Annotated in this window: 48 protein-coding genes and 1 tRNA gene; 23 read left to right on the top strand and 26 right to left on the bottom strand. The window is 68.1% G+C overall.

Annotated features, from left to right (window positions below; genetic code table 11):
• Positions 1-163: 163 nt before the first annotated feature.
• On the bottom strand, positions 164-1459 hold the full coding sequence (gene tyrS / locus KBY96_RS10600) for a tyrosine--tRNA ligase (RefSeq protein ID WP_254979334.1): 1296 nt from the start codon (positions 1457-1459) through the stop codon (positions 164-166).
• A gap of 67 nt (positions 1460-1526) precedes the next feature.
• Entirely contained in the window at positions 1527-1850 is a 324-nt protein-coding gene (locus KBY96_RS10595) for a DUF1825 family protein (RefSeq protein WP_254979333.1), read from the bottom strand.
• Positions 1851-2011: 161 nt separating this feature from the next.
• On the opposite strand from KBY96_RS10595, the gene KBY96_RS10590 reads away from it, so the two are divergent.
• Genes KBY96_RS10590 through KBY96_RS10570 form a run of 5 tightly spaced genes read left to right on the top strand, consistent with a single transcriptional unit; the run spans position 2012 to position 5951 of the window.
• Entirely contained in the window at positions 2012-2725 is a 714-nt protein-coding gene (locus tag KBY96_RS10590) for a response regulator transcription factor (RefSeq protein WP_254979332.1), read from the top strand.
• A gap of 33 nt (positions 2726-2758) precedes the next feature.
• Positions 2759-3442: a hypothetical protein gene (locus KBY96_RS10585; RefSeq protein WP_254979331.1), complete on the top strand. Its 684-nt coding sequence runs from the start codon at positions 2759-2761 to the stop codon at positions 3440-3442.
• A gap of 15 nt (positions 3443-3457) precedes the next feature.
• The gene (locus tag KBY96_RS10580; protein WP_254979330.1) at positions 3458-4075 is read left to right on the top strand and encodes a GIY-YIG nuclease family protein; all 618 of its coding nucleotides are present in this window, start codon (positions 3458-3460) and stop codon (positions 4073-4075) included.
• Positions 4076-4115: 40 nt separating this feature from the next.
• On the top strand, positions 4116-5633 hold the full coding sequence (locus KBY96_RS10575) for a leucyl aminopeptidase (protein ID WP_254979329.1): 1518 nt from the start codon (positions 4116-4118) through the stop codon (positions 5631-5633).
• A gap of 33 nt (positions 5634-5666) precedes the next feature.
• Positions 5667-5951 carry a hypothetical protein gene (locus KBY96_RS10570; RefSeq protein WP_254979328.1) on the top strand — a complete coding sequence of 95 codons (285 nt, stop codon included), beginning with the start codon at positions 5667-5669 and terminating at the stop codon, positions 5949-5951.
• Between the two features lie 17 nt (positions 5952-5968).
• Here the strand turns inward: KBY96_RS10570 and KBY96_RS10565 are convergent, their stop codons facing one another.
• The 9 genes from KBY96_RS10565 to KBY96_RS10525 are packed head-to-tail and all read right to left on the bottom strand — an operon-like array spanning position 5969 to position 14339.
• A complete protein-coding gene (locus KBY96_RS10565) occupies positions 5969-6202 on the bottom strand; it encodes a hypothetical protein (protein ID WP_254979327.1) in 234 nt (77 codons plus the stop codon).
• A 29-nt stretch (positions 6203-6231) separates the two neighbouring features.
• Positions 6232-6900, bottom strand: coding sequence for a peptide-methionine (S)-S-oxide reductase MsrA (gene msrA / locus KBY96_RS10560; RefSeq protein ID WP_396122315.1), 669 nt, complete (start codon positions 6898-6900; stop codon positions 6232-6234).
• A gap of 38 nt (positions 6901-6938) precedes the next feature.
• On the bottom strand, positions 6939-8156 hold the full coding sequence (gene lpxB, locus KBY96_RS10555) for a lipid-A-disaccharide synthase (RefSeq protein WP_254979326.1): 1218 nt from the start codon (positions 8154-8156) through the stop codon (positions 6939-6941).
• Positions 8156-8962, bottom strand: a complete 807-nt coding sequence (gene lpxA / locus KBY96_RS10550; RefSeq protein WP_254979325.1) for an acyl-ACP--UDP-N-acetylglucosamine O-acyltransferase — start codon at positions 8960-8962, stop codon at positions 8156-8158. Before lpxA ends, lpxB begins: the two co-directional genes overlap by 1 nt.
• Before the next feature lie 5 nt (positions 8963-8967).
• Positions 8968-9396 carry a 3-hydroxyacyl-ACP dehydratase FabZ gene (gene fabZ, locus KBY96_RS10545; RefSeq protein WP_254979342.1) on the bottom strand — a complete coding sequence of 143 codons (429 nt, stop codon included), beginning with the start codon at positions 9394-9396 and terminating at the stop codon, positions 8968-8970.
• A 56-nt stretch (positions 9397-9452) separates the two neighbouring features.
• Positions 9453-10310, bottom strand: coding sequence for a UDP-3-O-acyl-N-acetylglucosamine deacetylase (gene lpxC / locus KBY96_RS10540; RefSeq protein WP_254979324.1), 858 nt, complete (start codon positions 10308-10310; stop codon positions 9453-9455).
• A complete protein-coding gene (locus KBY96_RS10535) occupies positions 10310-12499 on the bottom strand; it encodes an outer membrane protein assembly factor (protein WP_254979323.1) in 2190 nt (729 codons plus the stop codon). The genes lpxC and KBY96_RS10535 overlap by 1 nt, the downstream gene beginning before the upstream one ends.
• Positions 12500-12543: 44 nt before the next feature.
• Positions 12544-13302 (bottom strand): phosphoribosylaminoimidazolesuccinocarboxamide synthase, encoded by a 759-nt coding sequence (purC, locus tag KBY96_RS10530; protein WP_254979322.1) that lies wholly within the window; start codon positions 13300-13302, stop codon positions 12544-12546.
• Complete coding sequence (locus tag KBY96_RS10525) at positions 13299-14339, bottom strand: hypothetical protein (RefSeq protein ID WP_254979321.1); 1041 nt, start codon at positions 14337-14339, stop codon at positions 13299-13301. Before KBY96_RS10525 ends, purC begins: the two co-directional genes overlap by 4 nt.
• A 70-nt stretch (positions 14340-14409) precedes the next feature.
• Here KBY96_RS10525 and purD point away from each other — a divergent pair, with 70 nt between their 5' ends.
• Both purD and nblS read left to right on the top strand, forming a co-directional pair.
• Positions 14410-15708, top strand: a complete 1299-nt coding sequence (gene purD / locus KBY96_RS10520; RefSeq protein WP_254979320.1) for a phosphoribosylamine--glycine ligase — start codon at positions 14410-14412, stop codon at positions 15706-15708.
• Positions 15705-17723: a two-component system sensor histidine kinase NblS gene (gene nblS / locus KBY96_RS10515; protein ID WP_254979319.1), complete on the top strand. Its 2019-nt coding sequence runs from the start codon at positions 15705-15707 to the stop codon at positions 17721-17723. The genes purD and nblS overlap by 4 nt, the downstream gene beginning before the upstream one ends.
• A gap of 5 nt (positions 17724-17728) precedes the next feature.
• Here nblS and kaiC read toward each other — a convergent pair whose 3' ends face one another.
• The 3 genes from kaiC to KBY96_RS10500 all read right to left on the bottom strand — a co-directional run bounded on the left by kaiC (position 17729) and on the right by KBY96_RS10500 (position 20597).
• A complete protein-coding gene (kaiC, locus tag KBY96_RS10510; protein ID WP_254979318.1) occupies positions 17729-19276 on the bottom strand; it encodes a circadian clock protein KaiC in 1548 nt (515 codons plus the stop codon).
• Between the two features lie 74 nt (positions 19277-19350).
• Positions 19351-19716: a circadian clock protein KaiB gene (kaiB, locus tag KBY96_RS10505; protein WP_254979317.1), complete on the bottom strand. Its 366-nt coding sequence runs from the start codon at positions 19714-19716 to the stop codon at positions 19351-19353.
• Positions 19717-19733: 17 nt separating this feature from the next.
• A complete protein-coding gene (locus KBY96_RS10500) occupies positions 19734-20597 on the bottom strand; it encodes a circadian clock protein KaiA (RefSeq protein ID WP_254979316.1) in 864 nt (287 codons plus the stop codon).
• A gap of 199 nt (positions 20598-20796) precedes the next feature.
• On the opposite strand from KBY96_RS10500, the gene rplU reads away from it, so the two are divergent.
• On the top strand, positions 20797-21213 hold the full coding sequence (gene rplU / locus KBY96_RS10495) for a 50S ribosomal protein L21 (RefSeq protein WP_254979315.1): 417 nt from the start codon (positions 20797-20799) through the stop codon (positions 21211-21213).
• Positions 21214-21265: 52 nt separating this feature from the next.
• The gene (gene rpmA, locus KBY96_RS10490) at positions 21266-21529 is read left to right on the top strand and encodes a 50S ribosomal protein L27 (protein ID WP_254979314.1); all 264 of its coding nucleotides are present in this window, start codon (positions 21266-21268) and stop codon (positions 21527-21529) included.
• 52 nt (positions 21530-21581) lie between these two features.
• On the opposite strand, the gene KBY96_RS10485 is transcribed toward rpmA, so the two are convergent.
• Together KBY96_RS10485 and KBY96_RS10480 are read right to left on the bottom strand one after the other, a co-directional pair.
• Positions 21582-22346 (bottom strand): methyltransferase domain-containing protein, encoded by a 765-nt coding sequence (locus tag KBY96_RS10485; RefSeq protein ID WP_254979313.1) that lies wholly within the window; start codon positions 22344-22346, stop codon positions 21582-21584.
• A 27-nt stretch (positions 22347-22373) separates the two neighbouring features.
• Positions 22374-23081: a queuosine precursor transporter gene (locus KBY96_RS10480; protein ID WP_254979312.1), complete on the bottom strand. Its 708-nt coding sequence runs from the start codon at positions 23079-23081 to the stop codon at positions 22374-22376.
• Positions 23082-23122: 41 nt separating this feature from the next.
• On the opposite strand from KBY96_RS10480, the gene truB reads away from it, so the two are divergent.
• Complete coding sequence (gene truB, locus KBY96_RS10475; protein WP_254979311.1) at positions 23123-24022, top strand: tRNA pseudouridine(55) synthase TruB; 900 nt, start codon at positions 23123-23125, stop codon at positions 24020-24022.
• 34 nt (positions 24023-24056) lie between these two features.
• A complete protein-coding gene (locus tag KBY96_RS10470) occupies positions 24057-24854 on the top strand; it encodes a YebC/PmpR family DNA-binding transcriptional regulator (RefSeq protein WP_254979310.1) in 798 nt (265 codons plus the stop codon).
• 27 nt (positions 24855-24881) lie between these two features.
• On the opposite strand, the gene KBY96_RS10465 is transcribed toward KBY96_RS10470, so the two are convergent.
• Together KBY96_RS10465 and KBY96_RS10460 are read right to left on the bottom strand one after the other, a co-directional pair.
• Positions 24882-25661 carry a glucosamine-6-phosphate deaminase gene (locus KBY96_RS10465; protein ID WP_261358338.1) on the bottom strand — a complete coding sequence of 260 codons (780 nt, stop codon included), beginning with the start codon at positions 25659-25661 and terminating at the stop codon, positions 24882-24884.
• 21 nt (positions 25662-25682) lie between these two features.
• Complete coding sequence (locus KBY96_RS10460) at positions 25683-27005, bottom strand: SpoIID/LytB domain-containing protein (protein ID WP_254979309.1); 1323 nt, start codon at positions 27003-27005, stop codon at positions 25683-25685.
• A 66-nt stretch (positions 27006-27071) separates the two neighbouring features.
• On the opposite strand from KBY96_RS10460, the gene KBY96_RS10455 reads away from it, so the two are divergent.
• Together KBY96_RS10455 and psbV are read left to right on the top strand one after the other, a co-directional pair.
• Complete coding sequence (locus tag KBY96_RS10455) at positions 27072-28067, top strand: ribonuclease Z (RefSeq protein WP_254979308.1); 996 nt, start codon at positions 27072-27074, stop codon at positions 28065-28067.
• Between the two features lie 129 nt (positions 28068-28196).
• Positions 28197-28739 carry a photosystem II cytochrome c-550 gene (gene psbV, locus KBY96_RS10450; protein ID WP_254979307.1) on the top strand — a complete coding sequence of 181 codons (543 nt, stop codon included), beginning with the start codon at positions 28197-28199 and terminating at the stop codon, positions 28737-28739.
• A gap of 39 nt (positions 28740-28778) precedes the next feature.
• Here the strand turns inward: psbV and KBY96_RS10445 are convergent, their stop codons facing one another.
• The 4 genes from KBY96_RS10445 to serA all read right to left on the bottom strand — a co-directional run bounded on the left by KBY96_RS10445 (position 28779) and on the right by serA (position 32299).
• Positions 28779-29219 (bottom strand): hypothetical protein, encoded by a 441-nt coding sequence (locus tag KBY96_RS10445; RefSeq protein ID WP_254979306.1) that lies wholly within the window; start codon positions 29217-29219, stop codon positions 28779-28781.
• A 55-nt stretch (positions 29220-29274) separates the two neighbouring features.
• Positions 29275-29574 carry a ferredoxin gene (locus KBY96_RS10440; RefSeq protein ID WP_254969246.1) on the bottom strand — a complete coding sequence of 100 codons (300 nt, stop codon included), beginning with the start codon at positions 29572-29574 and terminating at the stop codon, positions 29275-29277.
• Positions 29575-29752: 178 nt separating this feature from the next.
• Positions 29753-30682, bottom strand: a complete 930-nt coding sequence (gene prmA / locus KBY96_RS10435) for a 50S ribosomal protein L11 methyltransferase (RefSeq protein WP_254979305.1) — start codon at positions 30680-30682, stop codon at positions 29753-29755.
• A 27-nt stretch (positions 30683-30709) separates the two neighbouring features.
• Positions 30710-32299 carry a phosphoglycerate dehydrogenase gene (serA, locus tag KBY96_RS10430; protein WP_254979304.1) on the bottom strand — a complete coding sequence of 530 codons (1590 nt, stop codon included), beginning with the start codon at positions 32297-32299 and terminating at the stop codon, positions 30710-30712.
• Between the two features lie 113 nt (positions 32300-32412).
• Here serA and KBY96_RS10425 point away from each other — a divergent pair, with 113 nt between their 5' ends.
• The 6 genes from KBY96_RS10425 to KBY96_RS10400 all read left to right on the top strand — a co-directional run bounded on the left by KBY96_RS10425 (position 32413) and on the right by KBY96_RS10400 (position 36849).
• A complete protein-coding gene (locus KBY96_RS10425) occupies positions 32413-32913 on the top strand; it encodes a hypothetical protein (RefSeq protein ID WP_254979303.1) in 501 nt (166 codons plus the stop codon).
• Positions 32913-33698, top strand: coding sequence for a photosystem II S4 domain protein (locus tag KBY96_RS10420; protein ID WP_254979302.1), 786 nt, complete (start codon positions 32913-32915; stop codon positions 33696-33698). Before KBY96_RS10425 ends, KBY96_RS10420 begins: the two co-directional genes overlap by 1 nt.
• A gap of 233 nt (positions 33699-33931) precedes the next feature.
• Positions 33932-34003 (top strand) — tRNA-Val (locus KBY96_RS10415).
• Between the two features lie 162 nt (positions 34004-34165).
• A complete protein-coding gene (gene murD, locus KBY96_RS10410) occupies positions 34166-35530 on the top strand; it encodes a UDP-N-acetylmuramoyl-L-alanine--D-glutamate ligase (RefSeq protein ID WP_254979340.1) in 1365 nt (454 codons plus the stop codon).
• Between the two features lie 69 nt (positions 35531-35599).
• Positions 35600-36055 carry an EVE domain-containing protein gene (locus KBY96_RS10405; RefSeq protein WP_254979301.1) on the top strand — a complete coding sequence of 152 codons (456 nt, stop codon included), beginning with the start codon at positions 35600-35602 and terminating at the stop codon, positions 36053-36055.
• Positions 36055-36849: a hypothetical protein gene (locus KBY96_RS10400; RefSeq protein WP_254979300.1), complete on the top strand. Its 795-nt coding sequence runs from the start codon at positions 36055-36057 to the stop codon at positions 36847-36849. The genes KBY96_RS10405 and KBY96_RS10400 overlap by 1 nt, the downstream gene beginning before the upstream one ends.
• Here KBY96_RS10400 and KBY96_RS10395 read toward each other — a convergent pair.
• Complete coding sequence (locus KBY96_RS10395; protein ID WP_254979299.1) at positions 36825-37145, bottom strand: DUF2811 domain-containing protein; 321 nt, start codon at positions 37143-37145, stop codon at positions 36825-36827. The genes KBY96_RS10400 and KBY96_RS10395 overlap by 25 nt on opposite strands.
• 384 nt (positions 37146-37529) lie before the next feature.
• On the opposite strand from KBY96_RS10395, the gene KBY96_RS10390 reads away from it, so the two are divergent.
• Positions 37530-38402, top strand: coding sequence for an NAD(P)-dependent oxidoreductase (locus KBY96_RS10390; protein WP_254979298.1), 873 nt, complete (start codon positions 37530-37532; stop codon positions 38400-38402).
• Here the strand turns inward: KBY96_RS10390 and KBY96_RS10385 are convergent.
• Both KBY96_RS10385 and KBY96_RS10380 read right to left on the bottom strand, forming a co-directional pair.
• Positions 38374-38766: a DUF1818 family protein gene (locus KBY96_RS10385; RefSeq protein WP_254979297.1), complete on the bottom strand. Its 393-nt coding sequence runs from the start codon at positions 38764-38766 to the stop codon at positions 38374-38376. The two genes, KBY96_RS10390 and KBY96_RS10385, sit on opposite strands and share 29 nt — an antisense overlap.
• 2 nt (positions 38767-38768) lie before the next feature.
• Positions 38769-38999 carry a DNA-directed RNA polymerase subunit omega gene (locus KBY96_RS10380; RefSeq protein ID WP_254979296.1) on the bottom strand — a complete coding sequence of 77 codons (231 nt, stop codon included), beginning with the start codon at positions 38997-38999 and terminating at the stop codon, positions 38769-38771.
• A gap of 51 nt (positions 39000-39050) precedes the next feature.
• Here KBY96_RS10380 and KBY96_RS10375 point away from each other — a divergent pair, with 51 nt between their 5' ends.
• The 3 genes from KBY96_RS10375 to KBY96_RS10365 all read left to right on the top strand — a co-directional run bounded on the left by KBY96_RS10375 (position 39051) and on the right by KBY96_RS10365 (position 41794).
• Entirely contained in the window at positions 39051-40598 is a 1548-nt protein-coding gene (locus KBY96_RS10375; RefSeq protein WP_254979295.1) for an Hsp70 family protein, read from the top strand.
• A 165-nt stretch (positions 40599-40763) separates the two neighbouring features.
• Positions 40764-41534, top strand: a complete 771-nt coding sequence (locus KBY96_RS10370) for a hypothetical protein (protein ID WP_254979294.1) — start codon at positions 40764-40766, stop codon at positions 41532-41534.
• 41 nt (positions 41535-41575) lie between these two features.
• Entirely contained in the window at positions 41576-41794 is a 219-nt protein-coding gene (locus KBY96_RS10365) for a ferredoxin-thioredoxin reductase variable chain (RefSeq protein WP_254979293.1), read from the top strand.
• A 16-nt stretch (positions 41795-41810) separates the two neighbouring features.
• Here KBY96_RS10365 and pyrR read toward each other — a convergent pair whose 3' ends face one another.
• Positions 41811-42341: a bifunctional pyr operon transcriptional regulator/uracil phosphoribosyltransferase PyrR gene (gene pyrR, locus KBY96_RS10360; protein ID WP_254979292.1), complete on the bottom strand. Its 531-nt coding sequence runs from the start codon at positions 42339-42341 to the stop codon at positions 41811-41813.
• Between the last annotated feature and the right edge of the window lie 24 nt (positions 42342-42365).

Here is a 42365-nt window from a genome sequence, read left to right as displayed (position 1 = left end):
CCTCTGTTGCTCGCTCCTGCCTCACCTTCCGGTCAGGCCCTCGCTCGCAACTCAGAAAACCTACAACACCGCTCGCTCGCGCTTCACGGGGCTTCAGGCTCTGCTCCCTCTCGGGCGCAGCTCTTTAAAGTAACACCTTGAAGGCTTGCTAAGCAAGAGGGCCCTAGCCAACCCCTACCAGGCGGCGAAAGGTCTTCTTGCCCAGCTGCAGCACCTTGCCGTGCAGCTCAGTGGCGCTGATGAATTCACGGTTGGGATCGAGGAGCTTCTCGCCATCCAGGCGCACACCGCCGCCCTGGATCTGGCGCCGGGCCTCGCTGCTGCTGGCGCAGATCCCCACAGCACTGAGCAGATAAAAGGCCTTGGCCGGAAACCTCACCGCACGAAGAGAGGCCTCGGGCACCTCGGCCCTGGCGGCACCGGGGCCGGCATCCCCAGACACCAACGCGGCCGCATCCTGCTGGGCCTGACGGGCAGCCGGCTCACCATGCCTGAGGCACGTGATCTCCAGGGCCATGGCCTGCTGACGCGCGCGCGGGTTGGCAGGCAACGCGCCCAGATCAAGGTCGGTGAGCAGGGTGAGATAGGCATCCACAACCGCATCCGGCAGCTTCTCGAGCTTGGAGTACATCGAGATGGGGTCTTCGCCCAGGCCCACGGTGTTGCCCAGGCTCTTGCTCATCTTCTGCAACCCATCGAGACCGGGCAGGATCGGCAGGAGCAGACCGAACTGGGGAGACTGGCCGAAATGGCGTTGCAGGTCGCGGCCCATGGCCACGTTGAACTTCTGATCGGTTCCCCCCAGCTCCACATCGGCCCGCACCTGCACCGAGTCGTAGCCCTGGAGGAGGGGGTAGAGGAATTCGTGCAGAGAGATGGGGGTACCAGATCCGTAACGCTTGGCGAAGTCGTCCTTGGCGAGCATCTGGCCCACCGTGCTGATCCCAAGCAACTCGATCACCCGGGGTAGGTCGAGCCCGGCCAGCCATTCGCTGTTGCGACGCACTTCCAGGCGCCCTGGGGTGCGGAAATCCAGCAGGGCTCGCTCGGGGTCCTGACCCTGGCCCAGCTGGGCCAGGTAGGTGGAGGCATTGGCCTCAACCGCCTCCGCGCTGAGCTGCACGCGGGTCGCACTCTTGCCGGTGGGATCGCCGATGCGGGCCGTGAAATCACCGATGATCAGCATCGCCGTGTGCCCGGCATCCTGAAAGGCCCGCAGCTTGCGGAACAGCAGCGAGTGCCCGAGATGGATATCGGCACCGGTGGGGTCGATGCCGAGCTTGATGCGCAGCGGACGGTGTTGCGCCTCTGCCTCCGCCAGGCGAGCGGCAAGGCTTTGCTGGGGATCTGCAGATGGCTCGCCTGCACCGCTGACCACTCCGCTGGGGAAAAGATCGGCCACCCCCCGCGCCAGCCAACCGGGCAGCTGCTGCAAAGCGGGCTCCAGTGCAGAAGTCATCGGACCGTGGGGTTGGCATCGGCCGCTGATGTTAGGCAGCAGCTCAGGGCGCCTTCAGCCCTGCTGGTCAGGACTGCTTCTCGAGTTCACTCTTCATGCGCTCAAGGGTCTGTTGCATCTGGGTGAACATCGTGTCGGGCGTGAGGCCGAATTGCCCGAGCTGGGTGCGCAACTGCTCAACGGTGAGCTTGGCCTGAAAGTCTTCGGACAGCTCAAAGCGCTTCATGAACACCTGATAGCGCTCCATCACATCCTCCATGCGAGAGATATAGAGCTTTTTGCCCTCACGATCAAATTTTCCATAGTCGCTGCCCAGCTGCATCAACTGCTGGTAATCCCCGAACAGGCGTCTGGCCTCGTCCTGAACGATGTCGGAGTCGAAAAAGGCCATTGCGGTGGTGCCTCGGTCGCGCAGGGATTGATTCTGAACACCGCCAGCGCCGGAAGCGAGCTGGTGGCAGGTGTGGAAAGACGTAACGGTTCTTAGAGCAGCGCTGACATCGCCAGCCCCGCTTCCCACCCTGGCAGCAGGCGCAGATCGGCTTGAGACCCATGGATTTCACCCCGCTCCTGGCCGAGCTGGAGGCCAATGCCCACCGCAGCCGAGAGCTGCTGAGGGGCACGCGGCTGGTGCTCTGCTTGGGGAATCGGGCGTTGCTCACCCTGCTGGCTCAGCAGGCCAGGCCCTCGGCCCGGGTGCTGGCGGCCAACACCACCGCCCAGGAGGCGGTCGCTGCAGTGGCCTCCGATAAGCCCGACATGCTGTTGATCAGTGATGTGCTGGAGGAAGGGGACGGCATCGAAACGGCGATCGCCCTCAAGGCGCGCAACCCTGACCTGCGGGTGCTGCTGCTGATCAACCGGCAACACCGGCTGCATGCCCTCCGCCGAGCCATCGCCGGGGATTGCGATGGCTTGGTGCTGGAGTCGAGCTTCGGCTCCGGTGCCTTGCTGGCAGCCCTGCACGTGGTGAGTGGCGGTGGCATCTATGTCGACAAGCCCCTGCGCCGGGAATTCCGGCGGGGCCACGAGCGCGGTGGACCACGACAGGTTCTCAGTGAACGGGAACTGCAGGTGCTCAGCCTGGTGGCCGCCGGGGAGACCAATGGCGAGATCGGCGGGAAGCTCTTCCTCTCCCCGGATACGGTGAAGACCCATCTCAGCAACCTGCTCGACAAGCTGCCGGCCAGGGATCGCACCCATGCCGCCGTGCTGGGGCTGCGCTGGGGGTTGATCGACTGGCCTGAGGCTGAACCCTGCCGCTAACTTCAGCTGGCAGCGGCACCGGCACAACTCACCATGGCCAGGCGGCACTGGCTGGATCCCCTGGCGCGTCGGTTGCTGATGGCCAGCGGCCAGCTTCCGGCAGAGAACAACAAGCCCGCCGCTGTCAACGCCAGCTCCCCCCTGGAAACGGATCGGAGCCAGATCGAGCGCGAGTTGCTGGCCCTGAAACTGAGCCACGAACCCACGCGCCCCCTCGGCAATGCTGAGGAGGTGCACCACGCCGCCGCGCTGGGCTGGCGGCTGGATGTGAACCGGGCCAGCGCCAACGACTGGAATCGCCTGCCCGGGATCGAGGCCGAGCAGGTGGATCTGCTGCTGCGCCTGCAGGCCGGCGGGGTGCAGCTGAGCGGGGCGGAGGACCTTCAACGTCTGCTGGATCTGCCTGCGTCCCAGCTGCAGGACTGGCTGCCGGTGCTGCTGTTCCGATGGTATGGAGAGCCGGCTTCACCGCCGCCGGCCGCCAGCCGGCTCGATCTCAACCGGGCCGGGTCCACCCAGCTTGAGCGCCTGGGGCTGTCAGCCGAGCGTCTTCAGAGGCTGCTGCGGGAACGGGCCCGCCGGCCATTCCGCGATCTGGCCGACCTGCAGCAGCGCCTGCATCTCCCCCCCGATCTGGTGGAGAACTGGATCGGCAAGGTCACCTTCAGCGCCAGCCAGGCCGGACCGGAGCTGCCACCGGCGCGGCGCAGCGCCTGAGACCGACGCACAGCCATGGGGGGATCACGGCAAGGGGAGTTGTTCACCACAGCGGCGGGCCTGGCAGCGGCAGGGAGCGGGGCGGAGCTGCCACTGCTCCGACATCAGCTGCAGGCCTGGCAGCAGGCGCTGGCCCGCCACCAGGCTCCGCTGTTCGCAGACAGCGAAGCGGCGGTGCGTCAGGTGGGACTGTTCGAAGACCCGGCACCCGCTCCCCACGTTCAGCCCCACCTCGGCCTCAATCCACTGCAGCTGCGGGCCCAGCCCCTGAGCTTCTGGCGCTGGCCGGATCCGCCCCAACGCGGGGCAGCGCTGTACTTCGTGCTCGACCGGTCGCCGATCCGGCAGGACCAACAGGCCCAGCCGCTGCTGCTCTACGTGGGCGAGACCGGCCGGGCCGATCGCCGCTGGAAGGGCGAGCACGACTGCAAGCAGTACCTGGCGGCCTACAGCGAGGCCCTGGCCCGGGTGGAGCTGGCCTGCAGGCTGAGCATCCACTTCTGGCTCGACGCCCCTGAATCGCCCCGCCAGCGCCGGGCGCTGGAGCAGGTTCTGATCCAGCGGTGGCTGCCGCCCTTCAACAAGGAAACACGTCAGCGCTGGGCCACACCATTCACCGCTGATGGCGACTGAAGCCGCTGGCTACCATCACGGCCCCGCGACCGATCGCCCCATGCAGTTTCGCTGCCTCCCCGATGCGCTCTCAACTGCTCTCGGCCAGTGGAGCGGGGACACCCTGGCGGTGGGCCTGTTCGCCAGCAGCGAGGAGCGACCGGAGCACCCGCTGCGCAGCGAGCTGCTCGCGGCCTTCGGCGGAGATCTGCAGCAGCGGCTCGAGCAGCGGCGGTTCAAGGCAAAACCTGGGGAGTGCCTGACCCTGGAGCGACTGGGGGCTTCCCCGCGCAGCCTGATCCTGGTGGGACTGGGCGAACCGGCCGGGTTTGATCTCGATGACCTGCGCGCCGCGGCCGCCAGCGTTGCCCAGGCCGCCGCCGCCGCCGCCGCCGAAGACCTGGCTGTGGCCATGCCCTGCGAAGGCTTCGAAAGTGCCGCCGCCGGCCGGGCCATCGCCGAGGCGGTGCGGCTCAGTCTCTACAGCGACCAGCGGTTCAAGAGCGAACCCGAGCCCAGGCCCCTTCCCGCCGTGGTGTCACTGATCGGCCTGCCCGCCAGCTGTGCGCAGGCCCTCGAGGCGGTGAGCGGCACCTGTGCCGGTGTGGAGCTGGCGCGCCAGCTGGTGGCGGCCCCCCCCAATGTGGTGACCCCCCAGCATCTGGCCGACACCGCCGCCGCCATTGCCCGCGACCACGGCCTGGAACTGCGCGTGCTGGAGCGGGACGCCTGTGAGGCCCTGGGTATGGGCGCCTACCTGGGCGTTGCTCAGGGCTCCGACCTGGCCCCGAAATTCATCCATCTCATCTATCACCCTGCCGGCGGTGCCCAGCGTCGCGTGGTGCTGGTGGGCAAGGGCCTCACCTTTGATTCCGGCGGCTACAACCTCAAGACCGCCGGCTCCCAGATCGAGATGATGAAGTACGACATGGGCGGCAGTGCGGCCGTGCTCGGGGCCGCGCGAGCCATCGGCGAACTCAAACCCGAGGCGGTGGAGGTGCACGTGATCGTGGCCGCCTGCGAAAACATGATCAGCGGCGGCGCCGTGCACCCCGGCGACATCCTCACCGCCTCCAACGGCACGACGATCGAGATCAACAACACCGATGCCGAGGGCCGCCTGACCCTGGCCGATGCCCTCGTTTACGCCTGCAAGCTTGAGCCCGATGCCGTGGTGGACCTGGCCACCCTCACGGGGGCCTGCGTAATTGCCCTGGGGGCGGAAATGGCGGGGCTGTGGTCGTGCAGCGATGGACTCAGCAGGGCCCTGCAGGCCGCCGGTGCCGCCAGCGGTGAAGCCCTCTGGCCCATGCCCCTGCGCAGGTCGTACAAGGCTGGCCTCAAGAGCCCCGTGGCCGACCTCAAGAACACCGGCCCGCGCCCCGGTGGCGCGATCACTGCCGCCCTGTTCCTGCAGGATTTCGTGACCAGGGATCTGCCCTGGGCCCATCTGGACATCGCCGGCACGGTGTGGAGCGACAAGGGCCGAAGCCTCGACCCCGCCGGGGCCACCGGCTTCGGCGTGCGCACCTTGGTGAACTGGGTCTGCAGTGGCGCCCCGGTGGCGCTTCAGGCCTAGGTTTGACCGGCCGCCACGTCGCCCCGTCGCCCCATGGCCGTCAACAAGATCCGCTGGTATCTCAAGGCCCAGCTCGGGGTGCTGCTGCTGCCGGCAGGGTTGTGTCTGTTCGGCGAGGCGGTGATCCGCAAGGGTCTTGAGGAACTGATCAAGCGAACCGAGCTGGCCTCGGGAGCGGGCGGAGGTCTGCCCTTGAAACTGCTTCAGGCCCCGGGACCCTGGTTCTGGTACGGCACCCTCGGGTTGATCCTGATCAACGCCGGCGTGGGCCTGATGGTGGAAAGCGGACTGCTGCGGGGCTACCCGCGCCGGAGCTGAAATCTGGGCAACGCCGCTCAGGCGACTCGGCTGAGCCGACCGGCAGCCTCGCCCCGCCGGGTCGGAGCGCTGCCAGCGGCCTGGAGACTGGCGATGAACGCCTCCGGATCCTCCAGGGCATGGATCTGCCAGCGGGCCCGCTCGCTGCAAAGCGGCAGCAACCGATCGAGGTCGTCTGCGGCCTGCTTTGGGCTGGGGTAGGGACCCACATGCCTGGTCTGAAGGCCATCGCGGATGGTCAGCAGATACATACCATTCTCCGCATCGCGCATCGTCAACGCTAGCCGCGGGACGGGGTATGGCCAAGGGGCGCCCCCCAGGGTCGGGCCGTGCGAGCCCTGGATCCCCAGACGGCATCCAGGCGTCGATCCCGCCCGCAGGCCCAGCGGTAATAGCCATACCTGAGCGGATTGCCCTCGGCGTAGTTCTGGTGGTAATCCTCCGCTGGCCAGAAGCGGCTCAGCGGCTGGACCTCGACCCTCAGGGCCGACGGCGCCTGGCCCAGTTCGCGGGCTGCCTGCCGGCGACTGTCCAAGGCCAGACTCTGCTGCTCGGCCCCGGCGGTGAAGATCACAGGGCGGTAGGAATCGCCGCGATCACAGAACTGACCATCGCCATCGAGGGGATCGATGTTGCGCCAGTAGGCCCGCAGCAGCACCGCGACACTGGTGCGGCGGGGATCGAAGCGCACCCGCACACTCTCCTGATGACCCGTGCCGCCGGCCGACACCTGACGATAGGTGGGTTGGGCCAGCGTTCCGCCGCTGTACCCACTCTCGACGTCCAGCACGCCCGGCAGCGACTCCAGATCATGCTCCAGGCACCAGAAGCAGCCACCCGCCAGCACCAACTCCTGGGGGCGGGGCGCTGGCTCGACTGCCGAGGCCACGGCGGGCCATGACCCCAAGCCGCTGATCAGCACCAGCAGGGTGGCGAGGAGGGCCAGCAAGCGGGTCGATGGGAAGCGTGGCGGGGGGGGTGTCGGTGTCACAGCGAAACGGCGGACGGGCAGCTGCTGCGGGCACCGGCCTGCACCTGATCGAGGATGGCGATGGCAGCCCGATCGGTGACCCCCGGCTCACCCAACTGGCTGCGCAGGCGCCGGTAGCCGTCCAGCATGGCCAACCGCTCCGGGCTGTCGTGCCTCAGAAGCGGCAGGGCCTGCTCGACGATGGCGGCGGGGTGGAGAGCCTCCTGCAGCAGCTCCGGCACCAGCCGCTCACCCAGCACCAGATTGACCGGGGAGATGTGCGGCACGCTGAAGCGCAGCAGGTGGCGCGCCACGAAGGCCGTGAGCCAGCTGACGCGGTAGACCACCACCTGGGGAACTCCCCGCAGGGCCAGTTCCAGGTTCACGGTGCCCGACTTGGCCAGGGCGAGGTCGGCGGCGGCACAGAGCACGGGCTTGAGCTGGTCGGCAGCGGCTGCCGGGATCACCGTGGCCTCCAGGCCGGAGCGCCGCAGCTGTTGGCTGAGGCGCTCCTCGAAACCCGCCAGTCCCGCCGGCACCAGCACCTGCAGGCCGGGCTGGCGGCGCTGCAGTTCGACAGCCGCGGCCACGATGTGGGGCAGGAGGAAGTGCAGCTCCTGGCGGCGGGATGCGGGCATCAGCAAGAGCACCGGGGCCTGCTGATCCAGGCCAAGCTGCCTGCGGGCCTCCTCCCGGGTGGAGAACGTGCCGAGCGTGTCCAGCAGGGGGTGGCCCACATAGATGACATGGGCACCGCGGCAGCGGTAGTAGCGGGCCTCCTCCTGAAAGATCGCCAGGATCTGGTTGGTGAAGCGGATCAGGTTGGTACGCCCCTTGGACCCGAAGGTGAAGGCCCATTCCTGGGGGGCGATGTAGTAGGTGATGGGCACCTGGGGAAAGCGGCGCTTGGTGCGCAGCCCGAGGCTCACGTTGGCTCCCATGTAGTCGATGAGCACCACACCGTCGGGGGGCTGGCGGCGAAACCACCGCCTGAGCTGACGCTGCACCCGCAGGGTGGGCAGCACGAAGGGAATCGCCTCCAGCAGGCCGATCGCCCCCATGCGGGTGGTGTCGGCCAGCAGTTCGGCCCCGGCGCGCTGCATGCGCTCGCCGCCCAGGGCCAGCACCTGCAGCTTGAGGCCACGCCGGCGGGCCTCACGGTGCAGGGCCTCCACCAGCAGCGCCCCCTGCAGATCACCCGACACCTCGCCGGTGCTCACCAGCAGGCGGAGCATCAGCGGCTCCCCGGGATCGGCCCGCGCCGCTCTGGGGCCAGGGACGCCTCCAGAAAGGCCACCAACTCCTCCGCGGCGGCGGTGAGTGGATCCTGGCGCAGCTGGGCCAGGGCCTCCGCCAGCGGCAGGCCCCGGCGGTAGATCAGGGTCCAGGCCCGCTTGAGATCCTCGAGCTGACGCCCTCCGTCGCGATCAGCCAGGCCGCTGCGCTGCAGGCCGATCCGGTTCAGCGCCCGAACCCGCGCCGGATGGCCCTCCACGGTGGTGAACGGGGGGACATCCCGTTCGATGCGACTCATGCCGCCCACCATCGCCAGGGTGCCGATGTGCACGAACTGATGGATGCCCAGCATGCCGCCGATCACTGCCCGATCCGCGATCTGCACATGGCCCGCCACGGCCACCGCGTTGGCGATCACGATCCCGTTACCGAGCAGAGCGTTGTGGCCGAGGTGGCTGTAGGCCATCAGCAGGTTGCCGCTGCCCACCCGGGTGAGCTGCTCGTCCCTGGTGGCCCGATTGATCGTGACGCACTCGCGGATGGTGTTGCCATCACCGAGTACAACCCCGGTGGGATCGCCGGTGTACTTGAGGTCCTGGGGTTCCAGACCGATGCAGGCCCCGGGGAAGATGCGGTTGCCGCGGCCCATCTGCACCCGGCCATCAAGCACCACGTGGGCACCGATCCAACAGTCGGGGCCGATGCGCACTTCCGGGCCGATCACCGCATAGGGACCAACCTCCACACCGCCAGCCAGTTCGGCGCGTGGATCGACGACAGCGGTGGGATGGAGGCGCGTGGACATCGCAATCAGTCCACCAGCGAGAACATCAATTCACCGGAGCAGGCCAGTTCGCCGTCCACCGTGGCCTCGGCCTGCACCTTGCCGAAGCGTTTCCGCCGCAGGCTGAGCAGCTCACAGGTGATGCGCAGCTGATCGCCCGGCACCACAGGCCGACGGAAGCGCACGCCGTCGATGCCGACAAACACGAACAGGCCCCGCGGCAGATCCGGCATCTGGGTGACGATCAGGCCTCCCACCTGGGCCATGGCTTCCACAATCAGCACCCCGGGCATCAGGGGACGCCCCGGAAAATGCCCCTGGAACTGGGGCTCGTTGATGGTGACGTTCTTGATCGCCACAGCCCGTTTCCCCGGCTCATGCTCGATCACCCGGTCCACCAGGGCGAAGGGATAGCGATGGGGCAGCAGGCCCTGGATCTGCTCCACGGCGAGCAGGGGCAAGCCGGATTGCAGAGGGCTGTCAGCGGATGACGTGGGCTCAGGCAACGTGTTCAGGCAGGGAGAAGGGCATGCTCGGCCGCCAGGGCCGAGGCCAGAGCGGTGTGCAGGCGATGGGAGCCGCGAAAGGCGAACACCTGGGCGCGGGGCAATCCAACCAGGGCGAGGTCGCCCAGCAGATCAAGGATTTTATGGCGCACCGGTTCATCGCCATAGCGCAGGGGCGGATTCAGCCAATGCCGGCCATCACACACCAGGGCATTGTGTAGAGCTCCACCCTGGATGAGGCCGGCGGCGCGCAGTTGCTCCACCTGGGAGCGCAGGCCGAAGGTGCGGGCCGGGGCGATCTCCGCCACAAAGCTGGCCGGGGTGAGGGTCAGGGAAAACACCTGCCGGCCGATGGCGGGCTCTGCGAACTCAATGGCGGCTCCCAGATGCAGATCCTCTGCCGGCAACGCCGTGACGAAGCCGCCGCCGCCGTGAACGGTGAGTGGCTGGCGCAGCTCCGGCCGGGGGGGCTGGAAGGGCAGGGCCTGAAGGCCCACACTGGCGATCGCCTCCACCCAAGGAAGGGCCGAGCCATCGAGCAGGGGCACCTCGGGCCCCTGCGCACGGATCTCCGCCCGGCTCACCCCCGTGCCGGCCAGGGCCGCCAGCAGGTGCTCCACGGTGGCCAGCCGCCGATCACCGAGCTGCAGTGCCGTGCACAGGGTGGTGTCGCACACCTGGGCCGGGGTGAGAGGCAGGGCCTCGGTGGCCGGCTGGTCCAGCCAACCCAGGCGGTAGCCGGGCCGGGCGCTGGGCAGCAGCCGCAGCCTGCAGAGGGCGCCGCTGTGCAGACCGACCCCACTGAGTTCCACCTCCGCGGCGATCGTATGGTCACCGGCATAGTTGGCTGGCCAGGCTGTCACTAGAATTTCCAGCCCACACCCAGGTTGAAGCGCCACTCATCGGTGAAGTCCTCGCTGGCCACCTCGAGGCGCAGCGGCCCGACCGGGGTGGTGACGATCAGGCCGATGCCAGGCGAGAAGCCCTCACCGCTCTTGCCCAGCAAGCCGCCGGGATTGCCGGGGATATCGGACTGGGTGCCGAAGGTGGTGCCGGCGTCGAAGAACACCGAGCCGCTGACGATGCTGAACAGGGGGAAGCGGTATTCCACCGTGAACTCGGCGAAGCTCTTGCCCACGCCGAGGTCACAGTCGAAATAGCCGCGCACGGAGTTACCGCCGCCGAGGCAGAAGGCCTCATAGGGAGGAATGTCATTGCCGATCAGGGTGCCGCCCGAGAGCTGGAACCCCAGGGCCTGAGCGCAGTCTTCGGGCTCGCCCGGCCCGGGCCGGCACCCCTTGTAGATCTTCAGCCAGTTGACCGGGATGAAGTGGCTGATACTGCCGCGGATGCGGTTGAAGGTAGGCGAATCGTTGCCCACCGAGAGGAACTGCTCCGTGCTCAGGCTGAGGAAGTTGCCGGTGGTTGGATTGCGGGAATCATCCAGGCTGTTGTATGTGGTGCCGATGCGGAAACTGAGGAGCTGGTTTTCGGAGGCGCAGTTGTAGGCGATACAGATCACCTGGCGGCTGGGTACCACATCCGGTGACTTGGTGGCCCCCACAACAGCCTGGGAGTACTTGCTACCGGCGAAGTTCATTGGCGTCACCTCCTGACCGCCGAAGGCGAGGATCAGGTTCCAGGGGGCCTTCGCAAAGGGATCACCGCCATTGAGAGGTCGCACAAACTGCACGCTGGCTCCGACGCGCTGGATGGCGACGTTGTCGAAATTGGTGCGCACCAGCTGATCGCCGCCGCCGATGTCGAGGGGGTCGTTGGTCACCACCTCGAAGTCGGCGCCTTTGATCCTCTGGGACCCATTCCTGAAGGTGCTGTTGCGACTCTGGAAGATCTGGGGGATCTCGCGGCTGAAGAATGCCCGCGCCCGGAACGAGGTGCGGTGCTTGTCACCCTTGATCCAGGGATCGAAGAAGGTGAGGTCGCCCAGGCCGCCGAACTGGCCGTAGGAGAAGTTGGTGCCCAGGTCCCAGGCCCGGCCCAGGAGATTGCTCTCCTGAAGCGAGATCTGACCGAACACCCCCTGACTCTGGCTGAAGCCCACGCCGCCGGAGAGCGAGCCGGTGGATTGCTCGACGATGCCCAGCACCACCACCACATTTCCAGGCTGGCCAGCCACTGGCCGCAGCGTGACCCGCACATCACTGAACAGCCCGGTGCCGTAGAGACGGCGGATGTCGTCCTCGAGCTGACGGCGGTTGAACACCGAGCCAGGCTCCAGCGACACCTCGCGGGTGACCACCCAGGGCTGGGTCTTGCCCCGGATCGGCTGTCCCTGCTCATCGGTGGGCTCACCCTCGCTGTTGATGAACTGCACCTCCACCCCATCCACGGTGCCCTCCCGCACCAGCAGCTCCACCACGCCTCCGGGACTGACCCGCGACGGGCCGGTGACCCTGGCCAGGGAAAAGCCCTGGTCGGTGTACCAGGCCTGGAGGGCCTGCATGCGGGTCTGCAGGGTGTTGAGGTTGAGCGTCCTGCCGAAGTCGGAGGCGAAGGTCTCAGCGATCACCTCCTCGCTGAGCGCGATTTCACCGGCTGGCTGGACGGTGACGCGGCTGAGAACGGGGTTGGGGACCACCGTGACCACCAGGCTCACCCCCAGTGGACCATCCACGGGCTGGATGCGCACATCGGCAAACCAGCCGGTGGCGTAGATCGCGGCCAGATCGGCCTCCAGCTCGGGGCGGGAGACGCGACTGCCCGGGATCGTGCGCATCGACTCGTAGGCGGCGATCTCGAGACGCTCGGCCTCGGGGTGGCCGTCGAGGCCCTCCACCACCACCTCAGCAATCAGCACCCGAGCCTCGGGGGCAGGGTCGGCGACGGGCTGTTCGCCACCCTGGTCGGAGCCAGTCCCGTCAGGCCGCTGCCCGCCAGGACTCAAAAAGGGGGTGTCGACCTGCTCGGAAACAGGGGGAGCTGAACCCGGTGGGGTGGAACCGGAATCCTGCTGCGCGAACGCAGGGCCGGCGGCGAGGTAGCCCAGGCCCAGCAGGGTCAGGGCTGCCTTCAAAGCCAACGTGCCGGCCATGGGTGCGGGGGGTCTCGGGGCGGCGGAGCCGCAATCGCGGCACGTTACCGGTAGACGGTGGGTTCGGGACAGGCCTGCTGGAGCCGTTTGAGAACCTGCCCATAGGCTTCCACAACACCGCCGAGGTCCTGGCGGAAACGGTCCTTGTCGAGGATGCGGTCCTGGCTGTCAGCCACGGCCTGATCCCATAGGCGGCATGTATCCGGGCTGATCTCATCGGCCAGCAGCAGCTCCCCGGCGCCGGTGAAGCCCAGCTCGATCTTGAAATCCACCAACAACAGGCCCACCGAGTCGAACAGCCGCCGCAGTTCGTCATTCACGCGGCGGGCCAGGGCCTCGATCTGGAGGCGCTGCTCCGGAGTCACCAGCTGGAGCCGCTCCAGCCTGGCCTCGGTGAGCAGGGGATCGCCGTAGGCATCGTCCTTGTAATAGAGGTCGCAGAGGGGGGGGTCGAGCGGCGTGCCGGGGGGTAGCGGCAGCTCGCGGCAGAGCGAACCGGCGGCCAGGTTGCGGATCACCACCTCCAGCGGAATCACCCGCACCGGCCGCACCAGCATCCAGTTGGCGCTCTCACCCAGGCCCATGTAGTGGGTGGGGATACCCAGGCCGGCCAGATGCTCAAACAGCAGGGCGGAAATCTGGCAGTTGAGGGTTCCTTTGCCCGGCAGGCTGGCCTTCTTGAGCGCATTGAAGGCCGTGGCGTCGTCCTTGTATTCCACGGCAACCAGGTCGCTGCGGTCGGTGGCATGGACCCGCTTGGCCTTGCCTTCGTGGAGCAGGGGGCCGAGCTGAAAGGCGGTCATGGCTGCGGAGTGAGGGAGGAATCTGGGGCCGGGGCCGGGCTGGGGCCCAGGGATGGAGATGGGGTTGGGGGAGCCGGCGGGAGATGGCCCCCCGGCTGCCGCGGCGAGCGCAACAGCCGCTCCAGCTCCTCGTTGCGGCTGTCGTGATCCGGCCCGCTCAACTGGCGGCGCTGCAGCCATTCTCCGTAGGCATCGTCGATCCGCTCCCCCAGCCGCAGCCGTCGGTCGAGGGCCTGTCGGGAGGCCGGATCGCTGACACCGGCCGCCAGCTGCTGATCCAGCAGGGCCGCCACCAGCCCCCAGGCTCCCGCGGCGGCAGCCTGCTCCAGGGCCAGCTCGAGGATCTCGTCCTGCTCACGCAGGGGCATGGTGTCCGCCAGGGCCACCGCACGGCCCCAGCGGGCGGCGCTGGCGGCCCCCGGGCTGCTGCTGGCCAACAGCACCTTGGCGGCCTGGTGGCGCTGCCCCAGGCTCTCGAGGTGATCGGCCAACAGATCCAGGGCGGAGCGGGTGTCGGGCCGGTCGTTCTGGGCCGGCAGGCCGAGAGGCAGAAACAGCTCCTCGAGCCGCTGCGGTTCACCCTGGGCCAGCAGGGTGAGCGCCTGCGCGGCCAGGTTGTGGTGCAGACCGGCCTGGGCGGCCCGCCACTGCATCACCAGCCAGCGGCGGCGGCTCTCGCCGGCAGCGGGACTGACCCTGGCCAGCACAGTCAGGGCCGCCTGGGGGGCTGCACAGGCGATCAGCTGCTCGGCGCTCAGCAGCACGTCCTCAAGAGAGGGCGCAGGCTCCAACGCGTCGATCAGCCCCTGCTGCTGCGCGCCCAGGCCGGGCCCGTCGCCCTGGCGGCGCAGCAGCCTGCAGGCCTGCACCGGGTCGTCCTCGGCGATGGCAACGGGTGCAGCGAGCGCGGGGGCAGCGACAGTGGTGAGGCCGATCTGCAGGGGAATCAGCAGGGCCGCCAGCCGCGCAGGGCCGAAGCGGCAGCCACCAGAGAACCAGCTGCCGGGTCGGAGAGAAGATGGAACATGGCGACCCATCCGGCGGAGGTCATCTGCGCCGGCCAAGCTAGGGGAACCTGCCCAACCGTTGTTCCACAGCGTTTCACGCATGGCTCCAGAGGCATCACCTCACCCAGCCCGCATCCTGGTGGTGGGTGGAGGCGGCAGGGAAAATGCGCTGGCCTGGGCCCTGACCCGCAGCCACGGCGTTGAAGGGGTGTGGGTAGCCCCCGGCAACGGCGGAACCGAGGCACTCCCTGGCTGCCAGCCGTTGGCGATCGCCGAAACCGACGCTGACGCCCTGGTGGACGCCTGCCACCACCACCAGATCGAGCTGGTGGTGGTGGGACCGGAAGCCCCGCTGGCCACCGGCCTGGCCGATCAGCTGCGTGCCGCCGGCCTGTCGGTGTTCGGCCCCGGCGCCGACGGCGCCCGGCTGGAAGCGAGCAAACGCTGGGCCAAAGCACTGATGCAGGAGGCGGGCGTGCCCACCGCGGGGTACTGGTGGGCCGGCAGCGAGGAACAGGCCCTGGCGGTGCTGGAAAGCGAGGGACGCCCACTGGTGGTGAAGGCCGACGGACTGGCCGCAGGCAAGGGGGTGACCGTGGCCGAAACCATGGACGAGGCCAGGGCCGCCATCGGCGAGATCTTCGCGGGCCGCTTCGGCGCGGAGGCCTCATTGGTGCTCGAGGAACGCACTGAGGGACCGGAGGTGTCCGTCTTCGCCCTGAGCGACGGCCGCGATCTGGTGCTGCTGCCGCCGGCGCAGGATCACAAGCGCATCGGCGAGGGGGATACGGGTCCGAACACCGGCGGCATGGGGGCCTACGCGCCGGCGCCGCTGCTCGATGCGGAGGGATTGGAGCAGGTGCGGTGCCAGGTGCTGGAGCCGACACTGGCGGCCCTGCGCCGCCGGGGCATCGACTATCGCGGGGTGATCTACGCCGGCCTGATGCTCACCGCCGAGGGACCCAGCGTGATCGAGTTCAACTGCCGCTTCGGCGATCCGGAATGCGAGACGCTGATGCCCCTGCTGGGCCCGGAGCTGGCCTCAGTGCTGCTGGCCTGTGCCCGCGGGCAGCTGGCCGCGGGCCCGCGGCTTTCGATCGCCCCGCTCTGCAGCGCCTGCGTGATCGCCGCCGCCGAGGGCTACCCTGCGGCTGTGCGTCAGGGCGATGCAATCCACAGCACGCTGCAGCCCAACGAGCATCTGCAGCTGTTTCATGCCGGGAGCAGCCGCGACAGCGAGGGCGTCTGCCGCACCAGCGGAGGGCGAGTACTGGCCTTGGTGGCCCAGGCCGATGACTTCGACACCGCTTTCGCCAGGGCCTACGCAGGGCTGGAGCAGGTGCACTTCGCCGGCATGACCTACCGGCGCGACATCGGCCACCAGGTGCGCAGCCGATGACGGCCGCCGGGCCCGAGGCGCAGCGCACCTGGCGGCAGGTCGTGGCGCGCTGGTGGGCGGAATTCAGCCTGCAGACCAAGCTGCTGGCGGTGGCCACCCTGGTGGTGAGCCTGCTGATGACGGGCATCACTTTCCTGGCCCTCAATGGCATCCAGCGGGATGCACGCATGAGCGACACCCGCTACGCCCGTGATCTGGGCCTGCTGCTCTCGGCGAACGTCACCCCCCTGGTGGCCGAGGGGAACGACCGCGAACTGGCCTCAGTGGCCGATCGCTTCTGGCGCTCCAGCCGCAGCCTGCGTTACATCTTCTTTGCTGATCCCGAAGGGGTGATCTATCTCGGGATCCCGATCGGCTCCAACAACGGCAGCAGTGAACTGCTGCTCAGCCGCCGGCTGGAGCTCCCCGCCGACATCCAGAAGCGGCCCGACAACCCGTTGGTGCGCCAGCACCTGAGCCCGGACGGACAGGTCACCGACGTGTTTGTGCCGATGGTGAGCGATGGCACCTACCTGGGAGTGCTGGCGCTGGGCATCAACCCCAATGAAACCCTGCTGGCCAGCGCCGCCCTCACCCGTGAAGTGACGGTGGCGGTGTTCATCTCGATCTGGGTGCTGGTGATCCTCGGCTCGGTGTTCAACGCCCTCACGATCACGCAGCCGGTGAAAGAGCTGCTGCGGGGGGTGCGCCAGATCGCCGGCGGCAATTTCGAAACCCGCATCGCCCTGCCGGTGGGGGGAGAGCTGGGGGAATTGCTGGAGGGCTTCAACACCATGGCCACCCAGCTGGAGGAGTACAAGGCCGCCAACATCGAGGAGCTGCGGGCCGCCCAGGTGAAGCAGCAGTCGTTGATTGCCACCATGGCCGACGGGGCCGTGCTGCTGGATGCCGAAGGGGCGATCGTGCTGGCCAACCCCACGGCCCGTCGCCTGTTCCGCTGGGAGGGGCGCAACCTCGAAGCCAATTCCCTCATCCAGGAACTGCCCGAGCGGCTGGCCATGGACCTCCAGGACGCCCTCGACATCGTCAGGGGCGGCGGCCTCGACAGCACCGATCTGCGCTGCAGCCTGGGAGAGCCGCCCCGCACCCTGCGCATCGTCCTTCAGTCAGTGCGGGATGCGAGCGGAGAAACCCTCAAGGGCATCGCCATGACGGTGCAGGACCTCACCCGGGAAGTGGAACTGAATGCCGCCCAGAGCCGGTTCATCTCCAATGTGTCCCACGAACTGCGCACCCCCCTGTTCAACATCAAGAGCTACGTGGAAACCCTCCACGATCTGGGAGACCAGCTGAGCGAGGAAGAGAAGCGGGAGTTTCTCGGCATCGCCAATGCCGAGACCGATCGGCTGACGCGGCTGGTGAACGACGTTCTCGATCTGTCGCGGCTGGAATCCGATCGCCAATGGAGTTTTGAACCCCTTGAACTGTCGACCGCCATCGAGCAGACCCTGCGCACCTACCGGCTGAATGCGGAAGAGAAAGGTGTGAGCCTGCACTTCGAGGCCGACTCCCAGCTGCCGCGGGTGCTGGGCAACTGGGATCTGCTTCTGCAAGTGCTCGACAACCTGGTGGGCAATGCCCTGAAGTTCTCAGCCAAGGGCGGAGCACTGATGCTGCGCGCCTATCCCTGGCCCGACCTCTGTGCCCTGCCCAGCGAGGCGCTGCCGGAACACGCCGGGCCAACCTGCGACTTTCACTCCCCCCTGCCACGGCTGAGGCTGGAGATCGCCGACACCGGCAGCGGCATCGCAGCTAGGGATCAGGAGCGCATCTTCGAGCGCTTCTACCGGGTGGAAAATGCCGTGCACACCGAGGCAGGCACGGGGCTGGGCCTCTCGATCGTGCGCGGCATCCTCGACAAGCACGGCGCACGAATCGCCATGGCCAGCGAGCTGGGGGTGGGCACCACCTTCTGGTTCGATCTGCCGCTCGAAGACAGCGACAACGAGGAGTTGCAGCTGGCAGCTGACCGTCAGCAGCGAACCTCAGATGCGGTGGTGGCCGTGCAGGACTGAAGGCCTCAGCGCGATTCGCCGGTGTCCGCCACACCTTGCACGATGCGCGCCAGTTCACTGCGCTCATCGCCACTGACACGGTGGGGAACACCGGAGATAATGCGCTCGAAATTGGAGAACGAATCCTTGATTTCCGGTCCCTTCCCGGTAATCACAAACTCGCGGATGCCCTTGTCATGCCAGGAGCCGCGCATCTTGAACACGTTCAGAGCCCGCGCCATCTCACCACGGATTTCCACATATTGCAGCAGGAGAATGGTGTCTGTGATCGTGGAGATATGAGCATCAGTAATGGAGTGACTACCCATGAATTCCTCTGACGTATTTGTGAAGAAACCGGCAATCTCCTCCTGCTTCGCATAGCCAGTAATACCTATCACAAACTGCCGAAAGGCATTGCGACTGACGCCGCGAGCCAGGGCACTGAGTGAGTCGATAGCCATTCGGGACGGCTTGAATTGAGCAATCTCAGTTTTGATGATCTGCAGATGGTCTTCAAGGCCTGTGGATTCGGGATAGGCACAAATAATTTTCAGCATTCCATCCCGCTCCATCTGCTCGAAATCAATGCCCCAGCTGGTGGCGTTGCGCAGCAGCTGAGCTCGAGACTCCTCATAGGCGAAGAGGATGGCCCGCTCTTTGTGGGAACAGGCATCTTCCACAAATTTCGAAACCAGCAACGTCTTGCCCGTGCCCGTGGCACCAGTGGCCAGGATGATGGAATCCTTGAAGAATCCGCCGCCGCACATGGCGTCGAGCTTCGGTACCCCAGAACTGAGCCGCACGTTTGAGCTGCGCTGGGTGAGCCGCATTGCCCCCAGGGGGAACACACTCATGCCATGGCTGCCAAGGGTGAAGGGAAATTCACCCTTCATGTGGGTAGTGCCGCGCAATTTAAGGATTTCCACAGTGCGACGGCGGCGTTCACCCTCCAGCACATTGCGCAGAATCACGACGTTGTCTGATACAAATTCCTCGACCCCATAGCGCGCCACCGGGCCGTACTCCAATTCGCGTTCTGTGGTCATCACTGTGGTGACGCCGATCGACTTGAGCCTGGCAATCAAGCGGAAAATCTCCCGCCTCACCACAGAGATGGCGTCGTACTGCTGAAACACGGCCGTCATCGAGTCGATGGCAACACGACGCGCTTTGTACTTGCGGATCGCGTAGCTGATACGCTCAATCAGCCCAGACAGATCAAAACTTCCAGCCACGTACTGACCCTCAGGATCAGGTGACGCATCGAGGATAAAAAGCTTATTCTGATCCACCATCTCCTGAATATTCCAGCCGAAGCTGGAAGCATTGCGAATAATATCGCGCGGTGACTCCTCAAATGTGACAAAGATTCCCGGCTCGTTGTAGTGCACGATGCCGTTGTAAAGAAAATTAAGCGAGAGAATCGTCTTGCCTGTTCCAGAGGTTCCCGACACCAGCGTGGAGCGGCCGATCGGCAGGCCACCGTGGCAGACATCATCAAAGCCTTCAATCCCCGTGGGCAGCTTTTGCACCAAGGGCACGGGCGTGGAGGGGGAAGTCAAGTCGGACATCAAAAAGAGCTGATCAAAGACAGCGGATCGTGGCGGGAGGAAATTGGCAAGGCCAGGCGCGAAAAGGGATGGTGCTAAGCGCCGTCAGACGACGCGGGGGGACTGTCAGGGAACAACCCCTGCGAATCATCATCAAAGAGGCCATCGTCGCTGAGCTCGTCATAGAGGAGATCGAGACCGATCAGCACCCGCTCACGGTCGCTGAGATCGCCAATGATGCGGCGTACCGGTGGCGGCAGAATCTTGGCCAGGGTTGGTGTGGCCAAAATCTTGTCCTCCTCGGCCAGCTGAGGATTCTTGAGCACGTCAATCACCTTGAGCGCATACACGCCACGAAATTCCACTTCCAGGATATTGCGCAGGGTTTTCAGCGCGCGCATGGAGCTGGGCGTATTTCCAGCAACATAGAGCTTGAGAATGTAGGTCTTGCGTGCTGACATGAATAGAACTCGGGATCTCAGCGGTCTGAACGGGATACTTCCGATGGCGTCCTGTCCACTACCGGATCGGGGGGAATGGCGCGTCGATAGAGTTCGCAGAGGTGGGCGAGAACATCGAGCAGAGCCAGGCGATAGTCCTGAAGGAAGTCACCTCTGTGCCCCTCAAGCTTAAGTTGCTTGCCAAAGGCATCGATCAGATTCATGTGGATCTCGATGGTCTTCGTAATCGGCAGGTCGCTGAAGAAGGCAGTGTTCACAAAGCTTTCCAGGGCCTGGTTGGCCGCTGCCGGATCCCTGAAGTAGTGGAGCAGGAGGTCGCGGTAGGTGCGCTGCAAGGAGCCCACCAGCTCGGCGGCGTCCTGAGGGGGTAGATGGCGCAGAAAACGGCTGGAATCGCGCTTGAAGAACACCCCGGCCAGGCCCAGCCGCCCCTGGAGGCGATCGGCCAGGCGCCAGCGCTCCGACAGACCAAGATCCCCAGGCGCCGACTCAGCCAGCGGCTGCTCGCCCCCACTGCGCATCAGGAACCGGGAGACAGCCGCATCGAGGCTGTAACTGAGCTGCTCAAGCTGGTCGGCCGGCAGGTGCACCTCGGCCTCGTGCAAGTCCACTGTCCCGGTGGCACTCGGCCCGATCACCACCGCCGGCAGCAGCAGACCGCGCTCCCTGAGCGCTTGGGCCTGGTCAGGATCAAGGCGTCCGCTTTCCAGCAGCAGGGCATCGATGGCCTCGCCGTGCTCCTGCAGCGCCGTCAGCGGATCTCGGCCTGGATCACAGCGCACCAGACGGTAGCGCTGCTGGCCAGCCAGCCAGCGGTCCACGTCGGCCTGCACTGCCGGGTCGTGGAGGATCGAAACAACGGTGAGGGGCGAACTGGACATGGCCTTCGATCCACGGCACCAGAACCGCCCCGCAGTGCCGCCCATATTGACGAAGTGAGGGCCTCGGGGGGAGAATTGTCGTTTGTGTTGATCGCCGTGCGCCAGGCCGCAATGGCGGCGGCGCAGGAGACCTTGAGCGAGGCCTCGCCACGCTTCAGCGACCCAGCGCCGTTTTCCAGCCTGGCCACGCCCCGCCGTCATGACCCAGTCGCCCTCTCCGGCCAGTTCCAGCGCCTCCACGGCCACTGCAACTGCTCCCAGCGCCACACCGCCCAGCGCCACCGCCCCCTACGCGATTGTTGAGGCCTCCGGTCAGCAGTTCTGGCTCCAGCCCAACCGCTACTACGACCTCGACCGGCTGCCAGCGGATGTGGACAGCACCATCACCCTCAACACGGTGTTGCTGGTGAACGACGGCAGCACCCCCACCTTGGGGCAGCCCTACGTCGAGGGAGCCAGTGTGGAGCTGAGGGTGATGGCCCACCGCCGCGGGTCGAAGGTGATCGTGTACAAGATGCGGCCCAAGAAGAAAACCCGCCGCAAGGCAGGACACCGCCAGGAACTCACCCGGGTGATGGTTCAGTCCATCTCCCTGAATGGCCAGGTCGTGGCCTGATCGATCCGGGCGGCACGCCACAATCTCCCCAGCACCTGAATCTCAGCTCCCGATGGCCCACAAGAAAGGCACCGGCTCCACCCGCAACGGCCGCGACTCCAATTCCAAGCGTCTCGGCGTCAAGCGCTACGGCGGCGAAGCCGTTTCCGCCGGCTCGATCCTGATCCGCCAGCGCGGCACTTCGGTGCTGCCAGGCAGCAACGTGGGCCGCGGTTCCGACGACACCCTGTTCGCCCTGGTGGATGGGGTAGTGAATTTCGACTCGATCAAGCGCAACCTGCGCAACCGCAAGCGCATCAACGTGGCCGCGGGCTGAGGCCCTCGGGTTTGCAGGCCCATGCCGGTCAGGCCACTCGTCAGGCAACTCGTCAGACCAACCGGTAGGCCCGGGTGGTGATCAGCAGCGGGTGGAACACCTCCAGAAAGCGACTCTGGAGGGTGCGGAAAAAGCGCTCCACCAGCACCGGATCATCGATGTGGAAGGGATACTCGCCTTGGTGTCCCTTGAAGAAATACCAGTTGAGCAGGGCGGCAGCCTGGCGCTCCATCCGCCCTGCGAACAGCTCCAGCTGAGCCGCTGGGTCACTGAGATGTTCCAGCACATCGAGGCACACCACGGTGTCGAACCGTGCGGGCAGGCTGGGATCGTCGAGATCGCGCACGCAGCGCAGCTTGCCGGCCAGGCCCAGCCGCTGGGCCCGCTCAGCCACGAAGCTGCGGTTGTGGGGATTGAGATCCACGAACCACACCCGCTCCACCGCCTCCAGGCCGGCGGCAGCCAGGGCATGGCTGCCGATGCCACCGCCGAAGTCGAGCACCTGGCCGCGGGCAAAGCGCTCCTGCAGGCGCAGGGTGTCGGCGATGTAGTCGGCACTGTCCAGGTGCCAGGCGGCCAGCTCCAGCAGATGGGCGGTGCCCACCGTTTCCTCGTAGAAGCGGCCTGCCTGATCCGGATCGAAGCCACCGGGATGCAGGGCTGCCAGCTCGGCGGTGCTGTGGGGCAGACGCCGCTCCAGCTCCTCAGGGGTCAGCGCCAGGTGATCGGCAAGCTGCTGCCTGAGAGCGAATCCATCGCGCAGAAACCCTGCCACGCCGAGCACGCTGCTGAGATCCTGCTGCACCTGTTCCGTCACCGCCGCTCTGCTGCCGACCCGGCCAAGTTACGCATCACCGAGCTCCGCCCCGGCTCCCGGCACCTCCAGCCAGCGGCGCAGCCAGCCCACCAGCAGATAAAAGGGCAGGGTGTCCACCAGGGCTGCCAGGGCCTTGAACAGGTAGCCGCTGGCGATGTAGCTGGCCAGCTGGGGCAGCACCGGCGCCTCCGCCCGCAGCGGCAGCAGGTGGTTGCCGTAATGGCTGATCAGCACCACGGCACTGGTGTCCACCAGCTGGCTCACCAGCGTGGAGCCGTTATTGCGCAGCCACAGGGCCTTGCCATCGCTGACGCGCTTCCAGAAGTGAAACAGGCGTACATCGGTGAACTGGGCGGCCATGTAGGCCACCATCGAGGCCCCCACGGCAGCGAAGGCCAACCGTCTCACCTCGAAGAAGGTGGCCTCAGGGGCCCCGCTCAGCCCCGGCAGCGCCCCTCCCAGCCAGAGGATCAACACGATCCAGCCGTTCAGGGCCAGCCCCACCCACACCAACTGGCTGGCCCGCCGTTCCCCCCAGATCTCACTGATCAGGTCGGTACACAGGAAGGTGACCGGATAGGGCAGGGCCCCCACCGCCACCACGATCGGCCAGGAGCCGATCGTGCCCAGCTGCAGAAAGCGGGTGAGGCCGAGGATGTTGAGCATCCCCATCGTGCCCAGAAAGATTCCGGCCAGCACCAGAAACACCAGCTCGCGGCGCTGCTGCAGGGTCATGGCGGCGGAGCATGGGATGGACCAGGCTGACGTGGGTGGCGATGGCTGACCAGCCCTGGGGCTTCCTGGTGCTCGACAAACCGGCCGGGCTCAGCTCCCACGCCTGCGTGAGCCGGGTGCGGCGGGCCTACGGCCTTCGCCAGGTGGGGCACGGCGGCACGCTGGATCCGGCGGTCACCGGCGTGCTGCCGATCGCCGTGGGGCCCGCCACCCGGCTGCTGCCCTATCTGAGCGGCGACAAGACCTACCGGGGGGCGGTGCAGCTCGGCCTCACCACCAGCAGCGACGATCTGCAGGGGGAGGTGCTGGAGCGGCGTGCCGTGCCAGCCCTGAACGCGGCCGAACTGAATGCGGCCCTGGAGCGGTTCCGGGGGGCAATCGAGCAGGTGCCGCCGCAGGTGTCGGCAGTGCATGTGAACGGCGAGCGCGCCTACCAGCGTGTGCGGCGGGGCGAAACGCTGATCCTGGCGGCGCGGCCCGTGCTGATCCAACGGCTGAAGCTGCTGAGCTGGGACCCCGCCAGCGACCGGCTCGAGTTGGAGGTGGCCTGCTCGGCAGGCACCTACATCCGCTCCCTGGCTCGTGATCTCGGCGCCGTGCTGGGCTGCGGTGGCACCCTGGCCAGCCTGCGGCGCAGCGCCGCCCTGGGCTTCACCCTGGAGCAGGCGGTGCCCCTGGAGGCCCTCGAGCAGGGTCCGCCCCCTGCCCTGCTGGAGCCCCTCTCGGCACTGGCCCACCTGCCCCGGCAACAGCTCAACCCCGAGCAGCTCAGCGGCTGGCGCTGCGGTCGTCGGCTGGCCGTTGAGCCCTCGATCGCGGCGGCGGCCAGCGAGGGTCAGGCCGTGGTGGTGGTGACCCCGGATGGCAATCTGGCGGGCATGGCCCGGGCCACCGCCGACGGCCAGCTGCAGCCGAAGCTGGTGCTCGAGGCGGCCGGGTGATGCCGATCGTCGCTCTCTCCCGCCCCATTCCGCCATGGCCGGCCACAGCAAATGGGCCCAGATCAAGCGCACCAAGGCGGTGGTGGATGCCAAGCGGGGAGCACTGTTCACCCGTCTGGGCCGGGAGATCATGGTGGCAGCCCGGGGCGGGGCCGATCCGGCGGGCAATTTCCAGCTGCGCACGGCGATCGAGAAGGCCAGGGCTGCCGGTGTCCCCAACGCCAACATCGAACGGGCGATCGCCAAGGGCTGCGGCCAGCTGACCGATGGGGCCGACGCCTTTGAGGCCGTGCGCTACGAGGGCTACGGGCCCGGCGGGGTGGCCGTGCTGGTGGAGGCATTCACCGACAACCGCAACCGCAGCGCCGCTGACCTGCGGCTGGCCTTTGGCAAGCACGGGGGCAACCTCGGCGAGACGGGCTGCGTGGGCTACCTGTTCGAGCAGCGCAGCGTGGCCTGTGTGCAGCTCCCCGGCCTCGATGAGGACAGACTGCTGGAGATCCTCCTGAGCCTCGAGAGCGAGGCCGGCGTGGCCGTTCTGGGCTACGAGCTGGGGGTGGAGAGCGGCACGGCGGGCCAGGGCGAGGCCGCCGAGGTGTTCGCGCCCTTTGCCCAGCTGGAGGCCCTGCAGGACGGCCTGCGCGCCCGGGGGCTGAGCGTGACCAGCTGGGAACACCGCTGGATCCCCCAGTTGAGCTGCCCGCTCAGCGATCCCGAGCAGCTGCGGGGCTGCCTGCGCATGCTCGATGCCCTCGAGGAGCTTGATGACGTCCGTGCCGTCACCACCAACCTGGAAGCCGACGCCACACTGCTGGACGAGCTGATGGCCTGAGCCAGCGGCCTAGGTGGTTCAGGTGGTTCAGGGGCCGCTGGTCGCGCCGCTGAGGGCGGCCCGATCGGCGATCACACGCACCGCCGGGTGCCGTTGCAGCCAGCTGGCCGGGAGCTCCGGGGAGGGCCGCTGGCACAGCAGGCGACCCAACACATCCGCCTTGCCGGCTCCGGTGACGACCAGCAGGATGCGGCGGGCCGCCAGGATCTCCTCCAGGCCCAGGGTGATGGCCCACTCGGGCACCGCGGCGGGGTCGCCGGCGAAGGCGGCGGCGTTGTGCCGGCGGGTTGAGGCGCTGAGCTGCACGGGCCGGCAGCAGCTGGTGGCGGCGCAGGGCGGCTCGTTGAAGCCCACGTGGCCGTTCAAGCCCAGCCCGAGCAGCTGCAGGCCGATCCCGCCGGCGGCACGGATCTCGGCGGCGTAGCGCCCGGCCTCGGCCTGCGGGTCGGCCGCCTGGCCGTCGGGCAGCCTCACGCTGGCGGGATCCAGCCCCAGCGGCCCCGTCAGGCAGCTGTGCATGAAGGCGGCGAAGGAGCCTGGATCACCACTGCCCAGACCCACGTACTCATCGAGGTTGTAGCTGCGCCAGTGGCGGCGCAGGTGCTGGCGGTGGCCGTCCAGCAGCTCACGCTCGGCCTCCAGCAGGGCTGCATACACCGGCTCCATCGTGGTGCCAGTGGCCAGGCCGAGGGGACGCGGCTCGGGCCCCAGACGATCGGCGAGCAGCTGCCTAGCCACATGGCTGGCCACGGCCTCCCTGCTCTCCAGGACGGTGAGGGCCAGGCGCGGGGGGGTGACGGCGCTCAAACAGGCTCAGCGCAGGCTGGTTCAGCGCAGACCGTAGGGCCGCAGCACCGTGCCCCGGTAGTAGTGGCTGAGGATGCGCTCATGGCTCTCGCCCCGGCGGGCCATGGCCAGGGCGCCCCACTGGCTCATGCCCACGCCGTGGCCGAAGCCGCGGCCCACGGCCAGCAGCGCGGGCTGGGGCGACGGCTGGGGCACGCGGCGCGTACTGCCAGACCCCAAGGAGCCGGCGGCGGCACCACTGCCCGCCATGGCCAGGCGAACGGTGGGGAGGGCCGGCGGCGGCGGCGGCAACTGGGGTGACTCAGCAGTGCTAGGCGCCGGAGTGAGCACCTGGAAGCGCACCTGGGTGCTGCGCAACCCCAGCCGTGAGCGCAGCTGAGGGCCGGTGACCAGCAGGCTGCCGCTGGGACCCACCACCCGGGCCTGCCGCACCCTCCCCGTGGCTGTGGTGGACAGCACATCAATGCTGTACACCCCGCCGGTTTCCGTGAAGGCCTGACGCAGACGGTCCGCCGGCAGCAGCTCCTGCCATTGGTGCACCGGACTGTCGTGGTCGAAATCGGGCACGCTCACCAGGTAAGGGAGCTGCTGCTGCCAGATGTCACCGCTGTTTTCGGTGAGGCCGCCGCTGCTGCTGTGAAACACCGTGTTGGCGAGGTTGGAGCCGAACATCAGCACCTGGCCGCGGGTGCTGGCCACGGCCTCCCGGGTGGAGGCGGTCTCCGCCTCGAGGCCCTTGTACACCTGGCTGCTCACGGTGGCCTTGAGGTCGTAGGCAGCGGCGGGCTTGAGTTGGCGCAGCGCGTAGGTACGGGCGGCCACCGCCTGGGCGCGCAGGGCCTGCTGGGGCCAGCTGGCGGGCATCTCACTGCCCACCACGCTGGGCAGATAGGTCTCGAGCGGCACGTGGTTGATCGCCTGCAACTTGCCGCCGGTGGTCAGCAGACGCAGACGCCCCCGGTAGCGGCGCTGCTGCAGCTGGAAGGCGCCGGCGCTTTCGGGGCGGCTGCCGGGAACAGGCTCCAGCCAGTAGGCCGAGGACGCAGGCAGCTGGGCGCTGGCGGGGGCTGCGCCGCCCGTGGCCCCCGGGAACAGCAAGCGCACGCTGCCACCCTGCACTGACACGGTGGCGGTGGTGCCGGCGGGAAGCTGCACACCGCCGGGCTGGATCCGCAGCGGCTGGCCAAGGGAGATCAGCGAGAGGCTCGGGCCTTCAGCCAGCAGCACCCGCACTTCGGGCTCAGCGGGGCGGGCCTGGAGGGCGGTATCGCCGGAGACCGCAGCCGGAGCGGAAACGGCCACCAGGGCAAGCACCGGTGTCCAGGGGCGCAGGGACAGCGACACGGCGAACGTTCAACTCGGTCGCCCATTGTGGCCGTCGTGGCAACATGCGCCAGAGGCCATCCCCCCGTGCAGGTCACGTTTCTCGGCACGAGTTCCGGGGTTCCCACCCGGGGCCGCAATGTTTCCGCCGTGGCCCTGCGTCTGCCCCAGCGCGCCGAGCTGTGGCTGTTCGACTGCGGCGAGGGAACCCAGCATCAATTCCTGCGCAGCGACCTGCGGGTGAGTCAGCTGCGGCGGATCTTCGTGACGCACATGCACGGGGACCACGTGTTCGGGCTGCCGGGCCTGCTGGCCAGTCTCGGCCTGGCGGGCACCTGCCCGGGCATCGACCTCTACGGCCCCGACCGGCTGCGCGATTTCCTTGAGGGGGTGCTGCACACCAGCTCCACCCGCATCAGCTACCCCCTGCGGCACCACCGGGTGGGGCAGGCGGCCGCCAGCGGCACGGCACTGCTGGAGCTGGAGGACATCAGCGTGCGCTGCACGCCGCTGACCCACCGGGTACCCGCCTTCGCCTATCGGGTGGACCAGAAGCCCCGGCCGGGGCGCTTCGATGTGGCCAAGGCCAGGCAGCTGGGCATTCCCCCCGGCCCGATCTACGCCCACTTGAAGCAGGGGGTCAGCGTCACCCTGGAGGACGGCCGCATCATCAACGGCGCCAGCCTGTGCGGGCCGGAGCGCCCCGGCGCCAGCGTGGTGTACTGCACGGACACGGTGTTCTGTGAGGCGGCGGTGGTGCTGGCGGAGGGAGCCGATCTGCTGATCCACGAGAGCACCTTCGCCCACGCCGAGGCCGAACTGGCCTTCGCCCGCCAGCACTCCACCACCACCATGGCGGCCCAGACGGCCCTGGCCGCGGGGGTGAAGCAGCTGGCCCTCACCCACCTCAGCCCCCGCTACATGCCCGGCAACGCCGTCAGCCCCGACGACCTGCTGGCTGAGGCACGGTCGATCTTTCCGGACACCGTGCTGGCCCGGGACTTTCTGAGCATCGATGTGCTGCCGGAGGAGCCGGAGCCGGCGGCCACACCGACCGCGCCTGAAGCGGCGCTCAGCCCCTGAACCGGCAGCGATGGAAGTCCCAGGCGCCTGAGCCTGCAACAGTTCTCCCGAATCCGGAGCGGAGCCCCCGGCCCCCGTGATACAAGATCTGCGACGCGGTTGTCACCGCCAACCCTCCGGCTTCTCCCCATGGCCTCGACCCCTCCGGCCTTCGCCACCTTCATCCTCCACCGGGCCCTGCGCGCAACGCTGCGCACCCTGGTGGCCCTGCCCCTGGTGTTGCTGCTCTGCGTGGGCTTCAGCGGGCAGGCCCTGGCCGCCCAGTGGACCTCCGACCAGCTCACCGTGCCCGCCAGCCCCGATGGCAGCACCGTGACCTTCACCGAGCAGGACATCAAGGCCGGCCGCAGACAGTTCAACACCAGCTGCGGCGAGTGCCACGCCGGCGGCATCACCAAGACCAACCAGAATGTGGGGCTGGATCCGCAAACCCTGGCCCTGGCCACCCCGTCGCGGGACAACGTGGATGCCCTGGTGGACTACATGAAGGACCCCACCAGCTACGACGGTGAGTACTCCATCGCCGATGTGCACCCCAGCATCCGCAGCAGCGACATCTTCGTGAAGATGCGTGACCTCGACGACGACGATCTGCGCCTGATGGCCGGCTTCATCCTCACAGCGCCCAAGGTGCAGGGCCAGCAGTGGGGTGGCGGCAAGATCTACTTCTGAACCCAGTGATCTGGATCCAGTGATGCCTTGACCGGTGCCTCAGGTGCCGGTTTTTTCATGGGACGCGATCGGCTGATCCACTGCCCCCTCCTCCTCCTCGGGGGGTGAGACGTTGGCGGGATCCATGGAACCGGGCTGCTTGCTGTACCACCACTCCTGGAGGGCAGGCCGCAGCCGCACCGGGAACAAGGTGACCACCGTGCGCGTGGGCCTGGCACCGGGCAGCAGCAGTTCCACGGCGTAGGAGGGGCAGCGGCGGGCGGCCAGGTCAGCCACGAAGCGACGACCGACGCGTCGCCAGCTGGGTTCCTTGCTGCGCCAGGCCAGGCGGCAGCAGGGCCAGGGCAGCTCCTCACGATCGAACAGCCGGCAGCAGGGCCCCAGAACCCGGTAGCTGTACTGGCCGCCGACACTGGTGTGCTGGGAACCGGGCGGCAGCAGCTGCTCGGAGGCGCGGGCGAGAGAGAACAGGGCAGACATGAAAAAGCCACCCCGAAGGGTGGCGGGAGGACGGGCCGGATTCAACCCATGAAGCTCAGTAGAGCTCTTCCTCGGCGTGGGTGGTGATGGTGCAGTCGCTGGTGGGGTAAGCGACGCAGGTGAGCACAAAGCCAGCCTCGATCTGGTCGTCGTCGAGGAAGCTCTGGTCGGACTGGTCAACGGTTCCGGCGGTGAGCTTGCCGGCGCAGGTGCTGCAGGCACCGGCACGGCAGGAGTACGGGAGGTCGATGCCCTGCTCTTCAGCGGCGTCGAGGATGTACTGGTCGTCGGGAACCTCGATGGTCTTGTTGAGGCCCTCGCTCTCGTTGATGAGGGTGACCTTATAGGAAGCCATGGAAGGGATTGGGGCTCACAGGCACCCGGGCAGCCGGGCCTGTAGGACCAGCCCTTCATACATCGGGCAGCTGCCGTTCCTGTCTTTTTCGGGGGCTGGCCCGGGGAAGCCCAATCAAAGCCAGATTACCTATCAGCGTGCCTTATGTAACACTCCGGCCCGTTGATCGTGCATCGCTTCAGGCCCGCCGGATCGTCAGCAACCCCCAGTCGCTCTGGCGGGCCGTGAGGGCAGCGGCCCATCCCTGCGCCGCCAGAGCCCGGCGCAGACGCGGCTCCTGCGACACCAGCAGCCCGCTGAGCAACCCCACCCCCCCGGGGGCGAGCACGGCATCGAAGGCGGGGCAGAGGGCCTCGATCACCGGGGCCAGGATGTTGCAGAGCAGCAGGTCGGCCGGGCGCTGCTCCAGCAGCTCCGCCAGCGACTCCACCGAGCCCTGTCGCACCCGCAGCCGCTGCTGCAGGCCGCAGGCAGCGGCGTTCTCGGCCGTGGCCCGCACCGCAAGGGGGTCACTGTCCACCGCAGCCACGGAGGTGGCTCCCAGCAACAGGGCGGCAAGGCCGAGGATGCCGCTGCCGCTGCCCAGATCCGCCACCCGCAGGCCATCCAGGCCAGGGGTCGGGCGCTGGTCACTGGGGCCCCTGGCGGCCAGCGCCTCCAGCGCCTCAAGACAGAGGCGGGTGGTGGGATGGCTGCCGGTGCCGAAGGCGCTGCCGGGATCCATGCGGATCACCAACCGCTGGGCGCAATCGGGAGGCACCTGAAGCCAGCTGGGAAGAATCAGCAGCCGCTCGCCCACCGGATCGGGCCGCCAGTGCTGCTTCCAGCTCCGGCTCCAGTCCTCATCGTCCTCCTGCTCCCAGCTGATCGGCGGCACGGTGAGGGCGAAGGGCTCAGCCAGTGGAGCCAGGGCCGCCTCCAGCCGCTGCCGCTCCGGCGCGGGCCAGTCGGCAGCGGGCAGCCAGGCCAGCAGCTGCCGCTGGTCGGGGTGCTCGGGACGGTGGCGAACGGCCAGGCGGGGAATTCCCAGGCAGTCGAGTTTCCAGAGCAGGGATTCCTCCAGCTCCGGAGGGCAGGGCATCTGCAGACGCCACCAGGTCTGAGGCATGGCGATGGCCCGACGGGGCAGCAGAGGTCAGACCAGGGTCACGGGGTGGGCCTCCTGAATGCCATCGATCCGGTGGATGCTCTCCAGCAGGCTGGCGGGGATCGGATCGTCGAGGCTGAGCGCCATCACGGCATCGCCCCGCACGATCCGGCGCCCCACCTGCATCGAGGCGATGTTGACGTTGTGCTCACCGAGCACCGAGCCGATGCGGCCGATGATCCCGGGCATATCGCGGTGGCGGGTGAACAGCATGTGCCGGCTGGGGCTCACGGACACAGGGAACTCGTCAATGGCCGTGACGCGCAGGTCGCCGTCGCCCAACACCGCGCCACTGACGCTGTGGTTGCCCTTGCTGCTGCGGGAGCGGAGCTCCAGGGAACCACCGGCGTAGTCGCGGGCGGCTTCATCCTTCACCTCCAGCACGTGAATGCCTCGGTCTTTGGCCTCGAGGCTGGCGTTCACGTAGTTGATGGCGTCGCCCAGAGCGGTGGAGAGCACACCCTTGAGCACGGCCACCACCAGCGGCTGGGCGGGGTGGGCGGCGAACTCGCCCTGCAGGCGCACCTCCAGCTCGCTGATCTGGCCACCGGCCAGCTGGCTGAGCAGCTGGCCCAGGGTTTCGGCCAGCTGCAGGTGGGGTCTGAGCTGCTCCATCACCTCGGCATTGAGGCCAGGGATATTCACGGCGCTGCGGGCCGGCTGCCCCAGCAGCACGTCGCGGATCTGCTCGGCCACGTCGATGGCCACATTTTCCTGGGCCTCGGCGGTGCTGGCTCCCAGGTGCGGGGTGAGCACCAGGCGCTCCTTCACCGCGCGCAGGGGCGAATCGGCCACCAAGGGCTCCTTGGCATACACGTCGAGGGCGGCGCCGGCGATCACGCCGGCCTCCACCGCCTCGGCCAGGGCCGCCTCATCCACAATCCCGCCACGGGCGCAGTTCACCAGGCGCGCCGTTGGCTTCATGGTGCGCAGCAACTCGGCGTTCACCAGGTTCTCGGTGTCGGGCGTGCGCGGCAGGTGCAGGGAGACGTAGTCGGCCTGGGCGAACAGCTCGGCCAGGGGCAGCAGCTTCACCTGCATGCTCTGGGCCCGTTCCTCGGAGACGAAGGGGTCGTAGGCGAGCAGCTCCATGCCCATGGCCTTGGCGACCCGGGCCACGTGGGAGCCGATCTTGCCCAGACCGACAACCCCGAGCTTCTTCTTGTACAGCTCGTTGCCCACGTAGGTCTTGCGGTCCCAGCCGCCGGCCATGGTGCTGGCGTGGGCGTGGGGCACATGACGCGAGAGCGACAGCATCAGGGCCAGGGCGTGCTCGGCGGCGGCGATCGTGTTGCCCTCGGGGGAATTCACCACCAGCACGCCGCGCCGGGTGGCGGCGGGCACATCGACGTTGTCGACGCCCACACCGGCCCGACCGATGATCCGGAGTTTGGTTGCGGCCTCGATGATCTCGGCGGTCACCGTGGTGCCGGAGCGGATCATCAGGGCCTCATAGTCACCCACGATCGAGCGCAGCTCATCGGCCGACAGGCCGGTGCGCACATCCACCGTGGCCACCTGGGAGAGGATGTCGATCCCCGCCTGGTCAATGGGATCCGAAACGAGAACCTTGGTCATACCCGGCGGGTGATGTTCGGCCGGGGGTGCAGTGTAGTGAGGGGCCTGGGCGGCAGCCCGGTGACCGCAGCAAGCAGAATCAGTTCATTAGCGCTCGAACGGGGGCTGCGGTTTTGACGAGTGTGGTGGTGGTCGTCGACGACCTGAAGCGTCTGCATCAGGTGCGCGATCAGCTCGCTGCCCTGCAGCCTCCCCCGGCCCAGCTGATCGCGGTGGGCGCTGGTGAAACAGCCATGGAAGAGGTGGAACGCCTCAACCCGGCGGCAGGTCGGCGACGCCGGCAGCGCTCCATGGCCCGCTGGCTGATCCCCTTCGGCTTCTTCGCCGGTTTCACCTTCACGTTCATCACCGATCTCAACACGTTCGCCTTCGCCGGCGACTGGGGCTCCCACCTGATCGGCGGCCTGCTGGGCCTGGGATCGGGCTGGATGGGCAGCTTCGCCGCCGCCGCCAGCGTGCGCTCCGAGCAGGACGACCGCATACGCAGCCTGCGCAACCGCGTGGAGGAGGGCAGCTGGCTGCTGCTGGTGGAAACCGCCGCCGGCGCCGACATGCCTTGGATCACCCTCCAGCAGGCCCGTCCGCAGGCGGTGGTGCGCCTGGGTGACAGCTGATGCTGCCCCGCGGGGAGCTGCTTGAGGGCAGCCACCATCCCGCCGTCCTCGGCACTGTGCTCGATGCGGCCGACACGGCCCTGCACACCTGGGAGCCCTGCTGGACGGGGTTTCTCGATCCCGCGGTGCGCGAAGAGGCCCTGCAGCGCCTGGAGCCCCTGGCCGACCTGGAGGTTCATGGCGACGGCGGCTTCCCGGGGGCGGAACGGCAGTGCCTGCTGCTGCAGCGGCGGCAGAGCGAGCTCGAGCAGCAGGCGCCAGCGGCGGATCTGGCCGGGCTCGAGATCAGCGGCAATTTTCTGTTCGATCCAGCCGAACCCGCCGACCTGCGCCAGGCCCTGCTCAGCCTGGGCACGGCGCCGGAGACGATCGGCGATCTGTGGATGCGCGGCGATCGGGGCGGTCAGGGGGTGCTGAGCAGCGCAGCGGCCCAGAGCCTCGATGGCCGCCAGGGCCGGGTGCGCAGCGTGGAGGTGCAGCTGCAGGCCCGGGGAATCGACACGCTGCAGTTTCCGGCCCGCCGGCAGCCGCGGCGATGGCACAGCGTTGAGGCCTCCTGCCGTCTTGATGCCGTGGCCTCCGCCGGCTTCGGGGTATCGCGCACGCGCATGGCCGAGTTGATCCGCAGCGGCCAGGTCCGCGTGAACTGGGGGGTGATCACCCGATCAAGCCGGGAGCTGGCACCTGGCGATCGGGTGCAGATGAGCGGCCGCGGGGAACTGGCTGTGCTCACCGTCCAGCCCACCAAGCGCCAGCGCTGGAGGATCGAGCTGGAACGCCACTGAGGGCTGCGCACGCCACTGAGGGCTGCAAACGCTGGGGGCAGAATCCGGGGCCTGGTGGGCTGCTAGTTTTTGGCCAGCTCATGGACGACACCTGACCGGGTACCTGGTCCAACAGCCAGGCTCTGTTGCCGATGATCCCCCGGGGTTCATCACAAGAAGCAGCCCAGTTCAGCCCTGAAACCACCATGTCGCAGGTTTCAATACAAGGGCCCATGTTCATGGGCCATGAGCGCGGGCGATTAGCTCAGAGGTAGAGCACTACCTTGACACGGTAGGAGTCACTGGTTCGATTCCAGTATCGCCCACTTTTCCTTTCAGGAAGTTTCTGATCAGCCATGGCCGGCACTCGAGATTCTTCCCCTGCCGGCACCCCCGCTCACGAGGCTTCCACCACCGCATTTCAGACCACCGCCTTCCAGGCCTCGGCGTTACAGGCCACGGCATCACCTCTGGCGGTGGTGATCGGCATGGGTCGTTCTGGCATCGGTGCCGCCCGGTTGCTGCAGTCCCTCGGTGAGCGGGTGGTGCTGCTGGAACGTCGCGCCACTGAAGAGCTGGAACGGCAGGCCACTGATCTGGGCCGACAGGGCATCCATGTTCTGCTCAACCAGGGCCTCGATGCCGACGCCATCCTGGCGTTGGGCCCCGACCTCAAGCGGGTGGTGGTGAGTCCCGGCATCCGCTGGGATCATCCGGTGTTCGAAACCCTCCGCGCCAGGGGCATCACCGTTCAGGGGGAAGTGGAGCCCGCCTGGCACGCCAGTCGCCCCGTGCCCTGGATCGGCATCACCGGCACCAACGGCAAAACCACCGTCACCCATCTGGTTCACCACCTGCTGCAGAGCGCCGGCAGGGATGCGGCGATGGCCGGCAATGTGGGGCGCTCCGCGGCCGAAACCGTCCTGGAGCGGCGGCACGATGACCAGGGACTTCCGGACTGGCTGGTGGTGGAGCTGAGCAGCTACCAGATCGAGGCCTGCGAGGCTGTGGCTCCGCGGGTGGGGATCTGGACCACCCTGACCCCCGACCACCTGGAGCGGCACGGCACGCTGGATCACTACCGCAGCATCAAGCGCCGGCTGCTGGAGCGCAGTGCGGTGCGCGTGCTCAATGCCGATGATCCCGATCTGAGCTCCAGGGCGACGAGCTGGGATCGGGCGCTGTGGGTGACAGCGGGGCCGTGGCGGGAGCTGGCACCGGGCATCGCGCCGGCCCTGTGGATCGAAGCGGGGCGGGTGTGGCACGCGCAGGGGGACGACCGCTGCGATCTGATGGCCGCCGATGCCCTGGCGATGCCGGGCTCCCACAACCGTCAGAACATGTTGCTGGCGGTGGCAGCGGGTTTGGAGGCAGGTCTTGACGGACCCTCCATGGAGGCTGCCCTGCGCCGCTTCCCCGGCGTTCCCCACCGCCTCGAGCACATCCGCACCTGGCAGCAGGTGCGCTTTTTCAACGACAGCAAGGCCACCAACTACGACGCCGCCGAGGTGGCCCTCAAGGCCCTGGACGGGCCACTGGTGGTTCTTGCCGGCGGCCAGGCCAAGATCGGTGAGGTCCAGCCCTGGGTGCGGGCCCTGCGTCACTCAGCCCGTGCTGTGGTGCTCTTCGGGGACGCCCAGAAGACCTTTCGGGGCCTGCTGCGGGAACACGGCTACAACGGCCGCACAGAAACCTGCGGTGGGCTGGAGCAGGCGGTGCCCCTGGCAGCCCAGCTGGCATGCGAGCTGGGCTGCTCGGCGGTGCTGCTCTCGCCGGCCTGCGCCAGCTTTGACCAGTATCCCGATTTCGAGGCGCGGGGGGAGCACTTCCGCCAACTGGTGGAAAAGCTCTGATCCAGCCCTCCCCGCCGGGCGAGAACCGCAGCGGTTCGTAGCATCCTTTGAACGGAACGGGCTCGAACAATGGCCTACTGGCTGATGAAAAGCGAGCCGGATGTGTACGGCATCGAGCACCTCAAAGCGGAGCGAACCACCCTCTGGGACGGCATCCGCAACTACCAGGCGCGCAACTTCATGCGCAGCATGGCGGTGGGCGATCAAGCCTTCTTCTATCACTCCAACTCCAAACCACCTGGGATCGTGGGTCTGATGGAGGTGCTGGAAACGGGTCTTGTCGATCCCACCCAGTTCGATCCCCACTCCCGCTATCACGACCCGGCCTCCGCCCGGGACAATCCCCGCTGGGACTGCGTGCGCCTGGGCTTTTTGCGTCAGTTCCCCACACTGCTGTCGCTGGAGACACTCCGGCAGACCTTCAGCCCTGAGCAGCTGGGGGTGGTGCGACGCGGCAACCGCCTCTCGATTCTCCCGGTCGCGGACAGCAGCGCCCAGCGGATCCTGAGCCTGCTGGAGAGTTGATGCGGGGCACCGCGCCTACACCCCCGCCGATCGCCATCCGCCGCGCCCTGGAAGAGGGCTGGGATGGCTTCCGCCGCGGGAGCTCCACCTTGATCCCATTCACCCTGGTGGTGGGCGGCTTGAACGTGCTCTGCCAGCTGGCGATCCGGTTGAGCGGCGAGCGGATTGTGAATGTCTACGGCCAGACCGATCCACTGGCGCGGGGGTTTCTGGTGCTCGCCTGGCTCGCCTACCTGCTGAGCAACCTGTGGCTGGTGGTGGGACTGCTGCGCGGGGCGAACACCGCTCTGGAGCGGCAGCGGCCGCGGCTGCGGGATCTGTTGCGGCTGGACGGCCGGGCACTGATGCGGGCTGGAGGCACCCTGGCCCTGGTGCTGCTGGTGCTGGCCGTGATCTTCCGCCTGGCCCAGGCCAGCGCCTGGTTGCTGGCCCTGCTGCAGCCCCTGCTGCTGGCGCTGCCGTTGCTGGCAGGGGCGGCCGCCGTGGTCTACGTGGTCACCGATCAAGTGCTCAGCCTGCCCCTGAGCGTGCTGGGGGGCCATGGGCCCATGGAGGCGTTCCGCCGCGGCCGGGCGGCGATCGATCCCCACTGGCTGCAGGCCCTGGGGCTGACGCTGCTGCTGGGGCTGGTGCTGCTCTCGGGCTTTCTGCTGCTGGTGGTGGGCCTGGCTGCGTCTCTGCCGGTGGCGGCCTGCATCCTGGTGGCGGCCTATCGCCAGCTGTTCCCGGCGCAGCCGCCGCGGCGGCTCCAGGCCCAGCCGCAACCGGTTCAACCGCAGCGGAAGCGCCCCTGAGAGGGGAACAGATTGGCCAGATAACAGCGGGTCACATCCCGACTCTGCACCCCGTTCTGCACGAGGAAACCGGCGACAGCGGCCTGGAACAGGCGGTACTGGTCCCAGTTGGGATGCTGGTCGATGAACAGGCGCATCGACACCAGCAGGGCCTCAGGCACCTCGGCCCGCAGGCTCACCATCAGCTCGCCCGGGGAGTCCGTTTCGCGCTCGCCAGCCGAAGGCTGGCCGTGCTGAGCGCCGCAGCCGCAGCCGGAACCGCTGATCGTGGCCTCTGTCGTGGCCTCTGATTCCATGCCTGTTCCCGCGAGATGGGCCCAAGAATCCCGAACGCCCCCGCGGCCGTCAAATCCGAGCCCGTGCCGCAGCCGCAGCCGCTCCCAGGCTGAGATCCCAGTGCATGGCAGAGATCTCCCGAAGACCCGCGGCATCCAGACCAAGAGCCGGGGGCTCGGCGCACGCTGTCAAGGGTGAGGCGGCCGGCCGGGTCGTATTCCCCAGCACCATGGCGCTGCACGAGGGCTGTGCCATCAGCCTGCGGAAAACCTGGGGAAAGACATGGTCCCGGCGGGGGGATCGGGACCGGGCCGGGAGTGATCAGCACTGCTGATCAGCGGCCAGCGGAGGGCCCATTCTCAGCGGCGCGGGTGCTGCATGCTGGTCGCCCGAGGGCGTCTTCCATGGCCGGCACCGTGACCGTTGCACTGCTGGGAACCGGGCTGCTCGGGGCCGCCATCGGCCAGCGGCTGCTGGAGCAGGGACTGGGCGTGCAGGCCTGGAATCGCAGCCCTGAGCGGTTGGGGGCGCTGGCGGCCCTCGGTGCCATCGGCTGCCGTGAGCCGCAGCAGGCCCTGGAGGGCTGCGACTGGGTGATCACGGTGCTCAGTGATGGAGCCGCAACGCGCTCGGTGCTGCAGCGCTGCGACCTGCAGGACCAGCGGGTGCTGCAGATGGGCACCATCGCCCCAGCCGAGAGCCGCGAGCTCGGCACAGTGATCGGCGCGGCGGGCGGCGACTACCTGGAGGTACCGGTGCTGGGCAGCCGCCCGGAAGCCCTGAGCGGCAGTCTGCAGGTGATGGCCGCTGGTCCCGCGGCCCTGTTCGAGCAGGCCCTGCCATTGCTGAAGCGACTCGACCCCGAGCCGCGGCTGCTGGGACCGCTGGGTGCCGCGCTGGAGACCAAGCTGGCCCTCAATCAGCTGATCGCCAGCCTCACCCACGCCTTCAGCCTGTCGCTGCATCTGGTGCAGTCCAGCGGCGTGGAGGTGGAGCACTTCATGGAGCTGCTGCGGGGCAGCGCCCTCTACGCCCCCACCTTCGACAAGAAGCTGCCACGCCTGCTGGCAGACAACTACGACCAGCCCAACTTCCCCACGGCTCACCTGCGCAAGGATCTGCTGCTGTTTCTGGCGGCAGCGCGGCAACGGGGCCTGGACACCCGCGGCCTGCGGGGGCTGGCTGAGCTGCTGAGCGCTGCCGAGGGCAGCGCGATCGATGGCCTCGACTACAGCGCCCTGCACCGGCTTACGGCCAAGACGGCGGCGTGGAGCTGAGCTCCAGGACCTGGCACAGAGCCGCCACCACGGCCTGGGAGGCGGCCGCGCTCCAGCCCGCCTCCACTCCCCGGGCCGCTGGTCCAGGCGTGAGCACAAACCGCAGCCGCCATGCCTGAGGGTGTCCCTCCAGCTCCAGCCACAGCGGGCCCCGCTCAAGCTCCAGGGTCAGCCGCTCCTCTGGCATCAGGCGGTCCGCCAGGGCCGCCAGTTCGTTTGCCAGCTCGCAACACCCCTCTCCAAGGGCCCGGGCCTCCTCGGCCTGAAGCTCAAGCGCCCAGCCGTCGCCGCCGATCAGCACCGGGAAGGAGCCGCGGCCGGGATCCAGGCACAGCCTCCAGCCCGGACCCTCCTGAACCTGCAAGCTCAGCCGGGCAGCAGGGCGGGCTGGTCCTGCTCGTCGCTGAGTTCGATGATGGCCCGCTGCACGGGCTTGATCATCGAGTCGTCCAGCAGGCCGTCAAAATCGTCGAAGCGGCGCTGCTTGGCCCGGAAGGCGATGCGCACGGTGGTGAGGTAGCGGTTGCTGGAATGGCGGATCAGGCTCTCGGCCCTCTGGGCCAGGTCCTTGGAATTCACCTCGAGTCCGGTTTGCATCCGTCCGCAGCCACAGCCCCCAACCTAGTGGAAGGTCGCTAGAAGTCCCTGATGCAGGGCACCGTGGCCATCGACCTGGGCAGCACCACCACCGTGGTGGCACACCAGCCCCCCGGTGGCGCTGCCGAACTGCTTGCCTTGCCCCCTTACAGCCTGGCCGCTCCCGTGGTGGTGCCCTCGCTGCTGTGGCTCAGCCATGCCGGGCAGGCCCGGCCGCTGATCGGCAGGCAGGTGCTGGAGGCCGGCCTGGCCCACCACGACGACCCCCGGCTGCAGCGCGACTTCAAGCGGCGCATCGCCGCCACACCGGTATCCGCCGGAGCCGGCAGCGTGTCGGCGGAACGGGCCGGCAGCCTGCTCCTGCAGCATCTCTGGCAGGCCCTGCCGCCCGGGCTGGAACCCCGGCGGCTGGTGCTCACCGCCCCGATCGAGGCCTACCGGGGCTATCGCCAGTGGCTGCTTGAGGCGTGCCGCAACCTGGAGGTGCAGGACCTGGCCCTGGTGGATGAACCCACCGCGGCGGCGATCGGTGCCGGCCTGCCCGCCGGCAGCACCGTGCTGGTGGTGGATCTGGGGGGCGGCACCATCGACCTGTCGCTGGTGCAGCTGGATGGGGGCGAAGGCCGGGCGGCACCGATCGCCCAACTGCTGCGCTTCGCCGGCCGCAACCTCAACGACAGCTGCCAGCAGTTGCGCTGCGCCCGGGTGATCGGCAAGGCCGGGGTGGCCCTGGGCGGGCGCGACATCGACCGCTGGATCGCCGATCTGCTCTGCCCCGATCAAGCGATCAGCGGCTCGTTGCTGGACGCCAGCGAACGGCTGAAGTGCCAGCTCAGCGAGCAGAGCGAGGCCCTGGTGCTGTGGAGTCCGCCCCTGGCCCAGCCGCGCGAACTGCGGCTGGGCCAGGCCGGCCTGGAAGCCCTGCTCCGGGAGCGCGGCCTGATCGAGCACCTCGACGCCCTGCTCGCCGAGGTGCTGGCAGCGGGCCGCCGCGCCGGCCTTGCCCTGGAGCGCGTCACGGCCGTGCTGCCGGTGGGCGGCACGAGCCAGCTGCCGGCCATCCGCGACTGGATCCGCCAGCGCTGCGCGGACGTGCCGATCCTTAACCAGCGGCCGGTGGAGGCCGTGGCCCTCGGCGCACTGGCGCTCACCCCTGGCGTCCAGGTGAAGGATGTGCTTTCGCGGGGGGTGTCGCTGCGCTGCTGGGAGCAGCGCAGCGGTCGCCACCACTGGCATCCCCTGTTCATGGCCGGGCAGAGCTGGCCGACTGATCAACCCCTGGATCTGGTGCTGGCCTGCAGCCGCGACGGGCAGCAGGAGTTGGAGCTGGTGCTGGGTGAGCCCCTCGACGAGCAGCGCCGTGAAGTGGTGTTTGAAGCCGGCCTGCCGGTGCTGCGCAGCCGGGGCGCCGGTGCCGCCGGGGTACAGCCCTGGGACCAGAGGCCCACAGCCCTGCCGCTCAGCCCTGCCGGGGAGCGGGGGCAGGATCGCCTGCGGCTGCGCTTCAGGATCGACGCCGACGGCCAGTTGCTGGTAGACACCACCGACCTGCTCAGCGGCGAACAGCGCGGACCGGTCAGGCTGGGAGTGGTGCGCTGAGGGCCGTGCTGGCAGCAGGCTGCGGCAGTGGACGACACCGGGGCCGCACCCGCCGGCCGCCAATCCCGCCCTGCCTCCCATAACAATGGGAGATCGCGCGCTTTCGCTTTGGCCCTGCGCCACCACAGGCTGCCTCGACTCTGGCTGGGCCTCACCCTGGGTTTGGTGGCTGTCGGCCTCGGGTCCGTCTACTGGTGGGAGCGGCAGCTGCCCCAGCGGCTTGAGCAGGCCGCTGCCCGGGGGGATCTCGACGCCTGTCTGCGCTACGGCGAGCAGTTGCAAGCCCTGCGCTGGCTGGGCGATCGGGCCCCGGGCGCCCAGGGGGAATGCCGGCGCCGCAGGGCCGCCCAGCTGTGGGAGCAGCAGCGCTGGGCCGAGGCGCTGCAGCTGCAGCTGCAGCTGGTGAACTCCGAGATCGGCACCCCCGAGGATCGCAGCCTGCTCGACGACTGGCAGCAGACCCTCAAACGCCAGGCCCTTGAGCTCTTCCAGGCCGGTGATCTGGACGGCAGCCTGGCCCGGCTTGAGCCGATGGGCGAGCACCGCCGCCCGGATCGCTCCGCCCTCGGGGATCAGCTCCGCCAGATCTGGGAACGGAACCGTCAGGGCCTGGAGCGCTCGCGGCGCCTGGTGGAGGAACAGCGCTGGTGGGAAGCCCTCGACGCCCTCAACCGGCTGGACCATCCCTGGTGGCAGCAGCAGGGGGAAGCGGTGCGCGCCCAGGTGAAGAGCAACCTCAACCGGCTGAGCGAGCAGGAACGGCAACGCGACAGCCATGGGGAGCTGCGCCACAGCGTGCCCATCGAGCGCCTCGAGGCGGAGGTGAGCCGGCTGATTGCCGAGGGGATGGATGACTGGGCGGCCTTCAACAAGGGCTGCGAGGCCCTGGGGGGTCGGGTGGTGGAGCTGGGTCCGGAATCGGCCTGCCAGCGCTGACAGGCTGCGTGACAGGATTGGCCGCAAATCCGGGAGAGGCCATGCAGCCAGGAGATCAGGTCAAGGTCTGCAACAGCGTGGTGGTGTATCACCACCCCCAGCACCGGGGTGAGGCCTTCGACCTGCAGGGGCAGCAGGGTGAAGTGCTGTCGGTGCTCAACAACTGGAAGGGCCGCCAGATCAGTCCCAGCCTTCCGGTGGTGGTGGCGTTCGGGAAATTCCGCGCTCACTTCCGGGCCGACGAACTGGAGCAGGCCTGAAGGCAGGGTCGTGGTCTCAGGGCCGCAGCAGATAGACCCCCTCCTCACCGTCCACGCCCATGAGGCAGAGCTGGATGGTTTCCTGGCGGCTGGTGGGCAGGACGCGACCGCAGAAATCCGGCTGGATGGGCAGCTCCCGGTGCCCCCGATCCACCATCACTAGCAGGCTCACCCGCCGCGGCCGGCCCCAGGCCTGGAGCGCATCGAGGGCGGCCCTGACCGTGCGCCCCGTGAAGATCACATCATCCACCAGCAGCACATGGCGGCCGTCGAGATCGACCGGCAGGTCGGTGGCCTGCACCAGCCGGGTGCCGATGCGATCGAGATCATCGCGGTGGAAGGTGGGGTCGAGGCTGCCCTGCTCGACCGCATGGCCACAGAGCTCGGCCAGACGCACGCCGAGCACCTTGGCCAGGGCCACCCCGCGGGTGGGAATGCCGAGTAACACCAGGCGACGGCTGTCAACGACCTGTTCGAGAACCTGGGTGGCCAACCGGTCCAGCGTGCGGGAGAGGTCGGTCCTGGACAGGATTTCCAGGCGCTCCATCGGGCCGCCGCGATTCAGGGGATC

It is taken from the genome of Cyanobium sp. ATX 6A2 (assembly GCF_024346355.1).
Classification (GTDB): domain Bacteria; phylum Cyanobacteriota; class Cyanobacteriia; order PCC-6307; family Cyanobiaceae; genus NIES-981.
The sequence above is the reverse complement of the archived record's forward strand: the minus strand, read 5'-3'. Positions and strand labels throughout refer to the sequence as shown.

Excerpts from the sequence above, each read along its gene's own strand:
- tyrS (WP_254979334.1), bottom strand. The coding sequence starts at position 1,459 with ATGACTTCTGCACTGGAGCCCGCTTTGCAGCAGCTGCCCGGTTGGCTG.
- KBY96_RS10595 (WP_254979333.1), bottom strand. The coding sequence starts at position 1,850 with ATGGCCTTTTTCGACTCCGACATCGTTCAGGACGAGGCCAGACGCCTG.
- KBY96_RS10590 (WP_254979332.1), top strand. The coding sequence starts at position 2,012 with ATGGATTTCACCCCGCTCCTGGCCGAGCTGGAGGCCAATGCCCACCGC.
- KBY96_RS10585 (WP_254979331.1), top strand. The coding sequence starts at position 2,759 with ATGGCCAGGCGGCACTGGCTGGATCCCCTGGCGCGTCGGTTGCTGATG.
- KBY96_RS10580 (WP_254979330.1), top strand. The coding sequence starts at position 3,458 with ATGGGGGGATCACGGCAAGGGGAGTTGTTCACCACAGCGGCGGGCCTG.
- KBY96_RS10575 (WP_254979329.1), top strand. The coding sequence starts at position 4,116 with ATGCAGTTTCGCTGCCTCCCCGATGCGCTCTCAACTGCTCTCGGCCAG.
- KBY96_RS10570 (WP_254979328.1), top strand. The coding sequence starts at position 5,667 with ATGGCCGTCAACAAGATCCGCTGGTATCTCAAGGCCCAGCTCGGGGTG.
- KBY96_RS10565 (WP_254979327.1), bottom strand. The coding sequence starts at position 6,202 with ATGTATCTGCTGACCATCCGCGATGGCCTTCAGACCAGGCATGTGGGT.
- lpxB (WP_254979326.1), bottom strand. The coding sequence starts at position 8,156 with ATGCTCCGCCTGCTGGTGAGCACCGGCGAGGTGTCGGGTGATCTGCAG.
- lpxA (WP_254979325.1), bottom strand. The coding sequence starts at position 8,962 with ATGTCCACGCGCCTCCATCCCACCGCTGTCGTCGATCCACGCGCCGAA.
- KBY96_RS10535 (WP_254979323.1), bottom strand. The coding sequence starts at position 12,499 with ATGGCCGGCACGTTGGCTTTGAAGGCAGCCCTGACCCTGCTGGGCCTG.
- purC (WP_254979322.1), bottom strand. The coding sequence starts at position 13,302 with ATGACCGCCTTTCAGCTCGGCCCCCTGCTCCACGAAGGCAAGGCCAAG.
- KBY96_RS10525 (WP_254979321.1), bottom strand. The coding sequence starts at position 14,339 with ATGGGTCGCCATGTTCCATCTTCTCTCCGACCCGGCAGCTGGTTCTCT.
- purD (WP_254979320.1), top strand. The coding sequence starts at position 14,410 with ATGGCTCCAGAGGCATCACCTCACCCAGCCCGCATCCTGGTGGTGGGT.
- nblS (WP_254979319.1), top strand. The coding sequence starts at position 15,705 with ATGACGGCCGCCGGGCCCGAGGCGCAGCGCACCTGGCGGCAGGTCGTG.
- kaiC (WP_254979318.1), bottom strand. The coding sequence starts at position 19,276 with ATGTCCGACTTGACTTCCCCCTCCACGCCCGTGCCCTTGGTGCAAAAG.
- kaiB (WP_254979317.1), bottom strand. The coding sequence starts at position 19,716 with ATGTCAGCACGCAAGACCTACATTCTCAAGCTCTATGTTGCTGGAAAT.
- KBY96_RS10500 (WP_254979316.1), bottom strand. The coding sequence starts at position 20,597 with ATGTCCAGTTCGCCCCTCACCGTTGTTTCGATCCTCCACGACCCGGCA.
- rplU (WP_254979315.1), top strand. The coding sequence starts at position 20,797 with ATGACCCAGTCGCCCTCTCCGGCCAGTTCCAGCGCCTCCACGGCCACT.
- rpmA (WP_254979314.1), top strand. The coding sequence starts at position 21,266 with ATGGCCCACAAGAAAGGCACCGGCTCCACCCGCAACGGCCGCGACTCC.
- KBY96_RS10480 (WP_254979312.1), bottom strand. The coding sequence starts at position 23,081 with ATGACCCTGCAGCAGCGCCGCGAGCTGGTGTTTCTGGTGCTGGCCGGA.
- truB (WP_254979311.1), top strand. The coding sequence starts at position 23,123 with ATGGCTGACCAGCCCTGGGGCTTCCTGGTGCTCGACAAACCGGCCGGG.
- KBY96_RS10470 (WP_254979310.1), top strand. The coding sequence starts at position 24,057 with ATGGCCGGCCACAGCAAATGGGCCCAGATCAAGCGCACCAAGGCGGTG.
- psbV (WP_254979307.1), top strand. The coding sequence starts at position 28,197 with ATGGCCTCGACCCCTCCGGCCTTCGCCACCTTCATCCTCCACCGGGCC.
- KBY96_RS10445 (WP_254979306.1), bottom strand. The coding sequence starts at position 29,219 with ATGTCTGCCCTGTTCTCTCTCGCCCGCGCCTCCGAGCAGCTGCTGCCG.
- KBY96_RS10440 (WP_254969246.1), bottom strand. The coding sequence starts at position 29,574 with ATGGCTTCCTATAAGGTCACCCTCATCAACGAGAGCGAGGGCCTCAAC.
- prmA (WP_254979305.1), bottom strand. The coding sequence starts at position 30,682 with ATGCCTCAGACCTGGTGGCGTCTGCAGATGCCCTGCCCTCCGGAGCTG.
- serA (WP_254979304.1), bottom strand. The coding sequence starts at position 32,299 with ATGACCAAGGTTCTCGTTTCGGATCCCATTGACCAGGCGGGGATCGAC.
- KBY96_RS10420 (WP_254979302.1), top strand. The coding sequence starts at position 32,913 with ATGCTGCCCCGCGGGGAGCTGCTTGAGGGCAGCCACCATCCCGCCGTC.
- murD (WP_254979340.1), top strand. The coding sequence starts at position 34,166 with ATGGGTCGTTCTGGCATCGGTGCCGCCCGGTTGCTGCAGTCCCTCGGT.
- KBY96_RS10405 (WP_254979301.1), top strand. The coding sequence starts at position 35,600 with ATGGCCTACTGGCTGATGAAAAGCGAGCCGGATGTGTACGGCATCGAG.
- KBY96_RS10400 (WP_254979300.1), top strand. The coding sequence starts at position 36,055 with ATGCGGGGCACCGCGCCTACACCCCCGCCGATCGCCATCCGCCGCGCC.
- KBY96_RS10395 (WP_254979299.1), bottom strand. The coding sequence starts at position 37,145 with ATGGAATCAGAGGCCACGACAGAGGCCACGATCAGCGGTTCCGGCTGC.
- KBY96_RS10390 (WP_254979298.1), top strand. The coding sequence starts at position 37,530 with ATGGCCGGCACCGTGACCGTTGCACTGCTGGGAACCGGGCTGCTCGGG.
- KBY96_RS10380 (WP_254979296.1), bottom strand. The coding sequence starts at position 38,999 with ATGCAAACCGGACTCGAGGTGAATTCCAAGGACCTGGCCCAGAGGGCC.
- KBY96_RS10375 (WP_254979295.1), top strand. The coding sequence starts at position 39,051 with ATGCAGGGCACCGTGGCCATCGACCTGGGCAGCACCACCACCGTGGTG.
- KBY96_RS10365 (WP_254979293.1), top strand. The coding sequence starts at position 41,576 with ATGCAGCCAGGAGATCAGGTCAAGGTCTGCAACAGCGTGGTGGTGTAT.
- pyrR (WP_254979292.1), bottom strand. The coding sequence starts at position 42,341 with ATGGAGCGCCTGGAAATCCTGTCCAGGACCGACCTCTCCCGCACGCTG.